This is a genomic window from Kribbella sp. NPDC051718, from assembly GCF_040681515.1.
In the GTDB taxonomy this organism is placed as follows: Bacteria; Actinomycetota; Actinomycetes; order Propionibacteriales; family Kribbellaceae; genus Kribbella.
The window spans coordinates 127,634-185,094 of sequence record NZ_JBFAYZ010000014.1 but is presented as its reverse complement, the minus strand read 5'-3'; the positions used below and the strand labels follow the sequence as shown (position 1 = coordinate 185,094).

At 67.3% G+C, this 57,461-nt stretch carries 48 protein-coding genes (1 of these 48 cut by a window edge); 27 read left to right on the top strand and 21 right to left on the bottom strand.

The genetic code is table 11. The features are described from left to right. The 7 genes from AB0M15_RS37740 to AB0M15_RS37710 form a co-directional block, all read right to left on the bottom strand. On the bottom strand, positions 1-1,136 hold the 5' portion of the coding sequence (locus AB0M15_RS37740; protein WP_363830436.1) for an epoxide hydrolase family protein. The gene continues 10 nt to the left of window position 1, outside the view; the window shows 1,136 of its 1,146 coding nt (coding positions 1-1,136); the start codon lies at positions 1,134-1,136; its stop codon lies beyond the left edge, outside the window. Positions 1,137-1,176: 40 nt separating this feature from the next. After that, complete coding sequence (locus AB0M15_RS37735) at positions 1,177-1,437, bottom strand: hypothetical protein (RefSeq protein ID WP_363830433.1); 261 nt, start codon at positions 1,435-1,437, stop codon at positions 1,177-1,179. A 309-nt stretch (positions 1,438-1,746) separates the two neighbouring features. Further along, positions 1,747-4,614 (bottom strand): TIM-barrel domain-containing protein, encoded by a 2,868-nt coding sequence (locus tag AB0M15_RS37730; protein ID WP_363830428.1) that lies wholly within the window; start codon positions 4,612-4,614, stop codon positions 1,747-1,749. After that, positions 4,611-7,922 carry a TIM-barrel domain-containing protein gene (locus tag AB0M15_RS37725; protein ID WP_363830424.1) on the bottom strand — a complete coding sequence of 1,104 codons (3,312 nt, stop codon included), beginning with the start codon at positions 7,920-7,922 and terminating at the stop codon, positions 4,611-4,613. Before AB0M15_RS37725 ends, AB0M15_RS37730 begins: the two co-directional genes overlap by 4 nt. Before the next feature lie 34 nt (positions 7,923-7,956). Next, the gene (locus AB0M15_RS37720; RefSeq protein ID WP_363830421.1) at positions 7,957-9,147 is read right to left on the bottom strand and encodes an ROK family transcriptional regulator; all 1,191 of its coding nucleotides are present in this window, start codon (positions 9,145-9,147) and stop codon (positions 7,957-7,959) included. Positions 9,148-9,227: 80 nt separating this feature from the next. After that, positions 9,228-10,259 (bottom strand): hypothetical protein, encoded by a 1,032-nt coding sequence (locus tag AB0M15_RS37715; RefSeq protein WP_363830419.1) that lies wholly within the window; start codon positions 10,257-10,259, stop codon positions 9,228-9,230. Further along, positions 10,256-11,074 (bottom strand): hypothetical protein, encoded by an 819-nt coding sequence (locus AB0M15_RS37710; RefSeq protein ID WP_363830416.1) that lies wholly within the window; start codon positions 11,072-11,074, stop codon positions 10,256-10,258. The genes AB0M15_RS37715 and AB0M15_RS37710 overlap by 4 nt, the downstream gene beginning before the upstream one ends. A 512-nt stretch (positions 11,075-11,586) precedes the next feature. On the opposite strand from AB0M15_RS37710, the gene AB0M15_RS37705 reads away from it, so the two are divergent. From AB0M15_RS37705 to AB0M15_RS37660, 10 genes are all read left to right on the top strand, one after another. Next, positions 11,587-12,387, top strand: coding sequence for a hypothetical protein (locus tag AB0M15_RS37705; RefSeq protein WP_363830413.1), 801 nt, complete (start codon positions 11,587-11,589; stop codon positions 12,385-12,387). Then, a complete protein-coding gene (locus AB0M15_RS37700) occupies positions 12,384-13,877 on the top strand; it encodes a hypothetical protein (RefSeq protein WP_363830410.1) in 1,494 nt (497 codons plus the stop codon). Before AB0M15_RS37705 ends, AB0M15_RS37700 begins: the two co-directional genes overlap by 4 nt. After that, the gene (locus AB0M15_RS37695; RefSeq protein WP_363830406.1) at positions 13,874-15,139 is read left to right on the top strand and encodes a hypothetical protein; all 1,266 of its coding nucleotides are present in this window, start codon (positions 13,874-13,876) and stop codon (positions 15,137-15,139) included. Before AB0M15_RS37700 ends, AB0M15_RS37695 begins: the two co-directional genes overlap by 4 nt. A gap of 1 nt (position 15,140) precedes the next feature. Beyond that, positions 15,141-15,596 (top strand): hypothetical protein, encoded by a 456-nt coding sequence (locus AB0M15_RS37690; protein WP_363830403.1) that lies wholly within the window; start codon positions 15,141-15,143, stop codon positions 15,594-15,596. A gap of 120 nt (positions 15,597-15,716) precedes the next feature. Beyond that, a complete protein-coding gene (locus AB0M15_RS37685; protein ID WP_363830400.1) occupies positions 15,717-16,886 on the top strand; it encodes an ROK family transcriptional regulator in 1,170 nt (389 codons plus the stop codon). Next, positions 16,883-17,752: a sugar ABC transporter permease gene (locus AB0M15_RS37680; RefSeq protein ID WP_363830396.1), complete on the top strand. Its 870-nt coding sequence runs from the start codon at positions 16,883-16,885 to the stop codon at positions 17,750-17,752. Before AB0M15_RS37685 ends, AB0M15_RS37680 begins: the two co-directional genes overlap by 4 nt. Further along, positions 17,745-18,569: a carbohydrate ABC transporter permease gene (locus tag AB0M15_RS37675; RefSeq protein ID WP_343974027.1), complete on the top strand. Its 825-nt coding sequence runs from the start codon at positions 17,745-17,747 to the stop codon at positions 18,567-18,569. Before AB0M15_RS37680 ends, AB0M15_RS37675 begins: the two co-directional genes overlap by 8 nt. Positions 18,570-18,589: 20 nt before the next feature. Further along, entirely contained in the window at positions 18,590-19,846 is a 1,257-nt protein-coding gene (locus tag AB0M15_RS37670) for a sugar ABC transporter substrate-binding protein (protein WP_363830392.1), read from the top strand. A gap of 8 nt (positions 19,847-19,854) precedes the next feature. Further along, positions 19,855-21,009 (top strand): glycoside hydrolase family 15 protein, encoded by a 1,155-nt coding sequence (locus AB0M15_RS37665; RefSeq protein WP_363830389.1) that lies wholly within the window; start codon positions 19,855-19,857, stop codon positions 21,007-21,009. Continuing rightward, positions 21,009-23,171 (top strand): TIM-barrel domain-containing protein, encoded by a 2,163-nt coding sequence (locus AB0M15_RS37660; protein WP_363830386.1) that lies wholly within the window; start codon positions 21,009-21,011, stop codon positions 23,169-23,171. Before AB0M15_RS37665 ends, AB0M15_RS37660 begins: the two co-directional genes overlap by 1 nt. Here AB0M15_RS37660 and AB0M15_RS37655 read toward each other — a convergent pair. Continuing rightward, positions 23,123-26,203 (bottom strand): hypothetical protein, encoded by a 3,081-nt coding sequence (locus AB0M15_RS37655; RefSeq protein WP_363830384.1) that lies wholly within the window; start codon positions 26,201-26,203, stop codon positions 23,123-23,125. The two genes, AB0M15_RS37660 and AB0M15_RS37655, sit on opposite strands and share 49 nt — an antisense overlap. A gap of 224 nt (positions 26,204-26,427) precedes the next feature. Between AB0M15_RS37655 and AB0M15_RS37650 the strand changes: the two genes are divergently transcribed. From AB0M15_RS37650 to AB0M15_RS37640, 3 genes are all read left to right on the top strand, one after another. Beyond that, complete coding sequence (locus tag AB0M15_RS37650; protein WP_363830381.1) at positions 26,428-26,586, top strand: hypothetical protein; 159 nt, start codon at positions 26,428-26,430, stop codon at positions 26,584-26,586. Between the two features lie 151 nt (positions 26,587-26,737). Continuing rightward, positions 26,738-27,925: an ornithine--oxo-acid transaminase gene (gene rocD / locus AB0M15_RS37645; RefSeq protein WP_363830457.1), complete on the top strand. Its 1,188-nt coding sequence runs from the start codon at positions 26,738-26,740 to the stop codon at positions 27,923-27,925. 13 nt (positions 27,926-27,938) lie between these two features. Beyond that, positions 27,939-28,439, top strand: coding sequence for a GNAT family N-acetyltransferase (locus AB0M15_RS37640; RefSeq protein WP_363830379.1), 501 nt, complete (start codon positions 27,939-27,941; stop codon positions 28,437-28,439). Here the strand turns inward: AB0M15_RS37640 and AB0M15_RS37635 are convergent. Continuing rightward, entirely contained in the window at positions 28,436-28,858 is a 423-nt protein-coding gene (locus AB0M15_RS37635; protein WP_363830376.1) for a HutD family protein, read from the bottom strand. The genes AB0M15_RS37640 and AB0M15_RS37635 overlap by 4 nt on opposite strands. A 55-nt stretch (positions 28,859-28,913) precedes the next feature. Between AB0M15_RS37635 and AB0M15_RS37630 the strand changes: the two genes are divergently transcribed. Both AB0M15_RS37630 and AB0M15_RS37625 read left to right on the top strand, forming a co-directional pair. Continuing rightward, positions 28,914-29,324 (top strand): metalloregulator ArsR/SmtB family transcription factor, encoded by a 411-nt coding sequence (locus AB0M15_RS37630; protein WP_363830374.1) that lies wholly within the window; start codon positions 28,914-28,916, stop codon positions 29,322-29,324. After that, positions 29,321-30,325, top strand: coding sequence for a cation diffusion facilitator family transporter (locus tag AB0M15_RS37625; protein WP_363830372.1), 1,005 nt, complete (start codon positions 29,321-29,323; stop codon positions 30,323-30,325). The genes AB0M15_RS37630 and AB0M15_RS37625 overlap by 4 nt, the downstream gene beginning before the upstream one ends. Here AB0M15_RS37625 and AB0M15_RS37620 read toward each other — a convergent pair. The 5 genes from AB0M15_RS37620 to AB0M15_RS37600 form a co-directional block, all read right to left on the bottom strand. Then, a complete protein-coding gene (locus AB0M15_RS37620) occupies positions 30,279-30,788 on the bottom strand; it encodes a GNAT family N-acetyltransferase (RefSeq protein ID WP_363830370.1) in 510 nt (169 codons plus the stop codon). The two genes, AB0M15_RS37625 and AB0M15_RS37620, sit on opposite strands and share 47 nt — an antisense overlap. Positions 30,789-30,796: 8 nt before the next feature. Further along, positions 30,797-31,432 carry a response regulator transcription factor gene (locus tag AB0M15_RS37615; protein ID WP_363830367.1) on the bottom strand — a complete coding sequence of 212 codons (636 nt, stop codon included), beginning with the start codon at positions 31,430-31,432 and terminating at the stop codon, positions 30,797-30,799. A gap of 31 nt (positions 31,433-31,463) precedes the next feature. Further along, positions 31,464-32,672 carry a histidine kinase gene (locus AB0M15_RS37610; RefSeq protein WP_363830363.1) on the bottom strand — a complete coding sequence of 403 codons (1,209 nt, stop codon included), beginning with the start codon at positions 32,670-32,672 and terminating at the stop codon, positions 31,464-31,466. A gap of 8 nt (positions 32,673-32,680) precedes the next feature. Then, the gene (locus AB0M15_RS37605) at positions 32,681-33,169 is read right to left on the bottom strand and encodes a hypothetical protein (protein ID WP_363830360.1); all 489 of its coding nucleotides are present in this window, start codon (positions 33,167-33,169) and stop codon (positions 32,681-32,683) included. Between the two features lie 147 nt (positions 33,170-33,316). Then, entirely contained in the window at positions 33,317-33,841 is a 525-nt protein-coding gene (locus AB0M15_RS37600) for a CGNR zinc finger domain-containing protein (protein WP_363830357.1), read from the bottom strand. Positions 33,842-33,939: 98 nt separating this feature from the next. On the opposite strand from AB0M15_RS37600, the gene AB0M15_RS37595 reads away from it, so the two are divergent. Both AB0M15_RS37595 and AB0M15_RS37590 read left to right on the top strand, forming a co-directional pair. Next, positions 33,940-34,764, top strand: a complete 825-nt coding sequence (locus tag AB0M15_RS37595; protein WP_363830354.1) for a hypothetical protein — start codon at positions 33,940-33,942, stop codon at positions 34,762-34,764. Between the two features lie 90 nt (positions 34,765-34,854). Beyond that, positions 34,855-36,225: a glycosyl hydrolase family 18 protein gene (locus AB0M15_RS37590; RefSeq protein WP_363830351.1), complete on the top strand. Its 1,371-nt coding sequence runs from the start codon at positions 34,855-34,857 to the stop codon at positions 36,223-36,225. Positions 36,226-36,291: 66 nt separating this feature from the next. On the opposite strand, the gene AB0M15_RS37585 is transcribed toward AB0M15_RS37590, so the two are convergent. The 4 genes from AB0M15_RS37585 to AB0M15_RS37570 all read right to left on the bottom strand — a co-directional run bounded on the left by AB0M15_RS37585 (position 36,292) and on the right by AB0M15_RS37570 (position 42,657). Beyond that, positions 36,292-37,890 carry an ABC-F family ATP-binding cassette domain-containing protein gene (locus AB0M15_RS37585; protein ID WP_363830348.1) on the bottom strand — a complete coding sequence of 533 codons (1,599 nt, stop codon included), beginning with the start codon at positions 37,888-37,890 and terminating at the stop codon, positions 36,292-36,294. 452 nt (positions 37,891-38,342) lie between these two features. Next, entirely contained in the window at positions 38,343-40,184 is a 1,842-nt protein-coding gene (locus AB0M15_RS37580; RefSeq protein WP_363830345.1) for a DUF222 domain-containing protein, read from the bottom strand. Positions 40,185-40,540: 356 nt separating this feature from the next. Then, positions 40,541-41,971: a HAMP domain-containing sensor histidine kinase gene (locus AB0M15_RS37575; RefSeq protein WP_363830342.1), complete on the bottom strand. Its 1,431-nt coding sequence runs from the start codon at positions 41,969-41,971 to the stop codon at positions 40,541-40,543. Positions 41,972-41,973: 2 nt separating this feature from the next. Continuing rightward, positions 41,974-42,657, bottom strand: coding sequence for a response regulator transcription factor (locus AB0M15_RS37570; RefSeq protein ID WP_343980708.1), 684 nt, complete (start codon positions 42,655-42,657; stop codon positions 41,974-41,976). A 187-nt stretch (positions 42,658-42,844) separates the two neighbouring features. Here AB0M15_RS37570 and AB0M15_RS37565 point away from each other — a divergent pair, with 187 nt between their 5' ends. The 5 genes from AB0M15_RS37565 to AB0M15_RS37545 are packed head-to-tail and all read left to right on the top strand — an operon-like array spanning position 42,845 to position 48,581. After that, positions 42,845-44,647 carry an ABC transporter substrate-binding protein gene (locus tag AB0M15_RS37565; protein ID WP_363830338.1) on the top strand — a complete coding sequence of 601 codons (1,803 nt, stop codon included), beginning with the start codon at positions 42,845-42,847 and terminating at the stop codon, positions 44,645-44,647. Positions 44,648-44,650: 3 nt separating this feature from the next. Next, positions 44,651-45,640, top strand: a complete 990-nt coding sequence (locus tag AB0M15_RS37560; RefSeq protein ID WP_363830335.1) for an ABC transporter ATP-binding protein — start codon at positions 44,651-44,653, stop codon at positions 45,638-45,640. After that, positions 45,640-46,689, top strand: coding sequence for an oligopeptide/dipeptide ABC transporter ATP-binding protein (locus AB0M15_RS37555; protein ID WP_363830333.1), 1,050 nt, complete (start codon positions 45,640-45,642; stop codon positions 46,687-46,689). Before AB0M15_RS37560 ends, AB0M15_RS37555 begins: the two co-directional genes overlap by 1 nt. Beyond that, entirely contained in the window at positions 46,686-47,609 is a 924-nt protein-coding gene (locus tag AB0M15_RS37550) for an ABC transporter permease (protein ID WP_363830330.1), read from the top strand. The genes AB0M15_RS37555 and AB0M15_RS37550 overlap by 4 nt, the downstream gene beginning before the upstream one ends. Positions 47,610-47,621: 12 nt before the next feature. Beyond that, complete coding sequence (locus AB0M15_RS37545) at positions 47,622-48,581, top strand: ABC transporter permease (RefSeq protein WP_343980692.1); 960 nt, start codon at positions 47,622-47,624, stop codon at positions 48,579-48,581. On the opposite strand, the gene AB0M15_RS37540 is transcribed toward AB0M15_RS37545, so the two are convergent. Next, positions 48,578-49,489: an AraC family transcriptional regulator gene (locus AB0M15_RS37540; protein WP_363830325.1), complete on the bottom strand. Its 912-nt coding sequence runs from the start codon at positions 49,487-49,489 to the stop codon at positions 48,578-48,580. The genes AB0M15_RS37545 and AB0M15_RS37540 overlap by 4 nt on opposite strands. 113 nt (positions 49,490-49,602) lie before the next feature. Here AB0M15_RS37540 and AB0M15_RS37535 point away from each other — a divergent pair, with 113 nt between their 5' ends. Beyond that, the gene (locus AB0M15_RS37535) at positions 49,603-50,622 is read left to right on the top strand and encodes an aldo/keto reductase (RefSeq protein WP_363830322.1); all 1,020 of its coding nucleotides are present in this window, start codon (positions 49,603-49,605) and stop codon (positions 50,620-50,622) included. Between the two features lie 125 nt (positions 50,623-50,747). Beyond that, positions 50,748-51,626, top strand: a complete 879-nt coding sequence (locus tag AB0M15_RS37530; protein WP_363830318.1) for an FAD-dependent oxidoreductase — start codon at positions 50,748-50,750, stop codon at positions 51,624-51,626. Positions 51,627-51,645: 19 nt separating this feature from the next. Here the strand turns inward: AB0M15_RS37530 and AB0M15_RS37525 are convergent, their stop codons facing one another. Then, entirely contained in the window at positions 51,646-52,203 is a 558-nt protein-coding gene (locus AB0M15_RS37525; protein WP_363830315.1) for a sigma-70 family RNA polymerase sigma factor, read from the bottom strand. A 67-nt stretch (positions 52,204-52,270) separates the two neighbouring features. Further along, positions 52,271-52,861, bottom strand: coding sequence for an isopentenyl-diphosphate Delta-isomerase (idi, locus tag AB0M15_RS37520; RefSeq protein ID WP_363830312.1), 591 nt, complete (start codon positions 52,859-52,861; stop codon positions 52,271-52,273). Positions 52,862-52,937: 76 nt separating this feature from the next. Here idi and AB0M15_RS37515 point away from each other — a divergent pair, with 76 nt between their 5' ends. From AB0M15_RS37515 to AB0M15_RS37505, 3 genes are all read left to right on the top strand, one after another. Next, positions 52,938-53,981, top strand: coding sequence for a phosphotransferase (locus AB0M15_RS37515; protein ID WP_363830309.1), 1,044 nt, complete (start codon positions 52,938-52,940; stop codon positions 53,979-53,981). Positions 53,982-54,146: 165 nt separating this feature from the next. After that, the gene (gene tyrS, locus AB0M15_RS37510; protein ID WP_363830306.1) at positions 54,147-55,352 is read left to right on the top strand and encodes a tyrosine--tRNA ligase; all 1,206 of its coding nucleotides are present in this window, start codon (positions 54,147-54,149) and stop codon (positions 55,350-55,352) included. A 300-nt stretch (positions 55,353-55,652) separates the two neighbouring features. Beyond that, entirely contained in the window at positions 55,653-56,501 is an 849-nt protein-coding gene (locus AB0M15_RS37505; RefSeq protein WP_363830301.1) for an aminoglycoside phosphotransferase family protein, read from the top strand. Positions 56,502-57,461 lie beyond the last annotated feature (960 nt).

The following is a 57,461-nucleotide window of genomic DNA, read 5'->3' as shown; positions in this document are numbered from 1 at the left end:
GCGAAGAACGCACGGATGTCGGCGACCAGCAGATCAGGTACTTCGAGCGCGGCGAAGTGACCGCCGCGCGGGTACTCGGTCCAGCGCACGATGTTGTTCGTCCGCTCGGCGATGTGCCGCAACGGAATGAAGTTGTCCTCCGGGAAGTCGGCGAACCCAGTCGGCGCGGTGGACACCGGCAACGGCTGCCCCCAGTAGGCCGCGTGACTGCGCTCGTAATAAATCCGCCCAGCCGACCCCGCCGTCCTGGTGAACCAGTAGAGCGACACGTTGGTGAGCAAGTGATCCCGGTCGATCGCCCCGTCCCCCGACCACTCCTCGAACTTCTCCGCGATCCACGCCAACTGCCCGACCGGCGAATCCGTCAAGGCATAAGCAACCGTCTGCGGCCGCGTCGACTGCAGATCCGCATACCCCTGCGACTCCTTCAACCACCCCTCGAACCGCCGCCACGACGCCACCGTCCGCTCCCGCTCCCGCGGCGACAGCCCCGCCAACTCAGCCTCGGTCGGCTCCGAAGTCGCCCCCGCCCCCGGAATCAAATTCAAGTGCACCCCGATCACCCGCTCGGGATACAGCCGCCCGATCTCCCGAGAGATCCCCGCGCCCCAATCCCCACCCTGTACTCCGAACCGCTCATACCCCAGCCGCGTCATCAACTCAGCAAACGCCCGAGCCACCCGAACCTGCTCCCACCCCGTCTCCGTCGTCGGCCCCGACAAGGTGAACCCAGGAATACTCGGCATCACCAGATGAAACGCCGGCCCACCGCCATACCTCCGCGGATCCGTCAGCGGCCCCACAATCTCCTGAAACTCAACAATCGACCCAGGCCACCCATGCGTGATCAGCAACGGCACCGCATCCACCTCAGCCGACCGCACATGAGCAAAATGCACCCGAGCCCCATCAATAGTGGTCGTGAACTGCTCCCACTCATTGATCCGCGCCTCGGCGGCCCGCCAGTCATATTCATGCCGCCAGTACGCCGCAAGCTCCCGCAGATACTCCCCCGGCACCCCATACGCCCACCCGACGCCAGGCAACTCCTCAGGCCAGCGAGTCAGGTCAAGCCGAGCGTGCAGCTCCTCGAGCTCAGCCTGCGGGACGTCTACCCGAAACGGTTCGATGCTCATGAGAGCAGCCTTCAGTACGGCGTACCGGCCCGCAGCTGAATTAAGCGGTGACGCGGTCGCGGACTACCTTGACGGTTAGGGCGGCGGCTAGGCAGAGGCCGCCGGCTACCAGGATCAGGGTGACCAGGGTGCCTGCGTTGTTCAGGCGGCCGTCGCAGGCCATCGGAGTGATGCCGGCGGCTGGTTGGAAGACCGAGCCGCAGTCGGTGCCGACGGTGGAGACCGAGTGGAAGCCCAGGCCTACGCCGGCCAGTAGGAGGACTACGCCGGCGGCGATCAGGACCTTGTTGAGCGCGGTCATGCCTGCACCGCTGCCTGTTCCGACGGGCATGCCGACGGCACGACCCGACTGCCCCGTTGCACTTCGTTCACTCCTGACTTCGACCGACACCTCTCTGAACTTACGGTCCCGGGGCGCGCTAACCACGCCTGGACTGCCGTCAGCAGCGATTCTTCACACAGTCCTTACTCAGGACATACCTGCACGTGACGATGGTCTCAGAGGGTGCGACAGCCGGTGACACTGGCATCACTGTGCCAGTAACTGGACGACTGTCCAGAACCCGGAACGCGCTCTCCGGATACCGGAGAGCGCATTGCCGGGAGGGGGTCAGAAGCCGCCCGAGGTGGTCCCGCCGCTGCCCGCCGCGGGGGTCGTGAACGAGAGGTTCGGGTCTGGGCCCCACTGGTCGGCGGTCGCCGGATAGTTCGCTTCCTGGCGTTTGATGCACTTCCATTCAACGGTCGTGCTGGGCGGCAGGTTACTGATGGTGCCGGTCCAGGTCGGATATGCGGTCGGCGCCAGCTTGACCGCGCTCGCCACCGACCAGGCCCCGAGCTGCGGCGCGCTGCCGACGACATAGACGGACTGTCCCGTCGTGGTCGTCCCTCCAGAGCAGCTGAAGGTCTTCGAAACGACCGCTTGACCGAGGGTGAAGACGAACGACTTCGCCGTACTGACCGCCAGCGACGCCGACTTGGCGACGACCAGGTTGCCGCCGGCGTTGTACCAACCGCTCGCCGCCGCGTCGAAGGCCGCCTTGTTCGCGTACTGCGTCAGCGCGGCCCCGTTGAGAGTCACACCCGACGCCTGCGTATCAGCCACCACCTCGACCACGTTCTGCCGAGACGACGGTGCCCCGGTGTACGTCCCGGAGGAAGCCGCGATCCCGACCGTCGCCGTGTTCCCCGACCGCGACTGCGTCAGGTCGGTCGTCCGCTTCGCGCCGGTCTGGTACCCGATGGTCGCCCCGTCGTCCTCAGCCAAAGTGAACGACGAGGCGATCGTGTCCGAGTAGACCCGGGCGACCAACTCGTTGCGAGTCGTACCGTCCGCCCGCTTGCCGACCACGTTCATCGTCTGGTCGTCGACGTACATCTTCGGGATGATCGCGCCGGCCCGGGCGTACGCGGGCAGTTGGAACTTGCCGTTGCGCCACAGCGGCACATCGGTCAGGTTCTGCCCAGTGCTGACCGTCTTGGTGTTGGTGTAGTAGTCGAACCAGGTACCAGCCGGCAGGTAGACGTCCCGCTTGCGCTGGTTCGCCCCGGCCGCGACGCCGACCAGCAGGTCCTTGCCGATCAGTTTCTCGTGGCCGACCTCCCGCACGTTCGGGTCGTTCTGGTACTGGTAGACCAGCGGCGGGATGAGCGGTTCGCCGGTCGTGCTGGCCCGGTGCGCGAGCGAGTAGTAGTACGGCGTGAGCTCGTACCGCTGACGCAGGTTGGCCAGGTTGCTCGGTACGTCGCCGATCGAGTCGGGTGACGTCTCGGCGCAGTTGCAGAGGTTCTCGGTGTGCGGCCGGATCGGGACGTCGAACCAGGACGAGTTCGCGAACCACTGGGTGTAGAGCTCGTTCAGATCGCTGTCCAGCATCTCCCGCCGGAAGCCGCCGATGTCGGAGCCGAAGTAGTCGATGCCCGACATGGACATCTGCATCTGGACGTTCTGCTGCGACGCGAGCGCCGTCAGCTTGGAGCCGATGTCGCCGGACCACATCGCGGTTCCGGTGCGCTGGATGCCGCCGGCCGCAGATCGGGCCAGCATGAACGGCCGCTGCTGTACTGCGTTGTCCGTGTATCCCTTCGCAATCCCCTTAGCCCACTCCAGGTTGTAGAGGTTGTGGTAGTCCGAGTGAGCGTGTTTGCCCGCAAGCAGACCGGACGTCCAGTCACCCGCGTCGTACATCTCCGGCTCACCCAGATCGAGCCAATGACCCATCACCCCGTCGTTGATCAGCGGCTGCCGCTGGGTGTTGTGCCATTGCGCGCTCGCGGCCGGCTGAGTCCAGTCGATCATCCCGCCGCGACCCCACCAGTCGTTCCCGGTCAGGTACGCCGGGCTGCAACTCGAACAGCCCGCCCGGATCAGGTAGCCCGACGACGCCATCGACGTGTGCTCGGGCAGGTTCTTGCCGACGTACGACTCCTCGATCGTCATCACGCCGACGCCGTTGGTGTTCTTGTACGCCGCCAGCTTGGTCGCCGCATTGGGGAAGTTGACCGGATCCCACTCCAGCGTGCCCATCCGGGTGTTGTCGGAGCCGGCCGTCACGCCACCGAACCAGTTGACGTCGAGCATCACGCCGTCGGTCGGGAACTTGTTCGCGCGCAGACCGGACAGCGTGGTGTCGATCTCGTTCCAGTTGTCGTAGCCGTACTCCGACATCCACAGGCCGAACGCCTTCTTCGGCGGCACCGGCGGACGCCCGGTCAGCTCGAGATAGTCCTTGCGGAGATCGGGCAGATCGGGTCCGCTCATCACGTACCAGCGCAACTGATCGCCGAAGGTGTCCATCGTCCACGGGTCGCCGGTCAGGTTCCAGTCCTGCTTGTAGACCTGGTCGACGAACATCCCGTAGTTGGTGGTGTTGGCGCCGATCGCGAACAGCACCGGGATCTGCGCGTTGCCGACCGGCCCGTTGTCCGTGTCGTAGAGCATCGCGTTGCCGTACGTACCGCTGGTCCGCTGCCGGCCGACCCAGTCGCCGTCGGCGCTGCCACCCATGAAGAACTGCTCGCCGAGCCCGTACGCGTTCTGCATGGACGACTTGGTGAAGCTCAGCCCCTTCCACGCCTGACTGAGGTTGCGCGGGCAGGTCGTGTTGAGCAGGAGTTGCGGGGTGCGCGCGGTGTCGTAGACGGTCGCGCACAACGTCGTCGTGTTGACATCGACCTTGATCCCCGGCGTCGTCAGCACCCCGCCAACCTGGTTGAGGCTGGTCGGCCCGGGATAGTTCGTCTTGGAGATCTGATCGGTGGTGAAGATCGGCGAGCCGGTACCAGGCCCGGCCCCCGCTCCCATCTCGAAATGCACCAGATCGTCGTCGAGAAACTCCACCACCAAGTAGTTGCCCCCGGCAGTGAACTGCACCCTCTGTACTGCCGCCTGAGCCGCCTGTACCGGCAGCACAACCAGCATCGGCACCAGCAGCACCAACCCCAGCAGCCGCGCGAGCACGCTCGCCCTGCCCCTCATGGTCGCGCCACCGAGATGTTGTCGAGGTTGATGCCGCCCGATCCGTAGACCACCTTCACCACCCGTTTGCCTGCGGTGAGACTGGTAGTCAGCGTGGCCGTCCCCCAGGTGTCCCAGTTGCCGGTGGTCGGCAGGTTGACCGAGCCGACGCTGACACCGTCGACCTGGATCGTCCGGGTCGCCGTGGTCGCCGCGCCGTTGGCGTACCGGAGCTTGATCACGTGGCTGCCGGTGACCGCCGCGTTGGTGTCGACCTGCACGGCATCTCCGGCTGTCTCGAAGCCGTCGACGAAGCCGGTGCCGGTGTATCCGGGGTGATCCGTGTTCACCGTCGTACCGGTGTTGGTCCCGAACTCGGCCTCATAGCCGGCCTTGTCGACGCCGTTCAGCACCACGCTGCGGGTCGCTGCGCTCGAGGTGGTTTTGACCAGCGTGAGCTGCTGCACCGGATCCCAGAACCAGCCCTCAGCGGCGGCTTGCAGAGCAGCCAGCGTCGCGTGGGCGGTCATCGTCGACCCGTCCTTGGTGACGCTGGTCGGCTTGCTCGACGCCACCTGCAGCGTGCTCTTCGTGGCCAGCGGCGGAACGCTCACCGTCACCTGATGACCGGCGAAGTTCTCCGTCGAGGTCACCGTGCGGGTCTGGTTCGCCGAGTCCTCGAAGTATCCATAGCTGGAAGAACCGGACGGGTAGATGCGGAAGGCAAGGTTCGTGTAGGTGTCGACGCTGTTGCCGATGTTGCCGCCCAGCTCGTAGTTCGCGTTCAGGTTGAGCGGGACGATCGCGCCGGCCTTGGCGTAGACGGGTATCGTGCCGGTGTCGGCGTTGTAGACCTTCGTACCGGCACCTTGCGCCCGGCCGCCGTTCCAGAAGTCGTACCACTCACCCGCGGGTAGGTAGACGTTCTTACTGGTCGCGCCCTGGGTCGTGATCGGTGCCACGAGCAACTGGCGACCGAACATGTACTGCTGATCCTGCGCCGCCGCCGTCGTGTCCCCGGGGAAGGCGAGACTCATCGACTGCATCATCGGGAGGCCTGTGGTGGAGGCGTTCTTGGCTTCGGTGTAAAGGTACGGGATCAGGTTCATCCGGGTGTTCGCGAACTTGCGGAACTTCGGGACGACGGTCGAGTCACCGGATCGCGCCTGCACGTTCCAGGGAGTACGAGCCTCCGAGACACCCGGGTTCGACTTCTCCGAGTGGTACTGCATGATCGGCGAGAACGTCGACTGAGCGGCCGCCCGGAGGTAGAGCTCGCTGCTCGGGAACGTCCCGGTGAATCCGGCCATGTCCCACGACCAGAACGGGATGCCCGATGCGCCCGCGCTCTGACCGGCCCGGACCGCCTGCTGGAACGCGTCGAAGGTGGACGCCTGGTCGCCGGCCCAGAAGATCGAGTTGGCCTGCGCTCCCGAAGTACCGCCGCGGCTGAACAAGGTGCCCTGGGCACCCTTCTTGGTGGTGACGAAGTCGTTGTACGCCCGGGTGTACTCGTTCGGGTAGGCGTTGTGCAGCTCGTCGCCCTTGCGACCGGATCCACTCGTCACGTTGCGGCCGAAGACCGCCTCGCTGCCGTCCGTCTTGAGGCCGTCGATGCCGACGTCGTCGAACAGGTAGGAGCGCTTGCTCATCCACCAGTTGGTGGCGGCCGTCTTGGTGAAGTCGGGCACCGTGCTGTTGCCGAACCACTGCCCGGAAGGAATCCGGTACGGGCCGCCCGCGCCATCGCCGAGAACGTAGCCCTGGGCAACGGCATAGTCACGGTCGTTGACGTGTTGCTGGGGTGCGGTCGGCGGGTTGGTGTCGAAGTCCTGCTTCAGCACCGGGATCTGCCAGAGCACCATCTTGACGCCCTGGTTGTGCGCGGCCGTCACCATTGCCTTCGGATCGGTCCATTCACCGCCGGCGGGGAAGGTCAGGTCGGCGTAGGTGAGCGCCTGGTTGCCCGGCTTCGGCGTGTACGTCGCGCCGTGCCACAGGTAGAAGGTCGCCTCGTCGCTCCACTGCTCGAGCACCATCGCGGTGTGCGGGATCTGGTTCGACGTCATGTTGGCGAGCTCGGTGTTGACCTCGGCCTGGGTGTTCCACTCGTTCGCGGAGCCCCAGAGCCCGAACGACCACTTCGGCGGCAGCTTGGGTCGCGCGGTCGTCGCGGTGTACTGGTCGAGCATCTCGGCCCGCGTGCCGGTGAAGAAGTAGTAGTCGACCGTCGAGTTGAAGGCGCCACCGGTGTCTACGGTGAACCCGGCCATGTCAGTGAGGTGGGTGCCGAGGTTGAACACGGAGTACCGGGTGCTGGGCACGTAGATGCCGTAGCCGGCGGTGTTGGTGACGAATGGGACGCTGAGGTACGTACGGGCTGTGGGGCCCTGGTCCTGGTACTGGTTGTAGACGTAGTTGTGGACGTCCTTGCCGCGCTGGTCCAGCGCGTCGTACCGCTCGCCGAGTCCTTCGAAGCGTTCGCCGGCCGGTGAGAGCCAGTGGTCCTCAACCTTCGTCACCGTCGTACTGCCGTCGCTCGCCCAGCCCGTGTTGCGGAAGGTGGCTGGGTCGTACTGCCTGGCGATGAGCGTCGTGCCGTCGCCCTTGTAGACGGCGACCCGGTACGGCGACTTCTGGATCTTGAGCACGACCTTGGTGGTGGCGATCTGGAGGGTGCCCGCGCTGTCGGTCACCGTGTACGCCGATGAGCCCGTGATGTTGAGGCCGCTGCCGGTCGGGGCGACTTGCACGTGGAAGCGGTCGATCGCCGGGAACGCGAACCGCACCTTCGGGGTGAAGCTGCCCGCGGTGTCGCCGGTCGTGACGTCGACGCTGGTGCCGTTGTTGACGAAGCCGGAGACGTTGCCCGTGCCGGAGTACGACGTCACGGCGAAGGAGAACGGGCCGGTGGTCTTCTGGTTGGCGCCGTCGACGTCGGCGTTGACCGTGTAGGTGATCTGGTCACCGCGCGCGAAGGTGCCGAGCGCGACCTTCCAGTACGTGTTGTTGCCGCTGTTGTAGTCGAAGGCACCGCCGATCGGGGTCTGGTTGACGCCGTTCTTGGTCCAGGTGATCCAGACGGTCTGGCCAGACGAGATCGGCCAGGTGGTGGCCTTGATCTGGACCGCCTCACCGGCCATCGGGTCGCGCGGGGCGCGTTCGGTCAGGGCGGTGTTGTAGAGCTCGTCGGCGCCGTACGGGGCGTGGAAGACGCCGGTCAGCGTGCCGGCGAAGGCGGGGGCCGGGGACAACTGGAAGATGACCGCTGCGAGCACCAGGAGCGCAGCAATCCACCGCCTTCGCGGCTTGTTGAGGGCATGGGTCATGGACAGGCCTCACTTCACAAGAAGAAAGAACAGATCAGGCGGAACGTTTGGTCAGCGACGGGCGGTCGGCCTCGTCCGGGCGGAGGTTGGGCTGAAAGAGCTCGCCCAGGAAAAGGCCTGCGGCGCCCTGCGCCCAGGCTTCGTCGTCCCAGTCGTCGACGACCACGTCCAGCTCGCGCTGGAGTCCGTCGAACACAGCATGTTTCAAGGCTTCCTCGAAGCCAGGAAGGAACAGATCGCTCGCCCGCGTACCCTCACCGGCGAGCACGATCAGCTTCGGATTCAGCAGGTTGACGAGATTGCCGACGGCCGTCCCCAGAGTGCGGCCGACTTGATCGAAAACGTCCTTCACAGCCAGGTCCCCGCCGCGAGCAAGCTCGGCGGCCTCCTCGATGGTGGTGCATCCCGCGGCCGCGACGATCGCCGGTTCGCCGATCAGAGCCTCCAAGCAACCACGCCCGCCACAGTCACAAAGCGGGCCATCGGCAACGACCTTCGTATGCCCGAACTCACCCGCGCCACCCCCGGCGCCGCGGTACAGCCGCCCGTCGAGCACCATCCCGAGCCCGACACCACGCCCGATGCTGACCACGGCCACATCGGACACACCCCGTCCGGCCCCGAACCACTGCTCGTTGGCGACCAAGGTGTTGACGTCGTTGTCCACCACCACGGGCAGCCCAGTGCGCTCGGTCAGCAACCCAGCCAAATCGACATCACGCCAATCGGCGTACGTCGCGTGCCGAACAACCCCACTGGCCCGATCGATCACTCCAGCAAGCCCAACGCCGACCCCGTACACGGGTCCGGCCTGGGCCTTCAGCTTTCTGACTACAGCGGCCACAGTCCGTACGACAGTCGCGACGTCGTCCTCACCCAGGCTCGCGGTCGCCCGCTCGACGATCCCCGCATTGAGGTCGGTCAGTACGGCGATCACTCGCGTCTCGGTGACCTTGATGCCGATCACGTACCCCGCGTCCGGCTTCAGCCCGAGCAGCACCGGCCGCCGTCCGCCCCCAGAGGACGCCGTCTCCCGCTCCTCGATCACCCCCGAGCCGATCAGCTCGGCCACGATCTCGGACACCGTCGGCAGGCTCAGCCCGGTCCGCTTGGCCAGCTCCGTCCGCGACACCAGCCCACCGCGCAGCTCCCCCAGCACCAGCGACGAGTTGATCTCCCGGATCAGCTCCTTGCTCCCCACCCGCACCGGCTGCACCCGCCTCACCCGCCTTACTAAGGTCACCGAAGGAAGTCCCCGGAAGCTAACCCGGCCACACCGGCCAGGTCAACAGCTCGGGGACTCCGTCAGTGAGCCGAAGGCGTGGAGAGTTGGGTGAGGATGCTCGCTTCGAGCTCTTGAACACGTCGTACCTGTGGGGTGCCGGTGCCGTACTGGCGCGAGCGGAGGCGAGTGGCATCCGCGGCAACCTGCCGGGCCTGTTCGAGATCCGACCTCCGATGGGTTCCGGCCAGCGCCCTGCCCAGCAACTCCTCCGCGCGACCCGGGTCACTCGCACCGGCGGCCGCCTGGTCGGCGAGTACCCGCAGCAGGATCCAGGTCGCCTCGTCGCAACGCTGCAGGGCGATCAGCGCATGCGCCCGGATCATCTGCCCGTTGAGGGTGCTCTCGTGCAGCGGTCCGAGCACGGTCTCCCGGACCCGAACGACGTCGGTCGCCAGCTGCAGCGCCTGCTCGGCGTCCCCACCGACGTGCCCGCCGTCGACCAGGGCCAGCAGCAGCAACGCCTTGTTGGCCAGGGCAACGATCGTTCGCGGGTGCTCTTCGCCGTATTCGGCGGCCCGCTCGGTGAGTTCCCGTTCGACGATCTGGTCCGCACGGTTCAGGTCGTTCAACTCACCCCGATCACGCAGCGCGACCGCGAGATTCAGTCTTGCCAGCCGGCTCAGCCAGGCGGACGGACCGTCGACTCTCTCCCGGTGAGCGAGTTCTTCCTCGTACAGGCTTATCCCCTCGGGATCACCGGACTTGCGGACGAACTGGGCCCGTACCAGCGAACTGCGGCGGGTCAGATAGGCCTCCGGTCCCAGGCACCGCTCACAGGTCGCGGCGAGCTCAGCGAAGCGGGCCGCTGTCGTGGCGGCGTCGTGGTTCTTCGCCTCGTGATAGATCACCATGTACTTCGCCTCGAGGGTGACCAGCGCCGTGTCGCCGAACTGTCGGCCGGCGGTGCTGCAGATGGCCCGGAGCTCGGGCATGGCGGCCGCCGGATCGACCGGGAGGACGACCCGCAACACCTCCAGCCGGGCCAGTAACGCTTCTTCGGCGGGCGTGAAGGGCCGCGCGCCGGGGGCGGAGCCGCGGGCGGGAATCGTCATATCGCTTCCTCGGATCGGTCGGCGTCGAGTCGGTCCCCGGGAAGGGGCGGCGGTACCAGTCGGACCGCCTGCCCGGGAACCGGGGATCTCTCCTCCCGCAACTGCTGAATGGCGAGCGCGAGCACCCATTGCAGTCGTGGCGAGAGATCCTCGTTGGTGGTGGACCAGATCTGCATCAGGTCCGAGATGGCGCCGATCACCTTCCAGGTCTGCCCTTCCAGGCCGTGCTCGTCAAGGTCGAGTGCGGCGATGGCGGCCCGAACCGACCCGACGGCTCCGACCACCGAGCCCGGCCTGTTCTCGCGCACGACGAAGCCGACGGCCGCACGGACGATGTCGACGCCCAGGACGGTCAGCTCGGCCCGCGGCGCGGGTTGCCCGTGGCTGCGCAGATTGCACCGGACGACCGCCTGGGCCAGCGACTCCGGCAGCGCGACGTCGTCGCGCGCGGCCAGATACCGGTACTCCTCGGCCCAGCGGGCCGAGATCTGCACCAGCGTCTCCAGCCGTTTGCGCGGTCCGAGCCGGAGCCGCTGCGTCTGAGTGATCCAGCCGTCCAGCCAGGGCTGGAAGAACCAGGACTTCGCCTGGTCGATGACCGCCTTGGTCCCGTGCCGTTCGACCTCGATACAGGCCCGCTGAACGGCCGGCCCGAACTGGTTGTAGAAGGCTTGCTGCCCCTTGCCCGAGGTCGCGATCAGCTCCTCCTTCCGCGGGTACCGTTCCTCGGTCCAGGCTGCGGCCGCCTCGTAGAAGGCGATCCGCGTCTCGCGAACCCGTGGGTCCAGTTTCCTGAACTCGTCGATCCACGCCATCAGGTTCATCCTGTCTGCCGATTCCGCCGGCGGTAGGTGGTTTCCGCGAAGTCGTCACGGTCGCGGAATGCGCCGGCCGCCGGTTCCACGAACCCGTCCCACTGCCCTACTGCGTCAACGCCGCCGGCCACGAAGCCGATCGCCACGGACTCGGTGAACTCCGCTCGATGGTCGCGGGATCGCGCGCATTGTCTTGTTCAGACGGACAGGACGTCGAAGGGGTGTGGGATGAAGACCAACAAGCGAGGCCGCCGCCACTGGCCGATCTGCCGGGTCACCGGCAAACAGCGCCTGGACGAACCCAAGGACGTGAAGAACGTTCTGCACGCCGCCAGGACATCGCGAAGCAGAGCGGCCCTGAAAGGTTCACGGTCCGTCAGGAACGTGGTGAGCGGCTACGAATGTGACGCCTGTGGCGGCTACCACCTGACCAGCCGGCCCCGGCCGGCTTGGACCTCGGTACGCCGTCCGACCCCGCTGACCGTGGCTCCGTTCATGGGGTCGGGTCTCACATGACCAGCATCGAATCCGCCCATCAGCCGAAGGGGCACAAGACCATGAAGGACGAACACCGAGGCGGTGGAGCAGCGCGGTACCGGCTGCTCGACCGGTTCCGCGACTCCCTGGCCGGACGGCGGGACGGCAAACGTGACGCAGCGGTTCCGTCGTACCGGAGTCCCCATCCCGAAGGACAGCCGACCGACTGGCTGGCCAAGAACCAGCACCAGTTGCTCGCGGGCTGCCAGCGCGAGTACAGCATGGCCCATCTCGCCGTCGACGAACTGGCCGTGCAGCTGACCCGTGCTCGCACGGATGCCGCTCAGGCCCGGACCGAACTGACCGACGCGACCGTCCGCTGGCAGGGCGCCTCGGACGAACCTTCGCCGGAGACGCTCCAGCGCCGCGGTCCCGCCGAACTCCAGGACAGCGAGCACACTGTCGACGCCCGGCGACGTACCGAGCATCGCCGGCAATTGGCGAAGCTCGAGAGCAACTGCGAGACGGCGCGTGCCAAGGTCGCCGTAGCGGAAGCCACCGCGGCCGCCCTGACCAAGCGGATCGAGCAGCGGTTCGGACAGGCCGTCGATCGTTCCCGCGAACTGCTGGAGCTGCACGAGCAGCGAGCCGCCCAGTACCGCAGGTCCTACTACCGGGCACTGAGGCTGTCGGAGCCCGCGGCCGAACAGGACCATCCGCTCAGCACCACACCGCCGCTGCGACTTCCGCAGTGGACCGACGAGCCATGCCCCTGGCTCCCGGTCGAGCAGCTCGAGGCCACCTCCACCATCACCACCGTAAGGAGTATCAGATGAGCAGAGTGGGCGGGCGCCTCTCCGGGCTTCTCGGCAAGTTGGCACCTGGTCGCAAGCCCAGGCCGATCGCGAATCACAACGGTCTGGTCATCGACCTCGGCGACTGGAACGCCACCGGCGAGGTACTGACCGACATCCGCCGGATCGACTCGTTGTCCGCGCTGGATCACCCGTTGCCCGGACCGGCGCCGGTCCAATCCGCCTGTGAGGACGAGGTCACCCGGACCATCGATCAGCTCGCCGCGCGGGACGCGCTGGACGCCGGGACCGACGACGTCCTCGACGACGACATCGAGACCCAGGGGCCGATCTGGCACGCGCACGTCCACCAGCAGGCGGCGGAGCGAACCCGGCGGACCGCTCAGTTGTACAGCGTCGCCTTCCAGAACTTCGTCAACGAACAGCACAACCTCGCGCGGCTGACCGAGCTGGAGGCCGACGCCGTCCGGGGCGAACAGCAGGCGAGCCGCGAACTTCTGGGCGAGGCCGCACTGCCGCCCCTGGGCATGCCCGCTGTCCGGAACTTGCCAGAACCGGCCGGCCCCATTCCTGACACCGATCTCAACCGCCTGCTGGCATCGGCCGACGTCGACACCGTCGTTCCGGCGGTAGTCCCGGCGGACCGTGGTGACGCAACCGCGCCGGATGACGGCGGCCGTGCGGAGGATGCGACGACTCAGCTGCCGAACCCGGTCCGGATCCACGGTGGCAGGGCCCGCGGCTGGCAGAACCCACGTGCGGCGTACGAATCGCCGCAGCGACACCTCCTCGTCCTCGGCGTCGCGGTGCTCGCCCTGGCTCTGGTCGCCTCAGCCGATCTGGGGATGATCAAGGGAACCATCGACCGGCTGCTCGGGCTGGAGCCGCGATGGTCCTGGTTGATCGCCGGCGGTCTCACCATCGCCGCGCTCAACCTGCCGATGATCGCCGGCAAGTTGTGTCGCCGCGGACAGGCGACCGGGCACACCGCCGCGCCGATCCAGTGGACGTTGCTGGCCGCGTGGGTCCTGATCGGCGCTTCGCTGCTGGTGATGCGCTGGTTCGCAGCCGACCTGCTGCCCAGCGATACCGGATTCGAGGGTCAAGGCGCAGCCACTGACGAAACCGGCACGGACCGGCTCGTCGCCATCGTGCTGGCCGCCGTCTACCTGGGCACCGGCGTCCTCGCCTGGGCCGAGGGGTACCTGCTGACGAACGACGCGGCCGCGACCCGCCGGGCCGCCGCCCGGAAGGCCGACCGGCTGGCCAGGAAACGCGCCAAGTCCGAGGCACTGCTCACGCGTCTGGCCCAGACTGTCGCCCTTCACGGCCACGAGCTTGCGACCCGGCAGGACGCCGAACAGACCGCCCATGATGCCGTCGACGGGCTGATCGAGCACCTGAAGGCACGCGCCCGGGTACGGTCCGCACACCATCTCGCCGATCCAGCCGCCACCGGCATCACTCGGCTGCGTCCCCGGACTCGCGATCAGGCAGTTGGTGACGCATGAGGGCCGCACTGCGGTTGATCGCCATCCTCCTCGCTCTCCTCGTCGGGTTGACCGGATGCGGTGGGGGCGACGACAAGTTGCCGGCAGCAGCCGACGCCACGAGCTCAATCAGTGGCGACGGCGCCAGCGGCCCAGCCTGCTCCCCCGCGAAGTCTCCACACACGCTGGTCCTGGTGGTGGGTATCCACCAGAACCAGCCCGCCCCCGGCGTACCCGATGCGCTCGAATGCCTGCTGCGCGGCGCCGTCGAGAACGGGACGAGGCTGGCTGTGGTGGCTGTCGACGGCAGCCCCGCGCTGATGCCGATGCCCAGCACTTTCGAGATCAGCACTGCCAACGAACTGCGGCGCAAGGACGACATCAAGCGTGCGCTGAGCACCGTCGTCGGCAGCGTGCGATCAGCCCGCGCGGACAGCGATGGCTCCGATCTCTTCGCGGGGATCAAGATCGCCGCTGATTTCGTTCGCGCCAACGGCGCCGCGGACGGGCAGATCGTGGTGATCGACTCCGGCCTGTCCGACACCGGGGTGATCGACATGACCCGCGCCGGCATGCTCGCGATCGACCCGTCCGAGCTCGGCGATTCGATCGCCGCTGATCTGGATGGCCTTCATCTCAAGGGCGTCCAGGTCACCCTGGTCGGCTTCGGATACACCAGACCGCCACAGGAACCGCTCCCCGCCGGCCAGTCCGAGGCGGTCTCCACGCTCTGGACGAAACTCCTCACGACCGCAGGCGCGACGGTCGTCCCGCTGCCGGCGCCTCGTACCGGCAATCCACCCAGCACCTCCTTCACCACCCGGCCGGTCAAGGTGGTGAAGCCGACTCCGCCACCACCTCCGCCTCCGTGCGCGAGAACGACGGTGGTCTACGACGATGCGTCACCTGTCGGCTTCGACCCCAAGTCGAACGATTTTCGCGACCGGGACGCGGCTCTGGAAGTACTGCGTGGCGTGGCCGTGTGGGCACTGGGCGGTCCGTACCGCCGCGTCGTCGTCACCGGCACGACGGCCGACGTCGACACGGTCGCCAAGCGGGTGCTGCGCTCGAAAGGCCGCGCCGAGACGGTCAAGAAGGAACTCGTCCTCCTGCGGGTCGACCCGTCGATGATCTCCACCCGTGGCGTCGGTACGAACTTCCCCGAGTACATCGACGACCGGAAACCTGGTGGCGGGCTCGACCCGGTGCTCGCGGTCAAGAACCGCACGGTCCGCATCACCCTCATCGAGACCCGCCCCGATTGCCCGAAGGCCGGTCGCTGACATGGATGCGATCTCCGCGCTGGTAGCGGCATTGCTGCCGTTGGCCATGTTGATCGGTATCTACCTGTTCATCGCACGACGCCTGGGAATGCCACGCTTCCGGGTCGGTAAGGCGATGCTCACTGCCCGCAGCGCAACCGGGCCACTGATCGGGCTGTGGCTGATCCTGCTGGCCGCGACCTGGACGCTGATGGACCTGGCGACGCGGTTGCCGGCCGATCAGGCCTCCCGGACGATCACGGCGTCGGCCGTGGTCACGGTGATCGGGATCGCGGTGATCGGGCTGGTGGTTCTGCAGCGAGTGACGGTCTTCGTACTGTCGGTGCTGGGGATCTTCGCACAGGTGGCCGGTATCGCCCGGGAGTTCGGGGTGACCGCGGCGGCTCTCTGTCTGGTCTCGGCCGCGCTCGTGACCTGGCTGTTCGGCCTGACCCGGGGGTTGCTGTCTCGGGGCTGACCGGATCCGGACTCTTGACAGGCTCTCGCCGGAGGCTTACTTTTTGGCTAAATTTAGTGGCGAAGTAAGTCGGGAGCAGATGTGGCGAGTGGACAGGGTCCGATTCCCAGGGGCGATCTGGTGCCGTCGGGGATCGTCGGGTTGCTGGGAACCCAGGGGCCGACCTCGCGGACCGAGATCGCCAAGGGGCTCGGGTTGAGCCCGGCGACGGTTACTCAGGTGACCAAGGACCTGATCGCCCGCGGGCTGATCGAGGAGCTGGAGTCGGTACCGTCCAAAGGCGGCCGTCCGGCGCGGCTGCTCGGGCTGGTCACCGACGCGGGGGTCGCGCTCGGCGCCAAGGTGACCGCCGATCACGTCGCGGTGGTGACCGTCGAACTGGACGGGACCGTCCGCTCGTCGACCGAGCTCGAGTACGACCCCACCGCCGTGGACGCGATCGAGCGGCTGGGACAGATCCTGGCCAAGCAGGTGGCCGAGCTCGACGACCGGCTGCTCGGCGTGGGCGTCGGCGTACCGGGGGCTGTGGACTCGCAGGCGTCGGGGATCGTGGACGCACCGACGCTCGGTTGGCGGGCGGCGCAGGTCGGGCCGGTGCTGCGGACAGCGATCGGGACGCCGGTGCTCGTCGACAACGACGTGAACACGCTGGCCGCCGCCGAGCGGTTGTACGGGATCGGGCGTGACCATTCGTCGTACCTGGTCGTCACGATCGGGCGCGGTATCGGCTGCGGCATCGTCGTCGACGGTGGCATCTACCGAGGCGCCAACGGAGGCGCCGGCGAGATCGGGCACATCCCGGTCTGGTCACCCGGTAGCGAGCAACCGCCTTGCACCTGTGGCTCGACCGGTTGCCTCGAGGCGTACATCGGCGCGGAAGGCATCGCCCGGACCGCCCGCGCCCGCAAGGCGATCGGCCCGCGCGGCACCCTCGCCACCTTGTTGCGGGCAGCAACGACCGGCGATGACGCCGCACAGCAGATCTTCGAGGAAGCCGGCGGGATGCTCGGTCGAGCGCTCGCCGGCGTGATCCACACGGTCGACCCCGAGGTCGTCGTGCTGATGGGTGAGGGAGTGGACGGATGGGAGTTCTGGCAGACCGGGTTCGAGCCGTCGTTCCGGCGATCGTTGCTACCGGCCCGGCGCGCGGTACCAGTGGTGGTGGAGCCGTGGACGGAGGACCAGTGGGCCCGCGGCGCCGCGTCGCTGGTCCTGAGCTCCCCGTTCGACTCGGCCGGGAACGGCGGCGAGCAAAGCCGCCTCGTCCGCGCCCGGCTGGAAACGCGATGAAGCGGAAGAATCTCGGCTGGGTCCTTTTCTTCCTGTTGCCCAGCACGATCCCGCTCTTCGTCTTCACGCTGGTGCCGATGGTCTCCTCGCTGTGGGTGAGCCTGCACAAGTGGAACCTGATCTCGCCGATGGAGTGGGTCGGCCTCGGCAACTACACGAACCTGCTGACCGACGAGAACACCCGCCGGGTCTTCCTGCACACCTTGATCTACGTCGCCGGCTACCTCCCGATCGTGTACGCCGGTGGGCTCGGCCTCGCACTAGCGCTCAACCAGAAGCTCAAGGGCCGCTCGTTCCTGCGGGCGACCTACTTCCTCCCCGTCGTCACCAGCTGGGTCGTCGTCGCGCTGGTCTGGAAGTGGCTGCTCAACCCGACGAACGGCCTGGTCAACCAGGTGCTCGGCGCCGTCGGCCTCCCGGAACCCGGCTGGTGGACCGACCCGCACTGGGCGCTTCCCGCCGTCATCCTCAGCTCGGCCTGGAAGGACCTCGGCTTCGTGATGGTCATCCTGCTCGCTGGTCTGCAGGCCATCCCGTCCGACCTCTACGAGGCCGCGAAGGTGGACGGCTCGAGCGCCTGGCAGCGCTTCTGGCGGGTCACTCTCCCGCTGCTCTCCCCGTCGACCTTCTTCGTGGTGGTGATCTCCCTGATCAACGGTTTCCAGGTCTTCGACCAGGTCTACGTGATGACCGGTGGCGGCCCGCAGGGCTCCAGTCAGGTGGTGGTCGGGCAGATCTACGACCTGACCTTCCGGTACGGACGCGCTGGTGAAGCGTCCGCACTGTCCTGGATCCTGTTCGCCGTCATCCTGCTGATCACCGTCTTCCAGATCCGCGGCCAGCGCCGGTGGGTGCACTATGCGTGACACCAGATCCCTCCCCGCGAAGATCGCCCTGTACGCCGCCGTGCTGGCCGGTGCCGCGATCATGTTGTTCCCGTTCCTCTGGACGGTGATCACGTCGATCACCCCGGAGGGCTCACTGGCCGACGGCCCCAAGCTGGTCGTCGACAACCCGACGCTCAACGCGTACCGGACGCTGGTCGACGCGATCCCGATCTGGCGGATCATCGTCAACTCGCTCGGCATCGCGATCGCGTCGACGGTGCTCCAGCTGATCACCGGTTCGATGGCGGCGTACGGGTTCGCCCGGTTGCACTTCCCGCTGAAGAACGTCGTGTTCGGCTTCTACCTGGCGACGCTGATGGTGCCGCTGCAGGTGCTCGTCGTACCGCTGTTCATCGAGATGAAGACCTTCAACCTGCAGGACACGTACTTCGCCCTGCTGGCGCCCACGATCGCGTCGGCGTTCGGGGTGTTCCTGCTCCGCCAGGCCGTCACCGCCGTACCGATGGAGCTGGACGAGGCGGCCACCATCGACGGCGCCGGCCATCTGCGGATCTTCACCACGATCGTGTTGCCGCTGATCCGGCCCGCGCTCGCGACCGTCGCCGTGTTCGCGTTCATGGGCAGCTGGAACAGCTTCCTCTGGCCGCTGGTGGTGATCAGGTCGCCGGAGTTCATGACACTGCCGCTCGGCCTGTCCACCCTGCAGGGCCAGTTCACCACTCAGTGGGACGTCGTGATGGCGGGCTCCGTCGTCTCGATCGTCCCGATCGCCATCGTGTACCTGCTCGCGCAGCGCCACATCATCGCCGGTGTCGCCCACACCGGCATCAAGTAAAGAGAGTAAAGGAAACCGCCATGCGCCATCTCAAGACCGTCGGGCTCGGACTGACCGCCGCCCTCGCACTCACGCTGACAGCCTGCGGGCAGGGCTCCGCGACCAAGGACGCCGCCGCACCGGAGGGCAAGAGCGTCGTCCGGTACATGAACTTCTCCTCCAACGACGGCCACGAGAAGGACCTGACGGCGATCGTCAACGCCTTCCAGACGGCCAACCCGAACATCACCGTCCAGGTCGAGACGGTTCCCTACGCGGACTACTTCACGAAGCTGCAGACCTCGGTTGCTGGTGGCACCGCGGCCGACGCTTTCGAACTCAACTACGAGAACTTCGTCACGTACGCGAAGAACGGCTCGCTGGCCGAGCTCAAGGACGTGGACACGGCGGCGTACAAGAAGTCGCTGGTCGACGCGTTCGACGACGGCGGGAAGCAGTACGGCGTACCGGAGTCGTTCTCCAACGTCGTGCTGTTCTACAACAAGGCGCTGTTCAAGAAGGCCGGCGTGGCCGAGCCGACGGACGCGTGGACGTGGAAGGACGAGCAGGCCGCCGCGGCGAAGCTGACGGACAAGGGCGCGAAGGTCTGGGGTGACTACCAGCCGGTCTCGTACAACGAGTTCTACAAGGTGCTCGCGCAGAACGGCGGCGAGTTCCTGAACGCCGACCGGACCGAGGCCACCTTCAACTCCCCGGCCGGTGTCGAGGCGGCCAAGTTCCTGATCGACAAGGTCGGCAAGACGATGCCGACCGAGGCCGACGGCGCCGGTACGCCGGACTTCGACTCGAAGCTGTTCAAGTCGGGCAAGCTCGCGATGTGGCACACCGGGATCTGGATGTTCAGCGCGATGGCCGAGGCGCCGTTCGACTGGGACGTCGTGGTCGAGCCGGGCAACACCAAGAAGGCGTCCGCGATGTTCGTGAACGGGCTGGTCGTGTCGGCCGCCTCGAAGAACGCCGACGCCGCGCAGAAGTGGGTCACCTTCCTGGCCTCCTCGGACGACACCACGAAGACCCGGCTCGCGACCTCGTGGGAGCTGCCGCCGGTCGCTGACGAGGCCAAGCTCGCGCCGTACCTCGACCAGAAGAAGCCCGCCAACCGCAAGGCCGTGTTCTCCGCACTGGAGGCGACCGTACTGCCGCCGGTGATCGAGCGTCAGCAGGAGATGCAGGATCTGGTCACCGCTGAGCTGACGTCCGCCGCGGCCGGTCGCAAGCCGGTCGAGAAGGCCCTCGCGGATGCCCAGACCAAGGTCAACGGCCTGCTCAAGAAGTGAAGGAACCGATGATCTCTCCCGCCCCTGACCTGCAAGAGCTGACCCGGCTGCGGGCGCTCGCCGAGCACAGTCACGCCGTCATCACTCAGCACCAGGATGCCGGCGGTGCCTATCCCGCTTCGCCGACGTTCTCGGCGTACAAGGGGTATGCGTGGCTGCGCGACGGCTCGTTCACCGCGGAGGGTATCTCCCGGTACGGCGATGTCGCGTCCGCCGGCCGGTTCCACGACTGGGTCGATGGCGTACTGCGGCGTCGCCGCGGGCAGGTGGACGACCTGCGCGCGGCACTCGCCCGGGGTGAGGTGCCGTCGAACGAGGCGATGCTGCCGACGCGGTTCACCTTCGACGGTGAGGACGGGTCGGATCCCTGGTGGGACTTCCAGACCGATGGCTACGGGATGTGGCTGTGGTCGGTGGTCACTCACGCGGCGCGGCATGGGCTCGATCTGGCGCGGTGGCGGGAGGGGATCGATGTCGCGGTCGACTACCTGGTCGCGTTTTGGGATCGGCCTTGTTACGACTGGTGGGAGGAGCACGTCGAGCACCGGCACGTGTCGACGCTCGGCGCGATCCATGGTGGATTGGTTGCCGTCGGCACCTGCTCGTCGTTGCGGTCGGCGCCCTGGTCGGCGGCGGCGTTGAAGGTCGCCGCCGACATCCGTTCGCTGGTGACGGCGGAGGGGATCGTCGACGGTCATCTGGTGAAGTGGCTCGGCAGTTCGGCGGTCGACGGCTCGCTGCCGGCGTGCATCGTGCCGTTCGGTCTGGTCTCACCCGACGACTCGCTGGCGGCCATGACGCGGGCGGCCGTTGCCAAGGATCTGGACTTCGACGGTGGGGTGCATCGCTTCACCGCCGACGTCTTCTACGGCGGCGGGCAGTGGATCCTGCTGTCCGCCCTCCTCGGCTGGAACCTAGCCGCTGCGGGCGACACCGCTGGCGCCTTGAAGCACCTCCGCTGGATAGCCGACCAGGTAGACGAACACGGCGACCTTCCCGAACAAGTCCCGCATCACTTGTTGCACCCCGGCTCCCGCAACGAGTGGGTAGCCCGCTGGGGAACGGTCGCCAGCCCGCTGCTCTGGTCCCACGGCATGTACCTGATCCTCGCCGACGAACTCGGCTTCACCATCGCTGACTACCTCGAAAGCAAGGACGCCTGATGCTCACCCACCGTCCGCACGGCATCGAACACCCCTACGCCACCTCCCCCGACCAACGCATCCCCGTCCAACCCCTCGCTGGCCAACAGGTCCATCTCGGCGTCGTTGTGTCCCCCGACATCACCCGGGTGGTGTGCGAGTGGGGCTCCACCGAACTGGTCCTGTCACCAACCGAGGCGAACGCCGCTGACGCGGCGGCGCTCGCGGGAGGCGAAGGCCATCTGGCAGAAGCTCAGGCCGGCGCGCTGGGCGGCGACGGCGGCTGGTCGGTAGTCACGCCACCGCTGACTGCCCCGGTCAAGTACCGCTTCCACGCTTTTGGTGACACTGAACAGAGCACGGAGTGGTTTGAGGTTTCGCCGGCGACTTGGGGGTCGGACGGTGGAGTGCTGCGGGGCGGTGGGGATCGGGTGAGTGGGGTTGAGTGGCTGACGTCCTCGCAAGGGGTGCACCGGGCTCGGTTCAGTCTGCCGCTTGCTGATGGCGAGCACCTCGTGGGGTTCGGGGAGCGGTATGACTCCTTGGATCAGCGGGGGAAGCAGTTGGATGCGGTGGTGTTCGAGCAGTACAAATCGCAGGGGGTGCATGGACGGACGTACCTGCCGATGCCGTTTGCGCATGTGGTGGGTGGGGCCGGGTGGGGGTTCCATGTGCGGACCTCGCGGCGGACCTGGTACTCGACGGAGGGCGACAAGCTCGTGGTCGAGGTTGCTCTGGGCGACGAGGCGGTGGTTGACCTGGGGATCTATGAGGGGTCGGCCGACGTAGTACTGAAGCAGTTTTTGGATGAGGTGGGGCGGGCTGAGGAGCTGCCGGAGTGGGTGTTCCGGTTGTGGGCTTCGGGGAACGAGTGGAATACCCAGGAGCTGGTGATGGCGCGGATGGATGCGCATCGAGATCTGTCCATCCCGGTGGGGGCGGTGGTGATCGAGGCCTGGAGTGATGAGGAGGGCATCACCATCTGGCGGGATGCCCGGTATGAGGTGAACGCGGATGGGAAAGCACACAGCGCCGGAGACTTCGAGTATCGGGCGGATGGGGCCTGGCCTGATCCGAAGGCGATGATCGATGAGCTGCACGACCGTGGGATCAAGGTGATCCTGTGGCAGATTCCGTTGCAGAAGACAGAGTTCAGCACTGGCCAGGTCGCGGCCGACGCGGAAGCGATGGTCCGCGACGGGCACGCAGTACTGGAGGCGGACGGTACGGCGTACCACAACCGCGGCTGGTGGTTCCCCCAAGCGCTGATGCCCGACCTCTCCACCCAGCGCACCCGCGACTGGTGGACCGAGAAGCGGCGCTATCTCGTCGACGACCTCGACGTGGACGGCTTCAAGACCGACGGTGGCGAGCATGCTTGGGGACACGATCTCCAGTACGCGGACGGCAAGCGGGGCGACGAGGGCAACAACCTCTTCCCGGTGCACTACGCCCGCGCCTTCGGTGATCTCCTCCGCTCGGTGGGCAAGGCACCGGTCACCTTCTCGCGCGCCGGGTTCACCGGATCGCAGGCGCACGGCATCTTCTGGGCCGGCGACGAGGACTCTACCTGGGAAGCATTCCGCGCCTCGGTGACGGCCGGGCTCTCCGCCGCTTCCTGCGGAATCGTCTACTGGGGCTGGGATCTAGCCGGCTTCTCCGGCCCGGTCCCCGACGCCGAGCTGTACCTCCGTGCCGCCGCAGCCTCGGTCTTCATGCCGATCATGCAGTACCACTCGGAGTTCAACCACCACCAACTCCCGCTCCGCGACCGCACCCCGTGGCACGTCGCCGAAACCACAGGCGACGAGCGCATCGTCCCGCTCTTCCGCCAGTACGCCGAACTCCGCGAACGCCTGGTCCCGTACCTGACCGAACAGGCGGCCCACACCATCACCACCGACCGCCCCCTCATGCGCCCCCTCTTCTTCGACCACCCCACCGACGAGGAGATCTGGAACCACCCCCATCAATACCTCCTCGGCAACGACCTCCTCATCAACCCGGTCCTCGAGCCGGGCGCAACCACCTGGACGACGTACCTCCCGGAAGGCGACTGGATCGACGCCTGGACGGGCGCCCCAGTCCAACCCGGCCTGGTCACCCGCGACGTCCCCCTGGAGCTCGTCCCCGTCTACTGCAAGGCAGACCGCTGGCCCACCCTCGCCGCCATCTTCAGCTGATCCGCGCGCGGGCAGGGCCGCTCATGCGTCAGGGTTCTGCCCCAGCGTGGTGATGAGGTCCTTGAGGGTCCGTAGCCGGGGCAGCCGGGACCGCATTGCTTCTCGGCTTGCAACTCCAGGTCCATGTCCAGGTCGTTCTGGCTGGATCGCGAGAGCGTCCAGCCGAGCGGGGCGGACAGGGACGGCTGGGTGCTCTGGCTGATGGCGTAGACGAGGTTGGGTAGGTCCGAGCGAAGCGTGGCGCACGCGGACGACTCTGTGCAGAGCTGGGCGATCGCGGCTGCCCGGGCTTCCCGGAGCAGCGCCCGGTCGTTCGTGCCGTCCTCCTTGGCCGAGATGAGTTTGGTTGCCGGTGGCACCAACAACTCCGGTACGGCCGGCAGGTTCGTCCCGGGCTTGAAGGTGTTGCCGATGCCGTCGACCGGGTCGTCGTTGCCGACGCTGTAGTCCTTGCCGGTGCCGTTCTCGATGTAGACGACGAGCGGCACGATGACCTCACCGGTGCCATCGGCAAGCACCTTGTCGTTGTGCGAGCGGACGACAGCACCCCACGACGGCGCGAGGTCGACGATCGTGCCGATCCCCGTGTTGTCCGTGTACCCGCCATCCACCAACTGCGCCGCCTTGAGATCACCACAACGGCCCACGACCCCCGACGGCGTCACATACGGGAAGCGAGACGCCAGCAGTCCAGCAGTCAGTGCTTGCGGGTTGCCGAGACAGCCCGAGTCGGAGCGTTCCGCAGTACGGCCGTACTCCGCGAAGAGGTCATAGTCGTGCGCCCCGGCCACCCCGGCTCCACAGACCGGTGCGCCATCCGCAGTACGGGCTCCGTCGCTCAGATCGACCTGACTCACCAGCGCCCGGCACCCATCGCGAACCGCCGAGGTCGTCAGAATGAGCTGCCCGGTCATCGCCCCGTCGGCCTTACCGTCGTCCGGCAGGAAGTGCCGGCGCAGCTCAGGAACCTTCCGCTCCCAAGCCGTCTCCATCAACCCCGCCCGATCCAGCGGCTGCCGCGACGGCGTCCGGTACTCCGCGGCCGCATCGAACCGCAGCCCCGCCATACTCGCCAGCAGATCACTGGACATCAGCGAGATCGTGGCCGCGCCGAGCGCCTCATGCCCCGCCATCGCCTTGACCGCCCCCAACGGCTTGTCCGTGTACCGCGCAACGGTCAGGCCGAACGCGCCGCCACTAGCCCCACCCGAGAACAGCACCGAATTCTTGGCGCACCCAGTCCCCGACGTACTGAGCCTCTCAAGAGCAGAAGCAGTCCAGTACGTCGCCCTGATGCCACCGCCCTCCGCGGCAACCATCATCATCGGCCGCAACTTGAGCGCACCATCCAACGGCGCAGTGCACCCCGGCTGAGCCACCCACGCATCGAACACTTCCTGCATGCTCGGCCGATCAGGCAGCGCAGCAGTGGCCGTCAATGGATGCACCTCGGTCTTGCCACCGATCAGCGCGGTCGCCACCATCGCGAAGACCAGCAGGCTGATGATCGGCGTCGCGCGCAGTCGCAACCACTTGGTCTGGAAGATCTCCGGCGGCTGCCGTTCCTGCGCATAGGCAACGATCACCCCGATCAGAATCACCAAGGTCGCCAACGCGAGCAACGTCGACGCCAGTACGCCGAGCACGTCAGCGAACCGACGAGGGAACGACCCCAGCAGCAGAATCGCCGCACTGGCGCCAAGCACGAACCCAGCCCGGACCTTGCTCCGCGGCGCCACGTCGACCGCGGTCGTGCCGCTCGGATTCACGCCAGGCGTCGCGATCCGCCCATACCAACCGAGCACGCCCTTCGTCCCCGATTGCCCCCAGCTCTTGATTGCCTTGAGCACCGGCCAGGAGACGAGCCAGGTCCCGACGGCCAGCACCACACCGGTCACGAGCGCCACCGCCGGATGCACGGCGTACGACGAATCGAAGAGCCCGACCGCATCGCCGGCCGCCAGAGCAGCAAAGGCACGAACCATTCCCAGACCGCCCAACGACACGGCGGTCACCGAAATCATGTCGCCGGCGATCATCACGTCCCGCGGGAACCAGCTGCCGACCGGCCGCAACGCCTTCGGATGCACGCCGGACTTGTCCCGCAGCAGGTGCGACAACCCCAGCACCAGCAGGGGAATCAGGCAGAACACGACCAGCCGCCGCTTGAACACCTCGCCTTGGCCGGACACCGCGACCACGACTGCGATCACCGGCAGCAGGATCGGCCCGATGACCCAGAGCATCAGGTTCTGGCGTCGCTTCTTCCCGTCCTGGCTGTAGAACGGCCAGTGGTAGCTATCGCCCGAGACTCGCCGGACGGCCCAGTCGGCACGGAGTCGTCCGAGCAGGAAGATCGCGGGCAGCAGCACCGTGTAATACAGGAAAGCGGCGATGAGCGCCTGGCCGACGCCGGTACCGTTGTCGAGCCATCGGCGCTGGACATCTGGGAGCTGGTCGAGCACGTCGGTACCGGGCACGATCGCGAGCAGGCCGAGCGGCAGGAACGCGAGCAGGCTGAAGCGCTGGATCCACAATGCCCGGCGGATCCGCGGCACTGCGGCCTTGATCGTCTGCCAGTGATCGCGGACCAGGAAGAAGAGGACGGCGAGGAAAGCCAGCCATTTCAGCTCCGTGATCACCGCAAGGACGACCGCGGAGGCGGCCGGCACGCAGTCGCCCGCGTCGCAGCGCTGGCTGCCGAGCCAGTACGTGAGGATGTTCTCCACCACGTCGAGCCCAGCCAGTACCAGCACCGGCCCCGTGGCGACGAACCGTCGCAGCGCGGGCACGTAGATGGCGATGAAGACGAGGTCGAGCACCAGATAGATGGCCAGCAAGGGCAACCAGTCGTTCAGCTGCTCGCCGGTCAGTTTGAGGTGCCAGAGGTCGTACTGCTTGACGGCCAGTGGCCCGCTCATCCCGTTGAACGACCACGACGAGCCGCCCTCGGCGAGGAACCCCCGCGCCAGCAGGCTGACCTCGTTCATCATCAGCCAGACCGCCGTCAGCCCGGCCAGGACCGCCCCCACCCACCGGAAGTCAGCGGGTTCCGGTGTTTCCCCTGCTGCTTCTGCTTCCCCCACCGCTGTCATTGCCCATTCGCCCCCACGGCCGGCACGATTACATCTAGTTACATTGCTGCACACTCCGCTGTCACCGACAAGGGCTCGTGCTGGAAAGATCCGGACAACTGCTTGCTCCCGGAGGACTGGTCGTGGTCTCTTTTTGCGATCGAGTCGCATATGATGCCACCGTGACCTTGACCTTGAGAGCCGCCGTCGCGGCGGACGGACCGGTGCTCACCCAGCTGACGAGAACCTCGGCGGCCTACGACGGTGAGCACCGGGCGATGGTCACGGAGCAGACGATCGACGCCGCCTACCTGGCGAAGAACCCGGCCCGGGTGGGGTGACTTGGTCGCAGCCGTGTCTGGTGCTGGAGTTGTCGTGAAAGATTGCCCGAATGTCGGACAATTTGAGAGGTGGGGTCGGTTTGCGGCGGGTTGGGCCCTAGGCTCTGGGCGTCCGAGTTTGCGAGCGAGAGGCTGATCCGTGACCGATCCGATGGCGCTGGAGAACAGCTACGGCGCGCACAACTACCACCCGCTGCCCGTCACCATCGCGACAGCGGACGGTGTCTGGGTGACCGACACATCCGGCGAGCGGTACCTGGACTGCCTGGCCGGCTACTCCGCACTCAACTTCGGGCATCGGCATCCGGCGCTGATCGCCGCGGCGACCGAGCAGCTGGGGCGAGTCACGTTGACCAGCCGGGCCTTCCACCACGACCAGCTCGGGCCGTTCTGCGCCGAGCTGGCCGCGTTGTCCGGCAAGGACGCGGTACTTCCGATGAACTCGGGCGCCGAGGCGGTCGAGACGGCGCTCAAACTGGCCCGCCGGTGGGGATACCTGGTCAAGGGCGTGCCCGACGGCAAGGCGACGATCATCGTTGCTGATGGCAACTTCCATGGCCGGACGATCAGCATCATCAGCTTCTCCGGCGATGCCGAGGCGCATGACAGCTACGGGCCGTACACGCCTGGCTTCCGGTCGGTCCCGTACGGCGACGCGGCGGCGCTCGAGGCCGCCATCGACGAGACGACGGTCGCCGTGCTGATCGAGCCGGTGCAGGGTGAGGCAGGCGTCGTCGTACCGCCTTCGGGGTATCTGGCGGCGGTTCGCGAGGTGTGTAGCAACCAGGTGCTGATGATGGCCGACGAGATCCAGTCGGGGCTCGGGCGGGCCGGGGCGACCTTCGCGAGTTCGCGGGCGGGCGTCGTACCGGATGTATATGTGCTCGGGAAGGCGCTCGGCGGCGGCATCATGCCGTTGTCGGCGGTCGTGACCGATCGCGCGGTGATGGATGTGATCACGCCGGGCACGCATGGCAGTACGTTCGGCGGGAACCCGCTCGCGGTGGCGATCGGGCGCGCAGTGGTCAAGCTGCTCGAGCCGGGTGACTTGCAGGCGCAAGCGCTGGCGATGGAGCCGGAGCTGCGCGAGCGACTGGAGCCGCTGCGGGCGCAGGGGCTGGCCGACCTGCGGGTCCACGGATTGTGGGCGGGGTTGGATCTTGATCCGGCGCTCGGGAGCGGGCGGGAGTTGTGCGAGAAGCTTGCCGAGTACGGCGTACTGGCGAAGGACACGCATGGCTCGACGATCCGATTGTCGCCGCCGTTGGTGATCACGACCGGCGAGCTGGACTGGATGACCGAGCGGCTCTCGCTGGCGCTCAAGGCACTCGCGAGCTGAGACGGGCGGACAGATGATCGAGGTGCGCCGAGCTGCGGCGACTGATGGTGAAGCGGTCGGGATCGTGCATGCGGCCTCTTGGGAGGCGGCTTATGCGCCGTTCTTCGATGAGTCGTTCGCGGTGGAGCAGGTCGAAGCCAGGCTAGCGCGGTGGCATGACCGGGTTGCTTCGCCGGAAGGGCTGGTGATGGTCGCCGCCGTCGACGGGCGCGTCTTGGCGTTCTCCTGGTCGGTGCCGTCGTCGAGCCGGGCGGGCTTCGCGGAGATCAACAGCTTCTACGGGCATCCGGATGGCTGGGGCACCGGAGTGGCGGCCGCACTGATGAGCGAGACGGTGCGGCGGTTGCGGGCCGACGGTTTCGATGGCATTCATCTGTGGACACTGCGCGACACACCCCAGTCCCGCCGGTTCTACACGAAATCGGGCTTCATTGAGACGGGCGCGACCACCACCCGCGACTTCGGTGACGGCGAGGCGATCGCCCAGGTCGAGTACGAGCTGAAGCTCGGCTAACTCACCCGCACCTCGACCAGCACCTCGCCGAGATCGACGAACAGTCCGGATTGATTCTGGTCCCACTCCGATCGTGAGATCGCGGTGAGCGTGCCGCTGCACCGGCCCCGAACCGTCATCAGATTCACCGCACGACCAGGCCCGGCGACCAGCTCGACCGCGACGCTCGCCTCGCCGGGGAAGTCGATCACGGTGGCGCGTGGCACTGGGCGGCGGTCGCCGTCGATGCGGAGGACTACGTCGACGAGCGGGAGGAAGGTCCGGTCGAGGCCCGGGAAGTCGGAGAAGGTGGCGTCCTGGTCGAGGTCGGCGACGGTGAGCCGCCAGCCGGCCAGGTCGTCGACGAGTTGCCGGGTGGAGCCTGCTCCGTTGCGCCAGGGGACGGCGGTGACGGTATCGGGCGTCAGGATCCGGGCCACGTGATGCTCCTCTCGGTGATGGTCAGGAGACGGAGCGATAGCCTACAGTGGACGTATGAAGAGTTCTGCAGATGTGCAAACTCCCGCGCTGATCGACAGCTGCAACGTCAGGCTGGTCGATCCGGAGCGGGTGGCGGCCGTCCACGCCAGGATGCCTTCTGAGGCGGATGTCGTCGATACGGCCGATGTGTTCGGGCTGCTCGGCGATCCGCGGCGGTTGAAGCTGCTGGTCGCGCTGCTGGACGGCGAACTGTGCGTCTGCGATCTCGCCGCGGTGACGGGGATGAGCGAGTCCGCCACCTCGCACGCGTTGCGCTTGCTGCGGGCGCACCGGGTTGTCTCCGTGCGCCGGGACGGCCGGATGGCGTACTACCGCCTCGACGACGCCCACGTCCGGATGCTGGTAGATCTCGCGGTCGCCCACACCGAACACACCGACGCCATCCACCCGGAGCGCACCCAATGACCACCGACCACGACACGGCGGCCGGGCACGGGCATGGGCACGGGCATGGGGTTGGTGCGGATGCGGATCGGAAGTTGCTGGGTGGGGCGCTGGCGCTGATTTTGGCGTTTATGGCAGCTGAGGTGATCGTGGGGTTTGCGGCTGGGTCGCTGGCCTTGATCACCGACGCGGCGCACATGCTCACCGATGCGGCCGCCATCGCGCTGGCGCTGATCGCCATCCGGCTCTCGGCGCGGCCGCCGGCCGGCGGCTACACGTACGGGCTCAAGCGGGTCGAGATCCTGTCGGCGCAGGCCAACGGCATCACCTTGCTGCTGCTCGCCGCCTTCTTCGTGTACGAGTCGGTCAACCGGATGATCCACCCGCCCGAGGTCCAAGGCGCGCTCGTCCTGATCACCGGCGTCGTCGGCATCGTGGTGAACCTGATCGCCACCTGGCTGATCAGCAAGGCGAACCGCTCCAGCCTGAACGTCGAGGGCGCGTTTCAGCACATCCTCAACGACCTCTTCGCCTTCGTCGCGACCGCGATCGCCGGGCTCGTCGTCCTGCTCACCGGCTTCGCCCGGGCCGACGCGATCGCCGCCCTGATCGTCGCCGCGCTGATGCTCAAGGCGGGCATCGGCCTGGTCCGCGACTCGGGTCGCATCTTCCTCGAGGCCGCCCCCGCCGGCATCGACCCGGCTGTTGTTGGCGCCGAGCTGTGCGCAGTACCGGGTGTGGTCGAGGTGCACGACCTGCACGTCTGGGAGATCACGTCCGGCGAGCCGGCCGCATCGGCGCACATCCTGGTCAGCGAAGGCCTCGACTGCCACCTGATCCGCGGCCAGATCGAGACGCTGCTCGCCGACCGCCATCACCTGACCCACTCGACGCTCCAGGTCGACCACGCGTCAGGCGACGTACAGGATGCTCACTGCAGCGACGCGCACGGCGTCGTCCATCGGCCAGTGGAAGTCACAGCCGCTGGAACAGCACCTGACCCGGCCAGACCGACTCACTGACCGGTACGCCGAAAGGCTCCGCGCGAGTGAACCCCTGCTTCTCGTAGTACCGGATCAGTGCCCCATCACCACCACCGAAACAATCGACCCGAAGCAACTCGACGCCGAGACCGCGCGCGAGCACCCGCGCATGATCCAGCAACTCCGTGCCGATGCCACTGCCCTGCAGCGCGCGATCCGTCACCAGCAGGCGGATGTAGAGCTCCGGCTCGGTCGCCGGCGGGACGTACGACATCGCATCCCCGACGGCCAGCGCACCGACCACTCGTCCATCGAGCTCGGCCACCCACAGCCCATCACCCGACGCGAAGTCCTCGATCTGCGCGACCCGCCGCGGATTGGTCGAGTGCGCCTCGGTCCCCCACTGATCGGTTCGCCCGGCGGCGACCAGCCACTCGGTCGCCTTGTCGAGCAACCCGAGAACCGCCGGCACGTCACTGAGCTCAGCCCGCCGAATCTTCACTTCTCCATCTAACCAAGACCGAGGCGATAGGCGTAGGCGACTGCCTGAGCCCGGTCGCGCAATCCCGCCTTGGCGAAGAGGTGGTTGATGTGGGTCTTGACCGTGGCCTCGCTGACCACCAGGCGGCGGGCGATCTCGGTGTTCGACAGTCCGGCCGCGATCAGCCGCAAGACCTGCAGCTCGCGCGGGGTGAGACCATCGGACTCCTGCGGCACCGGTACGGCGGTCGTTGCCTCGATCAACCGTCGCTGCACCTCACCGTCGATGATCGACTGCCCGGCCGCGGCCGCATGCAACGCGCGCCCGATCGACTCCGCATCAGCGTCCTTGGTGAGGAATCCCCGCGCACCGGCCTTGAGCGCGCCGAGCACCGAATCGTCATCGCTGTACGTCGTCAGCACGACCACCTCAGTGCCCGGATACTCCGTACGCACCCGCCGCGTCGCCTCCGCCCCATCGCAGCGCGGCATCCGCAGATCCACCAGCAGAACATCTGGCTTGTACTCCGCAACGAGCTCAACCGCCTCGATCCCGTCCGACCCGGCAGCGACGACATCGATCCCCGGCAGCAACCGCAGCAGCGTCACCAGCCCGTCGCGCACCACCGTCTGATCATCGGCGACCACCACCCGCAACTCGCTCATCCCGGTATCACCAACTCATCCCGCCACCCGCTCATCCCGGTATCATCAATTCGACCCGCCACCCGTCATCCGTCGGCCCGACCTCGAGGCTGCCACCGATCAACTCGGCCCGCTCGCGCATCCCGAGCAAACCGTAGCCCCCGCTGACGGCCCGGGCCGGCGGCTTGCCGGGGTGGTCGTCGACCGTGAGGACGGTGCGGGCGTCGGCGTACCGGAGTACGACATTGATCGGCGCTCCCGGCGCATGCTTGCGGGTGTTCGTCAGGGCCTCCTGCAACGCGCGATACAGCGCAGCCATCGCCTCGGGCGCCAACTCCCGCGACTGCCCCTCGAGGTCGAACGTCGCCTCGCTCCCCGTCTCCAGCCGGTACGCGGTGACGAGATCGGCCATCGCCCGGGCGTCAGGCACCGAATCCTCCCGCAACGTCGCCACCGCTCGACGAGCCTCGGCCAACCCGTCGGCAGCCAGCCCTTGCGCGCGAGTCAACTGCTCGATCGCCTCCTGGGATGCGCCATCCCGCACCAGCATCAACCGCGCTCCTTGCAGGTTGAGCGACAAGCCGGCCAGCGAATGCGCCAGTACGTCGTGCACGTCGCGAGCGATCCTTGCGCGCTCGGCCAACGCGGCGGCGCGACTGTGCTCCTCGATCGCAGCCTGCTTGCGGGCGAGCGATACCTGCAGCTCATCCAACTGCTCTTCCCGGGCGCGACGATTGGTGGAGGCCAGCAGCAGGGCGACCACGCCGACCGCGATACCGATCGCCCCGCTGACCGGTCCCGTCGCGAGGAGCGGCAGGCTGGCGCCGAGGATGCCGAGCACGACGACGACGGTCTCGCCGCGCCCCGGTCGGTGATACCGCACGGCAGCTCGGACCGCCCAGAATGGCAGGACGATCAGCACACTGTTCGGCAGTGCGTACCAGAGCAGCGACCCGACCACCACGAAGACGAGCAGCCCGATGGTGCGTTCGGACGACTTCTCGCCATACCCGATGATCACCAAGTTGCCGATGACAACGACCGCTGCCAGCGCCAAGATGAGGGCCCAGGGCAACTTCCGGTCCTCCGGCGAGTCCCAGGCGACGGTCACCGCCACGATCACCAGTACCGCCGGTACCAGCCGCAGCAACCTGGTCAGGCCGGGCGACCCCCAGAGGTCGACAACCCGCTGCCACCCGGCAGAGACCGACCCCCGAACGCCCACTGAGCGTTCGGGGGTCGACCGGTTCGGGATGGCCATGGGCAACATCATGCCTGTTCGGCTGCCAGCGGGATGTGCAGGCGCTGGGCGCGGAGGTAGACGGCGACGTTCTGGGCGGCGATGCTCAGGCCGAAGGTCAGCAGCAGGGCGGCTGTGGTGAGCGAGCCGTTGAGGCCCATCGCCGCACCGGCGAAGCCTGCGCCGACGCGGATGCCGATGGTCAGCAGCCACAGCCCCAAGGTCGCGGCGGTGCCCTTCTGGTGCAGGCCGCCGTCGCGGACCGTCAGCTGGGTGCTGGCACCGCGGGCGAAGCCGATCAGGATCAGCACGGCGACGTCGAAGACGAAGAAGGCGAGCTCGCCGGCCGACGCGGTATTGAAGGCGTCGCGGGCCGAGAGCAGGCCGACGATCACGAGGACCAGCGGCATCACCACCAGCGACCGCTGGGTCACCATCGAGCCGCGCAGCTGACGGCCCATCACGCGGACCACGACCAAGGCCCCGATCAGGATGCCCAGCAGGAGGTTGACCGACATTGCACTGTCCTTCCGACGATGGCCGGTGGGATCCGGCGCCTATCTGTTCTGGATGTCTCCAGAGTCGTCGGAATCGGTCGCCGCTACGTCGGCCTGCAGGTGTGATCCGGATGGATCTCCGGTCTCCACCCATGGGTTGAGAGTCGCTTAGCTTTTACGGCTGCGGTAGGCGGCGGAGGCCATCCGGTCGTTGCAGAGTTCGCAGCAGTAGCGGCGGCGGTTGGCCTTGGTGCGGTCGACGTAGACGCAGCGACACGGGTCGCCGGCACAGGTCCGGAGCCGGTCGGCGGCACCATCCGCGACCGCTCTCGCCAGAGCGTCCGCCGCTGAGATCGCCAACCGCGCGACTGGGTCAGCGCCGCCTGTCGCCGCGAGGCGTGGACCGGCGATCAGGCGCGGCTGGGCGCCATACGCGGTGAAAACGTCGTTCAGTACGCCGTACTGCGCGTGCGGGTCGGCCTCGGCGAAGACCTCGTAGAGGCGGTTCCGCACCGCGCGCACCGACTCGAGGTCGGCCTCGGTCAGGCCGGGATCGGCGAGCTCGTGGTGGGCGGCGAGGCGAGTGACGAGCGGGATGGTCAGCCGGTCGGGTGGATCCTCGAGCAGGTCGTAGGTGTTGCAGAGGTCCAGCACGAACCCCAGCCAGGGGTCGGTCGCCGGCACGCTGCTCATTCCGCACATCCTCCACCGTCTTGACCGTCCGGCCCAGCCGCTCTACGGTCGTCAGTTGTTAAGAGAGTTTATCAACTGATGGATTGTGAGGGTGGGCGATGAGAAGACTCGCGGTGGCCACGATGATCGGGGCTCTGCTACTGGGGGTGGCGGCAGCCGGGGCGTCGTCGGCGGTGACGGATTCGAGCAAGCCGCAGCCGGTGGTGGTGACGGACATCCAGATCCCGGTGCACGGGCAGGCGCCGGTCACGGCGTACCTGGTCAGGCCGGTGGCGAAGAAGCATCAGAGCCTGGCGGGGGCGCTCTACCTGCACTGGTTCGAGCCGCCGAGCTCGACGCAGAACCGGACCGAGTTCCTGTCCGAGGCGATCGCATTGGCGAGCAGGGGCGCGGTGGCGATCCTGCCGCAGCTCACGTTCCCGTGGGCCGGCGATCCGATTGGCGACCAGTCGGACCGGGTGAAGGTGACGAATCAGCTCGCGGCGGTCGAAGCGGCGTACCAGGCACTGCTTACCCAAGACGGGGTCGACTCACGGCGTACCGCCGTCATCGGACACGACTACGGCGCGATGTACGCGTCGCTGATCGGCAAACGCGCCCACGCGATGGTCTTCATGGCGGGCGATGCCACCTGGGCCAACTGGTTCGACACCTACTGGCTGGGACTGGAGCCCGACCAGGCCGTTGCCTACCGCAAGGTTTTCGCCGGCCTCGATCCGGTCGACAATGTCGCGCGCGCTCACGACGTCTACTTCCAGTGGGCCGGCCGCGACATCTTCGTCACGCCGGAGGTACGGGGCGCCTTCAGCGCGGCGAAACCGGGCGCGAAGGTCAGCCTCTACGAGAAGTCCGACCACTTCCTCACCCAGCAGGCCAAGGACGACCGGCTCGCCTGGGTCGGCTCGGAGCTCGGCCTGCGCTGATGGCGGGTTTCCGACATGTCGTGGCAGGCAGTCGGCCCAACCCCTACCGTGACTAAAAGAAAGGTCCTTGCGTATTAGATCGGAGTGGCCATGAACCGACGGCTCGGCAGTTTGCTCGCGGGTGCCATCACTACGGGGTTACTCCTCACCGGGGCCGGGATGGTGGTTGTCCAAGCCGGCCAGTCGGCTCAGGCGGCGGTACAGGCTGCTTGTACTGCGCCCGCGTGGGCCGAAGGGGTTGCCTACGCCGTCGGTTCGAAGGTGACGTACCAGAACAGGACCTACCAGGCCCGGCAGGCGCACACCGCGCCGCCGGGCTCTGGCTGGAACCCGGTCGCGGCAGCCTCCCTCTGGCTCGATCTGGGCGCCTGTGATGGTGCGCCACCGACCACTCCGCCGACCACGCCACCTACGACTCCGCCCACCACCCCGCCCACAACGCCACCTACTACGCCGCCGACCACTCCGCCCACAACGCCACCTACTACGCCGCCGCCCGGGTCGACGACCTGTCCGGTGAAGTCGCGGCCGGCCGGGAAGGTGCTGCACGGGTACTGGGAGAACTGGGACGGCTCGTCCAACGGCGTCCACCCGCCGTTCGGCTGGACGCCGATCACGGACTCGCGGATCGCACAGCACGGGTACAACGTGATCAACGCGGCGTTCCCGGTGATCCTGTCCGACGGCACGGTGAAGTGGGAAGACGGCATGGACGCGGGCGTGAAGGTCGCCACCCCTGCTGAGATGTGCGCGGCGAAGGCAGCCGGTCAGACGATCCTGATGTCGATCGGTGGCGCTGCTGCCGGTATCGACCTGAGCTCGTCCGCCGTCGCCGACAAGTTCGTGGCGACTGTGGTGCCGCTGCTGAAGAAGTACAACTTCGACGGTATCGACATCGACATCGAGACCGGCCTCACCGGCAGCGGCAACATCAACCAACTGTCCACCTCGCAGGCCAACCTGATCCGGATCATCGACGGCGTGCTGGCGCAGATGCCGTCGAACTTCGGGCTGACGATGGCGCCGGAGACGGCGTACGTGACCGGTGGCAGCGTCACCTACGGGTCGATCTGGGGTTCGTACCTGCCGATCATCAAGAAGTACGCCGACAACGGCCGGCTGTGGTGGCTGAACATGCAGTACTACAACGGCAGCATGTACGGCTGCTCGGGCGACTCGTACTCCGCGGGAACCGTGCAGGGCTTCGTCGCGCAGACGACCTGCCTCAACACGGGGCTGGTCATTCAGGGCGTCACGATCCGCGTGCCTTATGACAAGCAGGTGCCTGGGTTGCCGGCGCAGAACGGTGCGGGTGGCGGGTACATGGCGCCGTCGCTCGTCTCGCAGGCGTGGAACGGTTTCAACGGCCAGCTCAAGGGTCTGATGACCTGGTCGATCAACTGGGACGGCTCGAAGAGCTGGACCTTCGGCGACAACGTGAAGTCGCTTCAAGGTCGCTGAGGTTTGTCGAGGGCCCGCGCCGGTGGTCGGCGCGGGCCCTCTGTCTCTGGGCGAGTAACACCTTTTTTAGGCGAGTGACACCAGCTCGAGGTAGTCGTCGGTCCAGAGATCCTCGGTGGCATCCGGCAGAATCAGCACGCGATCCGGCCGGAGCGCCTCGATGGCGCCCTCGTCGTGGGTGACCATGATGATGGCGCCGGGATAGTTGCCTACGGCACCGAGTACTTCTTTGCGTGAAGCCGGGTCCAGGTTGTTGGTCGGCTCGTCGAGGAGCAGGACGTTGGCACCCGAGTGGACCAGGCCGGCCAGGGCCAACCGGGTCTTCTCGCCGCCGGACAGTACGCCGGCCGGCTTGTCCGCGTCGTCTCCGGTGAAGAGGAACGAGCCGAGGACGTTGCGTACCTCGCCATCGGTCAGCCCCGGGGCGACTGTTGAGAGGTTCTGCCGGACGGTGCCGGCCAGGTCGAGCGTGTCGTGTTCCTGGGCGAAGTAGCCGAGTCGTAGCCCATGACCGTGCACCACCTGGCCGCTGTCGGGTTGTTCGCGGCCGGCCAGGATTCGGAGCAGGGTGGTTTTGCCTGCGCCGTTGAGGCCGAGGATGACCAGACGACTGCCCCGGTCGACGGCCAGGTCGACGCCGTTGAGCACCTGCAATGCGCCGTACGACTTGGTCAGCCCGCTGGCCGTGAGTGGGGTGCGGCCGGAGGGTGCGGGGTCGGGTAGGCGGATTTTGGCTACTCGGGCTGTTCGGCGTACCGGCTCGAGGTCGGTGAGGAGCTTCTCGGCCCGCCTGGCCATGTTCTTCGCGGCCATCGCGGTCGATGCGCCGGCGCGCATCTTGTCGGCCTGGGCGTTGAGGACGGCGGCTTTGCGCTCGGCGGTGTGGCGTTCCCTGGTACGGCGGCGCTCGTCGAGCTCCAGCTGGGTCAGGTACTTCTTCCAGCCGGTGTTGTGGATGTCGATCGTCGTCCGCTGCGGGTCCAGGTGGAACACGCGGTTGACCGTCGCGGCGAGCAGGTCGCGGTCGTGACTGATCACGACGAGCCCACCGGAGTACCCGAGCAGAAACGACCGCAGCCACCCCACCGAATCGGCATCCAGGTGGTTGGTCGGCTCATCCAGCAACAAGGTCTCATGCTCAGCAAACAAAATCCGAGCCAACTCAACCCGCCGCCGCTGCCCACCCGACAACTCCCCGACCGGCTGCTCAAGCGCCCGGATCGGCAACCCGACCCCCGCCGCAAGCCTCGCCGCCTCCGCCTCGGCCGCATAACCCCCAGCCGCCTGAAACTGCGCCTCAGCGCGCGCATACGCCCCCATCGCCCGCTCCTGCTCGTCCCCGACGGCCGTGCTCATCACCGCTTCGGCCTTCCGCAGCCTCTGCACCGCAACGTCAAGCCCACGCGCAGACAGAATGCGCGCCGTCACGCTGATGGCGGGGTCGGCAGCCCGCGGATCCTGCGGCAAGTACCCAACGGACCCAGTGGCCGCGATGCTCCCAGCCGCCGCCCGCTCCTCACCCGCGAGCGCCTTCATCAACGTCGTCTTACCGGCACCGTTACGCCCGACCAGACCGACCCGATCCCCCGGACTGACATGAAACGAAAGGCCGGCGAGCAGCAACTGGGCGCCGACACGAATATCTACACCGCGAACGGTGATCATAATGGTTACTTTCTGTGATGACTGCTGGACAGACTCCTGACGTGAAAGCGAGTCCGCAGCTAGACACAGAGGCAAGTAGCCATGACTCCAGAATAGGCCGCCCCCCTCCAACCGTCAGCCGATTTTCCGTCCCCCAACCGAGACCGACCCACCACCTCCGCCCCACAGGCAGACGCGGCGACCCCCCGGGAAGTCACGAGCCCCCGGCTCCCCCCATCTCGACCAACGCCACCCACCTGCCTCGACCGACGGCAACCCACCCGCGGAGCCCACCCACCAGCCCGCAAACCCCCAAACATCAGCCGACCTCAAACTCAGGCCCACCGAACCCGGCCCACGCCACGCCCACCGCGCCCGACCTCACGCCCACCGAACCCAACCCACCCCACATCCACCGCGCCCGACCTCACGCCCACCAAACCCAACTCAGGCTGCACCGACCGCGTCCGACCTCAGGCCACCGCACCCCCGGGCCGGTCGCCCCAGGGGTCGAGAACGGCTGCTTCTTCAGGGGTGGTCCACGGAGCGTTGGTGAGTCCGTGCCGTGCACGGGTGGCTGTCTGTTCGGGCCCGGCGGGTGGAGTTCCGATGCCTCCGGGGTTGCCACCCCAGGGGTCCAACGCCGCCGTTTCCTCGGCGGTGATCCAGGCAGCATCATCGTCGTAGGGCCAGTTCGGCCCCGGTACTTGAGCAGACCCCGGGGCCGGCACAGAAACCTCAGACCGCACAGGTGCAGTTGCCGCCCTGCTATCGGCACCCCCATCCGCCACCGCCTCACTCAGTGAATGCCGGGTGTCAGCGCCCATCCGGGAGTCAGCGCCGATCCAGGGGTCTCCGCTCGTCCAGGGGGCGGCCTCCATCCTGGGGTCAGCGCCCATCCAGGGGTCAGCGCTCGTCCCGGGGGAAGCGCTCGTCCAGGGGGCGGTGTCTGTCGCGGCGGGCGACGGAGGCCAGGGGTCAGCGTTTGTCGTGGTGGGTGGCGCGGCTGCGGTGGGTGGTGGCCAGGGGTGGGTGGCCGACGTCGCGGGTGCGGTGGCGGCGGTGGTGCTGGGCTGGTCGAGTCTTCGCCCAGTACGTGGTGGTGGGTCGGCCCAGGTGGGGCGGGTGACATGGACCTGGTTGTCGACGATCCTGATCGTCCAATGGCCGTCGTGCAGCGAGGTGTGGTCGACGCGGCAGAGCAAGACCATGTTCGCGAGACTGGTGACACCACCGTCGAACCAACTCACCAGATGGTGAGCGTCGCAGTAGATCGGTGGGGCGTGGCAGATCACGCAGCCTCGGTCACGCTGGTTCAAGGCATTGCGCAGACCGGTGGTGACGTACCGGAATTCGCGGCCGACGTCGAGGGGCTGGCTGTCGGAGCCGAGGACGATGGGGATGATTCCGGCGTCGCAGGCGAGACGGCGGATCGCGGCGGCGGACAGGCCGTCGCCGTAGGTCAGGTCACCGGTCGCCTGCCGGCCCGCCTCCAGCAGGTCGTTCAGGTTGATCGTGACCGCGATGTGGGGCTTGATCCCACCCCGGGTCGGCAAATCACCAGACGCCAGGGCGATATCAAGAGCATCGACCAAGGCGTCGGCCTGACGTTTGCCGCGTGACCGGGGGTCGTGTTCACCGTCTTCGGTCTTGTGCGGCTTCGCGCCTGCCTGCAGAACCGTCTGCAACTTCTCGGCGTTCTCACCCGCCAGATAGCCACCGAACTTCACGCCGTGTTCGGCCTTCTTGATCCAGACCTCTTCGCGGGCGCGGGCGGCGTCTTCGCGGGGTTCGGGTCCGTCGGTGTCGAGGATGTTGCGGACCTGCTCACCCATCCTGCGCAGGTCGCCAGGTTTCATGTGGCGGGCAGCCTGCACCATCTGCTCTGCCGCCGCGTCCAACTCCTCGACCGGGACGTCCGCCGACTTGGGGAGCTTCTCCAGCGCGGACACGATCGCGTCGGCCTGCGCCGACGACAGCACCACCGCGCCGCCGTCCCCTCCGTGGCCGTCGCCGTTGTCGTCGTTGTCGGTGGGGTTGCCGGGGGTGGGGAGGGCGGCGGCGACGGTCGGGTACTTCGGTAGCGCGGTCGCCAGCCGGACGCGGCGGCGGGCCTCGGCGGGGTCGAGGCGGTAGCGCTTCTCGAGCAGCCGGGCGGTGTCGTGGGCGCCGATCTCCTGGGCGTAGTCGATCTCGTCCAGGCGCTGGAGGATCTGGTTGCGGCGGGCCAGCAGTTTCTCGATCGCGTCCTCGATGACGTCGCAGGCGGACAGCAGTTCGCTGCCGCTCATCGTCACCACCGCGCGATCGTCCATACCTCAAAGGCTAGCCGCCGCCACCGACGGTTTTGAGCCGGAAAGCCCTTATCCACAAGGTAGATTCCTCACCACTTCAAACAAGCCGAAAGCCTGTAGGTTGTTTGGGCAGTGCACCTCGTTCAAGGTAGGTGTCGGCATCCTCGCCACGCGGGCTCGGTCGTCACCAACCCAACGCCCACCTGCAATCCCCCTACACCCACCCAACCGCCGCTCCCGGCACTTGCCGAACCACAGCAGCAGTCGGGACGGTCTGTTGCTTTTGGCTGTTGCTCTTGGCTGTTGCTCTTGGCTGTTGCTCTTGGCTGTTGCTCTTGGCTGTTGCTCTTGGCTGTTGCTCTTGGCAAATGGTTGTTCTAGGGGTTTTTGGCGGGGAGGTCTATCAGGAAGCGGGCGCCGCCTTGGGGGCGGGCGGTGGCTTGGATTGTGCCGTGGTGCCATTCGACGTGGCGGGCGACGATGGCCAGGCCCAGGCCGGTGCCGGTGCGGTGGGGGTTGGGGGGTGTGCCGGGGGTGCCTCGGCCGAAGCGTTCGAAGATTCTTTCTCGGTCTGCTTCGGGGACGCCGGGGCCGGCGTCGTCCACGTAGATGAGTACGCCTTTGCCGCCGGCCTGGACCAGGACGCCTTTGCAGCCGCCGGCGTGTTGTTCGGCGTTGTCCACCAGGTTGGCGATGACTCGTTCCAGGCGGCGTTTGTCCGCCTCCATCGTCAGGTCGGCGGCGTCGGGGGCTACCTCGGTGATCTCGCGGCCGGCGGTGGCGTCGGCGGCGGCGCGGACGAGGTCGCCGATCCGGACCAGCTCGCGGCTGCCCTGGTCGCCGCCGTCGTCGCGGGAGATCTCGAGCAGGTCGACGACCAGTTGGCGGAAGCGGTCGAGGTCGTCGCCTAGCAGTTCGACCGGCTCGCGGACGGACGCCGGTAGCTCAGCGCGATGGTTCTGGATCAGCTGCATCGAGTTCATCATCGTCATCAGCGGGGTGCGCAGCTCGTGGCTGACGTCGCCGGCGAAGCGGGCGTCGGCGATCACCCGTTTCTCCAGCGCGGCCGCCGTCTGATTGAAGGATCGGGCCAGGCCGCCGAGGTCCGGATCGTTCTCCGCCTCGAGCCGGGCATCGAGCCGCCCGCGCGCGACAGCAGCCGCAACCTGAGTCAGCTTGGCCAATGGTCGCAGCGCCACCGTGCTGGCGAGCCGCCCGACCGCCAGCCCGAGCAGCGCGGTCACGATCGCCGCCAAGATCAGAGTGAGCTTCAGCGTCCGCAGCGTGTTGTCGAGCCGGTTCAGCGGATGCAGTTCGAAGAAGGCCTCCCCCGGACGCCCCACCGGCACCCCGACGGCGAGCACCTCGTCGCCGCCGACCACGAGCCGCCGGTCCACCTTGACCCCGCCCTGGGCGCTCTCCAGCATGTCGGCCGGTATGTCGCTAGCCTTCGCCGACACCGTGTACCAGGCGCCGTCGTACCGCATCAGCATCGCGGCCGTGTCCGTCGACGGCAGCGCCTCCACCAGGTTCATCACCATCGACGGCGACTGCGGTACGACCGTCCCGCAAGCGGGCTCCTGGCCCAGCCGGCGTACCGGTCCGCAGGACGATGTCAGGCCGTAGAGCCCGTAGTGCAAGGTGTTCGCGTTGTCGGTCGTCTCGACGATCGCCGACGAGATCCGCTGATTGGTCAGATAGTTGGAGACCACGCTCCAGGTGACCAGCGCCAGTACGCCGGACAGCCCGAGCGCAAGCAACCCGTACGCGAGCATGACCCGGTCGCGCAGGCCGAACCGCCGCCGCAACGTCAGCTCACCAGTCGATAGCCGAGACCCCGGGCAGTGACGAGGTGCTTGGGGGTGGCCGGGTCTCGCTCGATCTTCAGCCGTAGCCGCCGGATGTGTACGTCGACGATCCGGCTGTCCCCGAAGTACCCATAGCCCCAGACCTTCGACAGCAGATGCTCACGGCTGCACACCTTGCCCTGCAGGCTGGCCAGCTCGACCAGCAGCTTGAACTCGGTCCGGGTCAGCGGCAGCACGCACCCGTCTCGCACCACCTCGGCGGCCGGTACGTCGATCTCGAGGTCGCCGATGACGAACTGCTCCAGTACCGGCGTACCGTTCGGCTCGACCCGGCGCAGCAGCGCCCTGATCCGTGCCGACAACTCTTTGGCTACAAGCGGCTTCGTAACGTAGTCGTCCGCGCCCGCCTCCAGCCCGGCGACGATGTCGTGGCTGTCGGTCCGGGCCGTCACCATGATCACCGGTACGTCGCTGGTCCGCCGGATCTCCCGGCAGACCGTGAATCCGTCCCGGTCCGGCAGCATCAAGTCGAGCAGGACCACGTCCGGGGGCTCGTGCCTCAGCGCGGTCAACGCGTCCAGCCCGTTGGCCGCCTCGGACACCTCGTAGCCCTCGTCCTCGAGGGCGAGCCGCAGTACCCGCCGGATCCGCGGTTCGTCGTCAACCAGTAACAAGCTGTGTGCCACGGGACCAGTGTCGCTCGACAAGGGGCTGTCTCCCAATGGGCCGCCTGTCTGCAGATGACGGCTGTCACGACTTCGTCATAGAAGCGCCTGGCAGGAGATGACAAGACGTTGACGGTTCAGTGACCCGGGTGTCTGGACGGGTCCGCGGTTCTAGCTTCGGCCCTATCCAGTCTCGGAGGAGGAAGTAATGGCCAGTTCCGGAAGACGGCTCGCGGCGGTGGCGATCGTCGCCGTCACGAGTCTCACGCTGGCAGCGTGCAATGCCGACCAGGGAACCACAACCGCGGGCGGCGGCACCAATTCAGGCGGTACGCCGGTGACCGGCGGCACCCTGAACATGCTGGGCAAGGGCGATGTCGACTACATGGACCCGAACGTCAGCTACTACTCGGTCGGCTACACCAACCTGCGGATGTGGAGCCGCCAGCTCTTCACCTACCCGGCCGATCCCGGGGGCAAGAACACCACACCGGTCGCCGACCTGGCCACCGACCTGCCGACCGTCGCGAACGGCGGGATCAGCGCGGACGGCAAGACGTACACGATCAAGATCCGCACCGGCGCCAAGTGGAACACCAGCCCGGCCCGCCAGGTGACCGCGGCCGACATGGTCCGCGGCGTCAAGCGGACCGCGAACCCGGTCCAGCCGTTCGGCGGCATCCCGGACTTCTACGGCCTGATCGACGGCTACTCGAAGTTCGCCGACGGGTTCGCCAAGGTCGCCAAGACCCCGGCCGCGATCCAGGCGTACATCGACAAGACGCCGCTGCCCGGCGTGGTCGCCAAGGACGAGACCACCGTCGTGTTCAAGCTGACCCGCCCCGCCTCGTACTTCGTCGGCATGCTGACGCTGTCCGCCTTCTCCCCCGCCCCGGTCGAGTCGCTCAAGTACCTGCCCGCCAGCACCGAACTCGGCAACAACTTCCCCTCCGACGGCCCGTACAAGGTCGACTCGTGGGTGCCGACCAAGTCGGTCAACTACTCCCGCAACCCCGCCTGGGATCCGGCCACCGACCCGGTCCGCAAGGCGTACGTCGACAAGATCGTCGTCAACGAGACAGTCAGCCAGGACTCGGTCCAGCAGCAACTGCAGACCGGTACGCCGACAGCCGACATGGAGTGGGACGTCGCCCCACCGCCGTCGCAGCTGCCCGCACTGCAGGCCAAGAAGGACCAGAACCTGACCATCGGCGACACCGCGGGCAGCAACCCGTACGTCATCTACAACACCGTCTCGCCGAACAACAACAGGGCGCTGGCCAACCCCAAGGTGCGGCAGGCCCTCAGCTACGCGATCAACCGCGACCACATCCTGCAGGTGCTCGGCGGCAAGACGCTCAACCCGCCGCTGACCCACGTGCTGCCGGACGTCATCGTCGGCTCCAAGCAGATCGATCCGTACCCGTACGACCCGGACAAGGCCAAGCAGTTGCTGGCCGAGGCGGGCTTCCCGCACCTGACGCTGAAGTTCCTCTACCGCAACGCGACCGAGGGCAGCAGCAAGACGTTCCAGACCGTCCAGCAGGACCTGTCCAAGGCCGGCATCACCGTCACCGGCGTACCGTCGCCGAACGCGGACTTCTACGTGAAATACCTGCAGGTGCCGACCGTCGCCCAGCGCGGCGTCTGGGACCTGTCGCTGGCCGGCTGGGGAGCCGACTGGTACGGCAACGCGGCACTCTCCTTCTTCAACCCGCTCTTCTCGGGTGCACCCTCCTACCCACCGGTGGGCAGCAACTTCGGGCTCTACAACGACGCCGAGACCAATACCCTGATCCAGCAGGCCATCGCCGCGCCGACCGAGGATGCGGCAGCCGACCTCTGGGCCAAGGCAGACGCCCGGGTGATGGAGCAGGCGGCCTTCTACCCGCTGACCAACAACAAGCAGGCGAACTACCACGCCGAGCAGGTGCACAACGCCGTCTACGTCCCGTCGCTGCAGAACTACGACCCGACGAACGTATGGCTGGCCAAGGACAAGCAGGGCTGACCAGTGCCCACCACTGAGGCTTTGCTGCAGGTACGAGATCTCAGGGTCTCGTTCGACACCCCGGACGGTACCGTCCGCGCCGTCCGGGGGCTGTCCTTCGACGTCGAGCGCGGCCGAACTCTCGCGGTCGTCGGCGAGTCCGGCTCAGGCAAGAGCGTCTCGACCCAGACCATCACCGGCCTGACCCGGGGCGCCCAGGTCTCCGGTACTGCGTACTTCGACGGCACCGACCTGATCACCGCCGACGCCGGCACCCTCCGGCGCTTGCGCGGCGCCAAGATCGGGATGATCTTCCAGGACCCGCTGTCGAGCCTGCATCCGCAGTACCGGATCGGCTGGCAGATCGTCGAGATGATCCAGGCGCACGACAAGCACATCTCCAAGCAGGCGGCCCGTCGCCGGGCCGCCGAGCTGCTCACCCTGGTCGGCATCCCCCGGGCGGCCGAGCGGATCGACGACTACCCGCACCAGTTCTCCGGCGGGATGCGGCAGCGGGTGATGATCGCGATGGCGATGGCACTCGACCCGGCGCTGCTGATCGCGGATGAGCCGACGACGGCGCTCGACGTGACCGTCCAGGCGCAGGTGCTGAGCGTGATGCGCAAGCTGCAGGAGGAGTTCGGCACCGCGATCATCCTGATCACGCACGACCTGGGCGTGGTCGCGGAGATGTCGGACGAGGTGATCGTGATGTACGCCGGGGCGGTGATGGAGCGGGCGCCCCGCCGGGACATCTTCTATCGCAACCATCACCCTTATACCCAAGGGCTGCTGGCCTCGCTGCCGGCCCAGACCGGGAAGCGGCTGACGCCCATCCAGGGCACGCCGCCGAGCCTGATCAACCTGCCGGTGGGTTGCCCGTTCGCCAACCGGTGCACGCACGTCTTCGATCGTTGCCGGTTGGAGACGCCGCCGCTCACCGACGTACAGGGTGATCCACGGCATCAGTCGGCCTGCTGGCTCGACCATGACATCACCAAGGCGGTGGCCTGATGACCGAAACCCTAGTAGAGCAGGCGGAAACCCTGCTCAAAGTGCAGGACGTCCGCAAGGAGTTCCCCACTCAGAGCAAGGAGGTGGTCAGAGCCGTCGACGGCGTCTCGCTGGAGGTCCGCAAGGGCGAGACGCTCGGACTGGTCGGCGAGACCGGCTGCGGCAAGTCGACGCTGGCCCGCTGCATCGCACACCTGTACGACGTGACGTCGGGCTCGGTCTGGTTCGACGGCCGGGACATCACCGGCCTGACGCGTCGCCAGATGCGGCCGTTGCGGCGGGAGGTCCAGATGATCTTCCAGGACCCGTACGGTTCGCTGAACCCGCGCCGCCGGGTCGGCTCGATCATCGGCGACCCGTTCGCCATCCACGGCATCGCGTCGGGGGCCGAGCGCAAGCGCAAGGTCCAGGATCTGATGGCACTGGTCGGACTGAATCCCGAGCACTACAACAGGTTCCCGGCCGACTTCTCCGGTGGCCAGCGGCAACGGATCGGAGTGGCCAGGGCCCTCGCGTTGCGGCCGAAGCTGGTGATCTGCGACGAGCCGGTGTCGGCGCTGGACGTGTCGATCCAGGCGCAGATCATCAACCTGCTGGCCGATCTGCAGCACGAGTTCGACCTCACGTACGTGTTCATCTCGCACGACCTGTCGGTGGTCCAGCATGTGAGTGACCGGATCGCGGTGATGTACCTGGGCAAGATCGTCGAGGTCGCACCGACCAGCGACCTGTTCCAGGAGACCAGGCACCCGTACACCCGGGCGTTGCTGTCGGCGCTGCCGGTCGCGGATCCGGACACCTCGGACAGCCGGGAGCAGATCATCCTGATGGGTGACATCCCGTCGGCGACGAACCCGCCACCGGGCTGCCGGTTCCATACCCGGTGCCCGAAGGCCCGAGTGCAGTGCGCCGAAGCCGAGCCGGGGTTGGATCCCGCCAAATTCGACCAACACAGTGATGACGATCCGGCGCACCGGACGGCTTGCTTCTTCCCGTTGCGGGTCGGCGAGGACCTGTCGGCCGCCGTACCGGAGTTGAAGGCGTCATGACCGCCGCAGTGGAGGTGATCCGGGCACCAGCGGCTGCGATCGAGGGGCGTAGTCCGCTGGTGCTGGCGGTCGCGCGGCTGCGTAAGGACAAGGTGGCGATGATCTCGCTGGCGGTGATCGTACTGATCATCCTGATGGCGATCTTCGCGCCGGTGTTCGCCTCGATCACCGGGCATCCGCCGAACGAGCAGTACCGCGACATCGGGCTGACGCCGGACGGGTTGCCCAAGGGGCCGAACGGGATGTTCTGGCTCGGCACGGATGACCTCGGCCGGGACATCTTGGTCCGGATCGCCTACGGGGCCAGGGTTTCGTTGCTGGTCGGCGTACTGGCGACGGCGATCACGGTCGTGATCGGCGTCGTGCTCGGCCTGGCGGCCGGGTTCCTCGGCGGGATCGTCGACACCATCCTGGCCCGGCTGATCGACGTGGTGCTGTCGGTGCCGTTCCTGCTGGTGGCGATCGCGCTGGTGTCGGTGACCGGCCCCAGCCTCACGGTGACGGTGTGCGTGATCGGCTTCTTCAGTTGGGCGTCGGTGGCGAGGATCGTGCGTGGGCAGGTGTTGTCGCTGCGCGAACGCGAGTTCGTCGAGGCGGCCCGCTCGCTCGGCGCCGGCGACACCCGGATCATGTTCGTCGACGTGCTGCCCAACGTGCTCGCGCCGGTGATCGTCTACACGACCCTGCTGATCCCGGTCGTGATCGTCACCCAGGCGACGCTGTCGTTCCTCGGTCTCGGACTGCCGCCGCCAACGGCGGACTGGGGCGGGATGATCAGCGCCTCGCAGAACTACTACACGACCGCCTGGTGGTTCATCTTCTTCCCCGGGATCGCGCTGCTCGTCACGACGCTCGCCTTCAACCTGTTCGGCGACGGCGTACGGGACGCGTTCGATCCACGGGCCGACCGGTTGCGCTGAAGGGAGTCTGCGATGGCGCTGTTCCTGATCCGCCGGATCGGTCACGGCATCCTGGTGCTCTGGCTGATCTCACTGGCCGTCTTCGGCCTGTTCTTCGTTGCCCCCAGCAACGTCGCGCAGACGCTGGCCGGCCGGCAGGCGACGCCGGAGACGATCGAGTTGATCAAGCACCGGCTCGGCCTCGACCTGCCGGTCTGGAAGCAGTACCTGCACTTCGTCGAGAACGCGGTGCAGGGCAATCTGGGCTACGACTACTACCACCAAGTCGCGGTGACCTCGATCATCGGGCAGGCGCTGCCGATCACGGTGTCACTCGCGCTCGGCGCGGCCGTCCTGTGGCTGCTGCTCGGGGTGTTCAACGGAGTGATCTCCGCGGTGCATCCCCGGTCGCTCGCGGATCGCGGCCTGACCCTGTTCTCGTTGTTCTTCTACTCCTTCCCGTCGTTCCTGCTCGGCCTGCTGCTCCTATACTTCCTGTACTTCCAGTTGACCCTGGCCGGGTACAAGTGGTTCCCGGCCGGTGGCTACAGCAGCATCACCCAAGGCATCGGGCCCTGGTTCCAGCACATGTTGCTGCCGTGGGTCGCGCTCGCGTTGCTGCTCGCGGCGACGTACACGCGACTGACCCGCGGCGCGATGCTCGACGTCCTGGGTGAGGACTACATCCGTACCGCGCGGTCGAAAGGTATCCGCGAGCGCCGGGTGATCGTCCGGCACGGCCTGCGCAGTGCGCTGACGCCGGTCGTCACCCAGTTCGGCATCGACCTCGGTCAGCTGATCGGTGGGGTGGTCGTGATCGAGACGGTGTTCAGCCTGCCGGGTCTGGGCCAGACGGCGATCACCGCGATCAACCAGCAGGACCTGCCGGTGATCATCGGGATCGTCCTGTTCGCGTCCGCGGCCGTCGTGGTCTCGAACATCCTGGTCGACATCGCCTACGCCGTCCTCGACCCGAGGGTGAGGTTGCACTAATGAGCGCGGTATTTGGCTGGGGACTGTCCGGTCACGCGTTTGAAGGCGTTGCTGAAGGCGCTCTCGGACCCGTAGCCGAACTCGCCGGCGACGGAGAAGACAGTGCGGTCGGTCGAGCGCAGGACCCGGCCGGCCGCCTGGATCCGCCAGCGGGCGAGGTAGTCGAGGGGAGACATCCCGACCAGGGTCTTGAAGCGGAGCGCGAAGGTACTGCGGGACATGCCGACCTTCTCCGCCAGCTCGGCCACGGTCCACCGGCGGGCTGGTTCACGGTGCAGCAACTCCAGCGCCGGGCCGATGCTCGGGTCGGCGAGCGCGCCCAGCCAGCCCGACGGACGGTTGTCGGAGGCAATCATCGCCCGGAGCGCCTGGACGAACAGTACCTTGGTGAGCTGGTCGCGCACGTTGGCGGCACCGGGTTCGGCGTGCGCGAACTCCTCGCCGAGAAGCTCAAGCAGTGGGCGGAGAGCGGCAGCGGGCTTGCTGTCGGCGGGGATCCGGACGGTGGCGGGTAGATGGTCCAGCAACAGCGCCGCGGTGGTCTCGTCGAAGTTGACCGCGCCGCCGACGATGACCGTCTGATCCGGAGCGCCCTCGGTGGTGTGGTAGCGGACGGTGTCCGGGTAGCCGCCGTTCTCGAAGACGGCGACCCCGTCCACCGGCTCGAGGTCGGGATCGGAGGTTGCACCGAAGGCCCGGGCGCTGGCCACCAGGTAGCAGTCACCAGTTGCCAGCTGCAACGGTTCGCAGCCCTCCGCGGTGATCCAGCAACTACCCTGCAGGACGGCGCCGACCTTGATGTCGGCGTACCCACCGAACTCGAGCGCCCAGTCGCCGGCCGCCTCGAACCGGGACGGCAGAGCGGCCTCGATGTTGAGCAAGGCAAGCATCTCCGACAACGGGTCCATCCCGGTGCCTCCTCTCGCCCTCAGACGATCGATCAAGTAGTCCGGACGCCTACTCATGGAGTATCCCCTGTCGTCCTCCTAGCGTGGTGAGTAGACCACGAAAGGAAATTGCAATGAAGTTCGCTCAGCTTGGTGCGACTGGTTTGTACGTGTCCCGGATCGCGCTGGGTGCCATGTCCTTCGGCGGCGCGGGCAGGCCGCCGTGGAACCTCGTCGGCGGGCTCGACGACGTCGCCGCGGGGCCGCTGGTCAACACGGCTCTCGACGCGGGCGTGAACCTGATCGACACCGCGAACATGTACGCCGACGGCGAGTCGGAGGAGATCCTCGGCCGGGTCATCAAGTCCCGCCGCGACGAGGTCATCCTGGCGACCAAGCTGTCCGCCCGGATGGGACCGGGGCCGAACGACGTGGGCCTGTCGCGGTACCACGTGATGAATGCGCTGGAGGCCAGCCTGCGCAGGCTCGGCACCGATCACATCGACCTCTACCAGATCCACAACATCGACCCGATCACGCCGGTCGAGGAGACGCTGCGGGCGCTCGACGACGCAGTACGGGCTGGGAAGGTCCGGTACCTCGGTGCGTCCAACCTGGCTGCGTGGCAGCTCGCCCGGGCGCTCGGCAAGTCGGATCAGCTCGGGTTGTCGCGGTTCGTCGCGTCGCAGTCGTACTACTCGCTGGCCGGTCGCGACATCGAGGCCGAGTTGGTACCGCTGCTGACCGAGGAGAAGGTCGGGTTGCTCGTCTGGAGCCCGCTGGCTGGTGGGTTCCTGTCCGGCAAGGTCGACCGCAACGGCAGTAGCGACGCTGATGCGCGGCACGCGAAGACCGGGTTCCCGCCGGTGGATGCTGAGGCCGGCTACGACATCGTCGACGTACTGCGGAGGGTCGCGGAGCGGCGCGAGGCGACGGTGGCTCAGACGGCGCTGGCCTGGGTGCTCGCCCAGCCTGCGGTGACCAGTGTGATCGCGGGCGCCAAGCGGCTTGATCAGCTGACCGGCAATCTGGCGGCGGTGGATCTCGAGCTGACCGCGGAGGATCTGGCCGAGCTGGAGGAGGTCAGCCGACCGGCCGCGCGCTACCCGAACTGGCTACAGGCCGACCAGACCTGGCGCCACCCTGCCGCTTGATGTGGGTGGGTGATGGGCGAGATATGGGCAGGTGTCACCGATGAGGTGAGCTGAGCGTCCGCCGTACAAAAGAATCGCCGGGTTCCGTCTGGGGCCCGGATCGATTCTTTCCAGGGGGAAACTGAATGACGCTCTCAGCGGAGCAGGTCGAGGAACTGCGCAAACTCGTCGACGGCCGGGTGATCGGCCCGGAGGACCCGGACTGGGACGACGAGCGCGGCGCGTGGCATCTGCAGCTCGACCAGCGGCCGGCCGTGGTCGTACACGTCACCGGCGAGGATGACATCGTCGACGCGATCCGGTTCGCGCGCCGGCACGGGTTCGCGGTCGCGGCCCAGCCGAGCGGGCATGGCGCGACAGCCGCGATCAACGACACGATCCTGCTGCGGACCGGCGCCCTCACGTCGATCGACGTCGACCTCGCCGCCGGTGTCGTACGGGCCGGGGCGGGCGTTCGCTGGCGGGATCTCAATGTGGCGCTCACCGGTACCGGGCTGAGCAGCCTGCCGGGGAGCAACGGGGACACGACCGTTGTCGGCTACGCGCTCGGTGGCGGGCTGAGCTGGTTCGGGCGGAAGTACGGGCAAGCGGCCAACAATTTGCGGTCGTTCGAGCTGATCAACGCCGATGGCGACGCCCAGCGAGTCACGCGCGAGTCGGATCCGGAGCTGTTCTGGGCGCTGCGTGGTGGTGGCGGTGAGTTCGGCATCGTCGTGTCGGTCGAGTTGGAGCTGCTGCTGGCGCCGCAGATCTACGGCGGCCGGATGGTGTGGCCGGTCGAGCACACTCGCGACGTACTGCGGGCGTTCAGCGAGATCACCGCGAACGCTCCGGACGAGTTGACGCTGTGGGCCTGGCTGATGAATCTGCCGGATCTGCCGTTCATTCCGGAGCCGCTGCGGGGGCGGTGGGTGACGGCGGTCGACGCTGCCTATCTCGGGTCCGCGGACGAGGCGGAGAAGCTGCTCGCGCCCACCTTGCTGAAACTCCTCACCTCAGCCTGAGAAGTTGTCGAAGCGCCTTTCAGCTAGCTACAGCGGTGGGTTCTCGGAGGTGGGAAAGCAGTTCGGCCAGCCGGCGTTGAGCGCGGGCGGTGCGGCTTTTGACGGTGCCGAGGGCCAGGCTGAGCTCAGCGGCGATCTCCGTCTGCGTGTAGCCCTGGTAGTAGGCAAGCTCCAGCACCTCGCGCTCCTCAGCCCGCAGCTGCGAGACGGCGGACCGCACCTCCCACGACCGCCAGATCCGCTCCATCGACGGCCCCTCGTCCGACAGTTCGCGGACAACCGCCAGCGACACTTGACCCGCAGTACGCCGCTCCCGCCGATACACGTCAACGGCAGCCCGCCGCGTGATCGCATACAGCCAAGGCTTCAACTCACGCTCAGGGTCAAACCCGTCAGCCGCCCGCCAAGCCTGCACAAAAGCACGCTGGACCGCATCAGCCGCCTGCTCGCGATTCCCCAGCAAGCTGACAGCAGTCACGAACATCGGCCCGGCGTACTGCTCGTACATCTCGTGCAGCGCCGCATCCTCGCCGCGCTGGAACCGCGCCCCCAAAGACTCTTCGTCCCCCGGTGTCATCCGTTACCCCTCCTCTGGTCTCCTCTCCAGAGTTCGGGTGCGACACCTACTTGGGCATCGGTAAGCCCTACCTATCAACCTGCCCAGAGCTGCCCATTTGGGCGGCCGGCGGCAGCCGCGCGGCATCGGCAACCGGCCACTCCAGCGGCGACTCCCCCAGCCCGGCCAGCTCGCTCAACTGCAGTACGCACCAAGGCGACAAATCGGTCCGTACGCCGAGGTCGCCCCACTCAACCCACTCGTACGCCGCAACCTCGGCCGAATCGACCACCGGCTCCCCGGCGCACGTCACCCGAAACACCGGGCACAGCTCGTTCTCGACCATCCCGTCCGCCATCACAGCGCGATACCGGAACTCAGGAAGTACCAACTCCACCGACGAAGCCACCAGCCCGAGCTCATCGGCCAGCCGGCGCCGTACGGCGGACTCCATCGATTCGCCCGGCAGCGGATGCCCACAGCAACTGTTGGTCCAGACACCCGGCCAAGTGCGCTTGCCGAACGCGCGCTGGGTCAGCAGCAACCGCCCGCGCTCGTCGAAGACATAGCTGGAGAACGCGAGGTGCAGCGGGGTCGCGGTGTGATGCACCGTCGCCTTGGCCTCGGTCCCGACCGCACGGCCGGAATCATCGACCAGGACCACCATTTCCGTCTCCACCCACCGAGCCTAACGGTTCCAAGATGGGCAATGACTACCGATGCTCTGCCCCGTGTCGCCCACCTACAAAAGAGGGGTGAACGCAGACGGAGAAACTCAGTGGGCGATCGAGCCGGTGCAGTACGCCGCGAACTCCCCGACGACTGCCGCGCTCTACCGCGTACAGGTCAACGACAAGTCGCTGTTCGTGAAAGTCCTCCGGTCGTACCGGCTCTGGCCTGCGCTCGAGCAGCTGCCCGGCGAGTTCCGGACGATGGCGTTGGCAGGCGACCTCTGGCGTTATGAGGCCGACGTCTACCTGAACGGCCTCGCCGACTCCCTGCCGACCGGAATGCGGCTGCCCACGGTCCACTCCGTCAATCTCCTGGACGACGACCACCTGGTCATGGTGCTCGAAGACGTCCGTACGACGGACTCGCCTTGGACCCCCGAACGCTACGGCCGGGCCGCCGAGCTACTCGGCCGTCTGAACGTCAGGCTGACCCGCAACGACGCCCTCCCCTCAGCCGCCGACCGTTCGCCAGGCCGGATCACCAGGCTGATGGTCAACGGCTTCGTCGAGCAATTCGCCCTGCCTCCGCTGCTCGACCCGGCGACCTGGCAGCACCCGCTGCTAGCCGGCTCCGATCTCCATGGCGACCTGATGGAGCTGGCCGCGCACATCCCGCAACTGCTGCACGACCTGGCGCAACGCCCGCAACTCATGAGCCACGGCGACGCCTGCCCGCAGAACCTGCTCGTACCGGCCGACGCGCCCGACACGTTCGTCGGCATCGACTGGTCGATGACCGGATTGGTTGCCGCCGGCGACGATCTCGGCCAGCTGCTGATCGGTCGCGCGCACTCCGGCGAGCTGTCCGTCGCCGAGCTGGCCGACCTGCACGAACTGGTGATCACCCGGTACCACGACGGCCTGGTCGCGGAAGGGCGCGACAACATCAGCCTGGACGACGTACGAGCCGGTGTGGACGGTGCGCTGATCCTGCGGAACGCGTTCATGTCGCTCCCGCTCGACCGGCTGCACGAACCGGCGACCGACGAACTGAAGCAACTCATGAACCGGCGACTGGAATTAACTCGGTACCTGGTCGAGCTCGGCGCTGTTAGCCTGAGCAGGTGATCAAGCGACCCGCGCAGCAGTATCGACCGGCTCTGGGACGAGCCGGCCGGCTGTCGTAGTTCGCTCCACCCCAGAGCCTCCGAGGCAGGAACCATCATGGTTCCTGCCTCTTTCCGTTGCCGGAGGCGCTGAACCGGGTGTCTCTGTTCCCCGAGAGGATCCACAATGACCGAAGTACCGGCCGTGCTCGAGCGGCTGCGGCGGACCACCGACACCATCATCGGTGAGCAGGACCTGATCGACCGGCTCGCATCCGGCCACAAGCTGCGGATCAAGTACGGCGTCGACTGCACCGCGCCCGACCTGCATCTCGGCCATGCCGTCAACCTGTGGATGATGCGCCAACTGCAGGACCTCGGCCACCGGGTGGTCTTCCTGCTCGGCGACCTGACCACCCGGATCGGCGACCCGACCGGGCGTTCGGAGACGCGGCCGATGCTGACACCCGAGCAGATCGAGGTGAACGCGGCTTCGTTCCTCAAGCAGGTGTCGCTGGTGCTACGGACGGAGCCGGAGGTCTTCGAAGTACGGAGGAACTCCGAGTGGTACGGATCGATGGAGGTCGCGACGCTGCTCGGGTTGTTCAGCCAGGTGACGCAGGCGCAGTTGATGGCGCGGGACATGTTCCGCGACCGGGTGGCCGCTGGGCGGGAGATCGCGCTGCATGAGCTGATCTACCCGGTGCTGCAGGGCTACGACAGCTTCGCGATGGACAGCGATCTCACCATCGTCGGATCCGACCAGCTCTTCAACGAGCAGCTCGGGCGGCACTTTCAGCAACGGCTCGGCGCGCCTCCGCAGGCCGTCGTGATCACCACGATCACGCCCGGGATCGACGGCGGGCCGAAGCAGTCCAAGTCGCTGAACAACTACATCGGGCTGACGGACTCACCGAAGGAGAAGTTCGGCAAGCTGATGAGCCTGACGGACACGCTCGTCCAGACGTACGCGCACGTCTACAGCGAGCTTCCGCTGGAGGTCGTCGCGGCACTCGGCGAGGCCGCGGCGCATGGTGGTCCACCCGCACGCGACGCCAAGCTCAAGCTGGCCGCGGCGGTCGTCACTCGCTACCACGGTGCGAACGTCGCAAAGGCCGAGCGGGCGGCGTTCACCGAGCAGTTCAGTCATCGCAGTATCCCGGCCGAGCTACCGGAGGTCGCAGTGAAGACCTCCCAGCCGACCATCCTGGAGTTGCTGCAGGCGGCGCGTCCTGAGCTGAGCAACTCCGAACTCCGCCGGCTGATCCGCCAGGGAGCAGTCTCGATCGACGACCAGAAAGTGCTCAGCCATGACCAACATCTCCTCCTCACCGACCCCGTCACCCTCCGCTCCGGTTCCCGGACCTTCCACCGCGTCGTCGCCGACGTCTGAGACGAAAACCGTCGAGGCGCTGGTCAGCCTCGGCAGCCGGTACCTGGGCCAGGTACCGCTGTTCGAGGCGGACCGGCCGTGGTGGTCCGAGGTCGCGGCGACGACTCGGTATCTCGACGAGCTGCTCGGCGTACCGACGTTCGTCCTGCGTCTCGTCCACGCTGACAACGCAGAACTCGGGCATGGCGGCCGGGTCGTCTTCCATGTCCAGGCCGCTGGGGAGCCTCGGGCCGGCGTACTCGATCCGACGCCTCGAGCGGATTGGCCCGACATCATCGCGCCGCAGCCGTTGCGGGCGACGTGGGCCGAGGTCGACGGCCCGCAACGGCTGGTGGACTGGGCGACCGGGATCGTCGGGGCGACGGGCAAGCCGGTCGAGTACAAGACCTGGAATCTGTCCTGTTTGATCCAACTGCCGGATGCCGGCGCTTGGGCGAAGGCGACCAGCCGCTTCTGCAGCGTCGATGCGGACGTGATCAACCACGTCCATCAGTACGACGACGCGCTCGCGCCCACGCGCCTGGCATCGACTGCTGGGAGCCCGACCCGGCCACCGTCCAGGACATCGTCAGCCGCTGGGTCGCAGTACAAGCCGCGATCGCTCACGACGACCTCCGCGTCCCCAAGCTTCTCCCCGCGGACCTACCAGCCGAACTGGACCGCTTGCTGGCAGGTGAGGTCGGCGAACGCCTAACGCCTACCGAGCTGGCTCAGGCCCGCATACTCGGCGACCTACTCCCCGGCCTCATCGCCGAGCTGAATGCCGCTGGCCTCCCGAACACCCTGGTCCACGGCGACTTCCACCCCGGCAACTGGCGCTCCGACGGTACGAACCGCGTCATCGTCGACTGGGCCGACAGCTACCTAGGCCACCCCGCCGCCGACCTCCAACGCCTGGTCAACTGGCTCCCACCGGAGAAGCGCCCGCTCGCCACCGAGACCTGGGCCACCGCCTGGCAAACCGCCCTACCATCCAGCGACCCGTTGCGTGCCCTCAAACCGATGACCGTCCTCATCCACCTGCTAGGCGCCACCACCTACCAACGCTTCCTCGACAACATCGAGCCCAACGAACGCATCTACCACGAGGACGACCCCACGAACGAGGTCCGCGCAGCCGTCTTGGCGGCCGCGGATACCGGGCACTGACGGCACCGTTGCTACTGGATGCATCACGCCAACGGCGCCAAACCCCAGCAGCGAACCCACCTGTCCCACCGCGACAAAGCGCATCACCCGGACCGCCACGCACACACAACCCCCGCGAACCGTCCCGACACGCCGAGGTAATCGGTTGCCCACAGAGTTAGGCATGCACCCCCGCCCACTAGTTGCTACGAGCAACCATCCCCAGGTCTCCATCTCGAGGGTTAACCCCTGAGATGGTGGGTTGCCACATCGGAACCTGACGAGGCAACCCACCACCTGCGGGGTTAACCCCGCAGCGAACCGACCAGCCCGCCGACACCATCCCCGCGAACCGGCCAACCTTGCGATCACCACCCCGGCACCAGGCCGGCCATGCGATCGTTCCCCGGAGCACGGCCAGCCTTGCGACCATCACCCCGCGACACGACCCGCCTTGCCATCGCTCCCCGCGACACAGCCAGCCTTGCCATCACCACCCCGCGACACGCCCCGCCTTGCCATCGCTCCCCGCGACACGCCCCGCCTTGCCGTCGTTCCCCGCAACACGACCCGCCTTGCCATCACCACCCGCGACACGTCCCGCCTTGGCAAGGTGCTCCTTGGGTCCAGACCCCTCCGCGGGATCCCGATAGCTGCGTCTTTCCCTGGTCGAGACAGTGCGGGTCAAGAGTCGAACTTGTTCGATCCCGAAGGGACGCGAAGCGCTCTTGACGCGCACTGTCTCGACCAGGACACTCCCGCAGCGGGAGCCCGCACACCACAGTCCCTCACCCCATCAACCACACAACAACAGCCCCTCACCCGCAAGCACACCGGCCGCACCGCAGCACCCGCCAAACCGGCTATACCGCGGAGCCGGCCATACCGCGGTGCGGCCACACCGGCTGTGCCGGCTGTGCCGGGTGCTGGCTGTGCGGGGTGCTGGCTGTGCCGGGGTGCCGGGGGCTGGCTGTGCCGGGG

What these genes read in the sequence shown, in the direction of transcription:
- AB0M15_RS37730 (WP_363830428.1), bottom strand. Translation starts at nt 4,614, where the DNA reads ATGAGGGGCAGGGCGAGCGTGCTCGCGCGGCTGCTGGGGTTGGTGCTG.
- AB0M15_RS37600 (WP_363830357.1), bottom strand. Translation starts at nt 33,841, where the DNA reads ATGAGCAGCGTGCCGGCGACCGACCCCTGGCTGGGGTTCGTGCTGGAC.
- AB0M15_RS37535 (WP_363830322.1), top strand. Translation starts at nt 49,603, where the DNA reads ATGAAGTTCGCTCAGCTTGGTGCGACTGGTTTGTACGTGTCCCGGATC.
- AB0M15_RS37725 (WP_363830424.1), bottom strand. Translation starts at nt 7,922, where the DNA reads ATGACCCATGCCCTCAACAAGCCGCGAAGGCGGTGGATTGCTGCGCTC.
- AB0M15_RS37525 (WP_363830315.1), bottom strand. Translation starts at nt 52,203, where the DNA reads ATGACACCGGGGGACGAAGAGTCTTTGGGGGCGCGGTTCCAGCGCGGC.
- AB0M15_RS37595 (WP_363830354.1), top strand. Translation starts at nt 33,940, where the DNA reads ATGAGAAGACTCGCGGTGGCCACGATGATCGGGGCTCTGCTACTGGGG.
- AB0M15_RS37705 (WP_363830413.1), top strand. Translation starts at nt 11,587, where the DNA reads ATGACCAGCATCGAATCCGCCCATCAGCCGAAGGGGCACAAGACCATG.
- AB0M15_RS37555 (WP_363830333.1), top strand. Translation starts at nt 45,640, where the DNA reads ATGACCGAAACCCTAGTAGAGCAGGCGGAAACCCTGCTCAAAGTGCAG.
- AB0M15_RS37675 (WP_343974027.1), top strand. Translation starts at nt 17,745, where the DNA reads ATGCGTGACACCAGATCCCTCCCCGCGAAGATCGCCCTGTACGCCGCC.
- AB0M15_RS37660 (WP_363830386.1), top strand. Translation starts at nt 21,009, where the DNA reads ATGCTCACCCACCGTCCGCACGGCATCGAACACCCCTACGCCACCTCC.
- AB0M15_RS37640 (WP_363830379.1), top strand. Translation starts at nt 27,939, where the DNA reads ATGATCGAGGTGCGCCGAGCTGCGGCGACTGATGGTGAAGCGGTCGGG.
- AB0M15_RS37615 (WP_363830367.1), bottom strand. Translation starts at nt 31,432, where the DNA reads ATGAGCGAGTTGCGGGTGGTGGTCGCCGATGATCAGACGGTGGTGCGC.
- AB0M15_RS37710 (WP_363830416.1), bottom strand. Translation starts at nt 11,074, where the DNA reads ATGGCGTGGATCGACGAGTTCAGGAAACTGGACCCACGGGTTCGCGAG.
- AB0M15_RS37580 (WP_363830345.1), bottom strand. Translation starts at nt 40,184, where the DNA reads ATGGACGATCGCGCGGTGGTGACGATGAGCGGCAGCGAACTGCTGTCC.
- AB0M15_RS37700 (WP_363830410.1), top strand. Translation starts at nt 12,384, where the DNA reads ATGAGCAGAGTGGGCGGGCGCCTCTCCGGGCTTCTCGGCAAGTTGGCA.
- AB0M15_RS37715 (WP_363830419.1), bottom strand. Translation starts at nt 10,259, where the DNA reads ATGACGATTCCCGCCCGCGGCTCCGCCCCCGGCGCGCGGCCCTTCACG.
- AB0M15_RS37610 (WP_363830363.1), bottom strand. Translation starts at nt 32,672, where the DNA reads ATGGCCATCCCGAACCGGTCGACCCCCGAACGCTCAGTGGGCGTTCGG.
- rocD (WP_363830457.1), top strand. Translation starts at nt 26,738, where the DNA reads ATGGCGCTGGAGAACAGCTACGGCGCGCACAACTACCACCCGCTGCCC.
- AB0M15_RS37565 (WP_363830338.1), top strand. Translation starts at nt 42,845, where the DNA reads ATGGCCAGTTCCGGAAGACGGCTCGCGGCGGTGGCGATCGTCGCCGTC.
- AB0M15_RS37625 (WP_363830372.1), top strand. Translation starts at nt 29,321, where the DNA reads ATGACCACCGACCACGACACGGCGGCCGGGCACGGGCATGGGCACGGG.
- AB0M15_RS37680 (WP_363830396.1), top strand. Translation starts at nt 16,883, where the DNA reads ATGAAGCGGAAGAATCTCGGCTGGGTCCTTTTCTTCCTGTTGCCCAGC.
- AB0M15_RS37735 (WP_363830433.1), bottom strand. Translation starts at nt 1,437, where the DNA reads ATGACCGCGCTCAACAAGGTCCTGATCGCCGCCGGCGTAGTCCTCCTA.
- AB0M15_RS37665 (WP_363830389.1), top strand. Translation starts at nt 19,855, where the DNA reads ATGATCTCTCCCGCCCCTGACCTGCAAGAGCTGACCCGGCTGCGGGCG.
- AB0M15_RS37590 (WP_363830351.1), top strand. Translation starts at nt 34,855, where the DNA reads ATGAACCGACGGCTCGGCAGTTTGCTCGCGGGTGCCATCACTACGGGG.
- tyrS (WP_363830306.1), top strand. Translation starts at nt 54,147, where the DNA reads ATGACCGAAGTACCGGCCGTGCTCGAGCGGCTGCGGCGGACCACCGAC.
- AB0M15_RS37695 (WP_363830406.1), top strand. Translation starts at nt 13,874, where the DNA reads ATGAGGGCCGCACTGCGGTTGATCGCCATCCTCCTCGCTCTCCTCGTC.
- AB0M15_RS37540 (WP_363830325.1), bottom strand. Translation starts at nt 49,489, where the DNA reads ATGGACCCGTTGTCGGAGATGCTTGCCTTGCTCAACATCGAGGCCGCT.
- AB0M15_RS37630 (WP_363830374.1), top strand. Translation starts at nt 28,914, where the DNA reads ATGAAGAGTTCTGCAGATGTGCAAACTCCCGCGCTGATCGACAGCTGC.
- AB0M15_RS37545 (WP_343980692.1), top strand. Translation starts at nt 47,622, where the DNA reads ATGGCGCTGTTCCTGATCCGCCGGATCGGTCACGGCATCCTGGTGCTC.
- AB0M15_RS37550 (WP_363830330.1), top strand. Translation starts at nt 46,686, where the DNA reads ATGACCGCCGCAGTGGAGGTGATCCGGGCACCAGCGGCTGCGATCGAG.
- AB0M15_RS37605 (WP_363830360.1), bottom strand. Translation starts at nt 33,169, where the DNA reads ATGTCGGTCAACCTCCTGCTGGGCATCCTGATCGGGGCCTTGGTCGTG.
- AB0M15_RS37530 (WP_363830318.1), top strand. Translation starts at nt 50,748, where the DNA reads ATGACGCTCTCAGCGGAGCAGGTCGAGGAACTGCGCAAACTCGTCGAC.
- AB0M15_RS37670 (WP_363830392.1), top strand. Translation starts at nt 18,590, where the DNA reads ATGCGCCATCTCAAGACCGTCGGGCTCGGACTGACCGCCGCCCTCGCA.
- AB0M15_RS37690 (WP_363830403.1), top strand. Translation starts at nt 15,141, where the DNA reads ATGGATGCGATCTCCGCGCTGGTAGCGGCATTGCTGCCGTTGGCCATG.
- AB0M15_RS37585 (WP_363830348.1), bottom strand. Translation starts at nt 37,890, where the DNA reads ATGATCACCGTTCGCGGTGTAGATATTCGTGTCGGCGCCCAGTTGCTG.